Annotated in this window: 36 protein-coding genes (1 of these 36 running past the window's edge); 8 read left to right on the top strand and 28 right to left on the bottom strand. The window is 36.5% G+C overall.

The genetic code is table 11. From position 1 onward, the window contains the following. Nucleotides 1-113: 113 nt before the first annotated feature. The 5 genes from FS486_RS16235 to FS486_RS16215 all read right to left on the bottom strand — a co-directional run bounded on the left by FS486_RS16235 (nucleotide 114) and on the right by FS486_RS16215 (nucleotide 3,969). On the bottom strand, nucleotides 114-1,043 hold the full coding sequence (locus tag FS486_RS16235; RefSeq protein ID WP_144512845.1) for a transketolase family protein: 930 nt from the start codon (nucleotides 1,041-1,043) through the stop codon (nucleotides 114-116). Then, entirely contained in the window at nucleotides 1,034-1,888 is an 855-nt protein-coding gene (locus FS486_RS16230; protein WP_144512843.1) for a transketolase, read from the bottom strand. The genes FS486_RS16235 and FS486_RS16230 overlap by 10 nt, the downstream gene beginning before the upstream one ends. A gap of 83 nt (nucleotides 1,889-1,971) precedes the next feature. Beyond that, nucleotides 1,972-3,237: a PTS ascorbate transporter subunit IIC gene (locus FS486_RS16225; RefSeq protein ID WP_144512841.1), complete on the bottom strand. Its 1,266-nt coding sequence runs from the start codon at nucleotides 3,235-3,237 to the stop codon at nucleotides 1,972-1,974. Nucleotides 3,238-3,258: 21 nt separating this feature from the next. After that, the gene (locus tag FS486_RS16220) at nucleotides 3,259-3,522 is read right to left on the bottom strand and encodes a PTS sugar transporter subunit IIB (RefSeq protein ID WP_144512840.1); all 264 of its coding nucleotides are present in this window, start codon (nucleotides 3,520-3,522) and stop codon (nucleotides 3,259-3,261) included. A gap of 3 nt (nucleotides 3,523-3,525) precedes the next feature. After that, nucleotides 3,526-3,969, bottom strand: coding sequence for a PTS mannitol transporter subunit IIA (locus tag FS486_RS16215; RefSeq protein WP_144512838.1), 444 nt, complete (start codon nucleotides 3,967-3,969; stop codon nucleotides 3,526-3,528). A 366-nt stretch (nucleotides 3,970-4,335) separates the two neighbouring features. Between FS486_RS16215 and FS486_RS16210 the strand changes: the two genes are divergently transcribed. From FS486_RS16210 to FS486_RS16200, 3 genes are all read left to right on the top strand, one after another. After that, nucleotides 4,336-6,555, top strand: coding sequence for an EAL domain-containing protein (locus FS486_RS16210; protein WP_144512836.1), 2,220 nt, complete (start codon nucleotides 4,336-4,338; stop codon nucleotides 6,553-6,555). A 65-nt stretch (nucleotides 6,556-6,620) separates the two neighbouring features. Beyond that, complete coding sequence (locus FS486_RS16205) at nucleotides 6,621-8,255, top strand: thiamine pyrophosphate-binding protein (protein ID WP_144512834.1); 1,635 nt, start codon at nucleotides 6,621-6,623, stop codon at nucleotides 8,253-8,255. A gap of 1 nt (nucleotide 8,256) precedes the next feature. Beyond that, nucleotides 8,257-8,631 carry a carboxymuconolactone decarboxylase family protein gene (locus tag FS486_RS16200; protein ID WP_144512832.1) on the top strand — a complete coding sequence of 125 codons (375 nt, stop codon included), beginning with the start codon at nucleotides 8,257-8,259 and terminating at the stop codon, nucleotides 8,629-8,631. 58 nt (nucleotides 8,632-8,689) lie between these two features. Here the strand turns inward: FS486_RS16200 and FS486_RS16195 are convergent, their stop codons facing one another. The 4 genes from FS486_RS16195 to FS486_RS16180 form a co-directional block, all read right to left on the bottom strand. Next, nucleotides 8,690-9,358, bottom strand: coding sequence for a CAP domain-containing protein (locus tag FS486_RS16195; RefSeq protein WP_144512830.1), 669 nt, complete (start codon nucleotides 9,356-9,358; stop codon nucleotides 8,690-8,692). Nucleotides 9,359-10,238: 880 nt separating this feature from the next. After that, a complete protein-coding gene (locus FS486_RS16190; RefSeq protein WP_144512828.1) occupies nucleotides 10,239-11,669 on the bottom strand; it encodes an amidohydrolase family protein in 1,431 nt (476 codons plus the stop codon). Between the two features lie 26 nt (nucleotides 11,670-11,695). Next, a complete protein-coding gene (locus FS486_RS16185) occupies nucleotides 11,696-13,252 on the bottom strand; it encodes a Na+/H+ antiporter NhaC family protein (protein ID WP_144512827.1) in 1,557 nt (518 codons plus the stop codon). A 24-nt stretch (nucleotides 13,253-13,276) separates the two neighbouring features. Further along, on the bottom strand, nucleotides 13,277-14,008 hold the full coding sequence (locus FS486_RS16180) for an FCD domain-containing protein (protein ID WP_144512825.1): 732 nt from the start codon (nucleotides 14,006-14,008) through the stop codon (nucleotides 13,277-13,279). A 336-nt stretch (nucleotides 14,009-14,344) separates the two neighbouring features. Here FS486_RS16180 and FS486_RS16175 point away from each other — a divergent pair, with 336 nt between their 5' ends. Next, on the top strand, nucleotides 14,345-14,623 hold the full coding sequence (locus FS486_RS16175; protein ID WP_144512865.1) for a DUF1292 domain-containing protein: 279 nt from the start codon (nucleotides 14,345-14,347) through the stop codon (nucleotides 14,621-14,623). A 573-nt stretch (nucleotides 14,624-15,196) separates the two neighbouring features. Here the strand turns inward: FS486_RS16175 and FS486_RS20225 are convergent. Both FS486_RS20225 and FS486_RS16170 read right to left on the bottom strand, forming a co-directional pair. Beyond that, nucleotides 15,197-15,346, bottom strand: coding sequence for a YwzD family small protein (locus FS486_RS20225; RefSeq protein WP_186321487.1), 150 nt, complete (start codon nucleotides 15,344-15,346; stop codon nucleotides 15,197-15,199). Nucleotides 15,347-15,770: 424 nt separating this feature from the next. Beyond that, nucleotides 15,771-16,958 (bottom strand): M14 family zinc carboxypeptidase, encoded by a 1,188-nt coding sequence (locus FS486_RS16170; protein ID WP_144512823.1) that lies wholly within the window; start codon nucleotides 16,956-16,958, stop codon nucleotides 15,771-15,773. 742 nt (nucleotides 16,959-17,700) lie between these two features. Between FS486_RS16170 and FS486_RS16165 the strand changes: the two genes are divergently transcribed. Further along, nucleotides 17,701-18,498 (top strand): helix-turn-helix domain-containing protein, encoded by a 798-nt coding sequence (locus FS486_RS16165; protein ID WP_144512822.1) that lies wholly within the window; start codon nucleotides 17,701-17,703, stop codon nucleotides 18,496-18,498. A gap of 85 nt (nucleotides 18,499-18,583) precedes the next feature. Here FS486_RS16165 and FS486_RS16160 read toward each other — a convergent pair whose 3' ends face one another. The 8 genes from FS486_RS16160 to FS486_RS16125 all read right to left on the bottom strand — a co-directional run bounded on the left by FS486_RS16160 (nucleotide 18,584) and on the right by FS486_RS16125 (nucleotide 28,513). Next, nucleotides 18,584-20,167: a M2 family metallopeptidase gene (locus tag FS486_RS16160; RefSeq protein ID WP_144512863.1), complete on the bottom strand. Its 1,584-nt coding sequence runs from the start codon at nucleotides 20,165-20,167 to the stop codon at nucleotides 18,584-18,586. Nucleotides 20,168-20,511: 344 nt separating this feature from the next. Further along, nucleotides 20,512-21,648, bottom strand: a complete 1,137-nt coding sequence (locus FS486_RS16155) for a M20 peptidase aminoacylase family protein (protein WP_144512861.1) — start codon at nucleotides 21,646-21,648, stop codon at nucleotides 20,512-20,514. A gap of 116 nt (nucleotides 21,649-21,764) precedes the next feature. Further along, entirely contained in the window at nucleotides 21,765-22,889 is a 1,125-nt protein-coding gene (gene menC / locus FS486_RS16150; RefSeq protein ID WP_144512820.1) for an o-succinylbenzoate synthase, read from the bottom strand. Between the two features lie 20 nt (nucleotides 22,890-22,909). Beyond that, the gene (locus tag FS486_RS16145; protein WP_144512819.1) at nucleotides 22,910-23,911 is read right to left on the bottom strand and encodes an ABC transporter ATP-binding protein; all 1,002 of its coding nucleotides are present in this window, start codon (nucleotides 23,909-23,911) and stop codon (nucleotides 22,910-22,912) included. Then, nucleotides 23,886-24,908, bottom strand: a complete 1,023-nt coding sequence (locus FS486_RS16140; protein WP_144512818.1) for an ABC transporter ATP-binding protein — start codon at nucleotides 24,906-24,908, stop codon at nucleotides 23,886-23,888. Before FS486_RS16140 ends, FS486_RS16145 begins: the two co-directional genes overlap by 26 nt. Before the next feature lie 59 nt (nucleotides 24,909-24,967). Beyond that, nucleotides 24,968-25,885 carry an ABC transporter permease gene (locus FS486_RS16135; RefSeq protein ID WP_144512816.1) on the bottom strand — a complete coding sequence of 306 codons (918 nt, stop codon included), beginning with the start codon at nucleotides 25,883-25,885 and terminating at the stop codon, nucleotides 24,968-24,970. 16 nt (nucleotides 25,886-25,901) lie between these two features. Next, nucleotides 25,902-26,852 carry an ABC transporter permease gene (locus FS486_RS16130; RefSeq protein ID WP_144512815.1) on the bottom strand — a complete coding sequence of 317 codons (951 nt, stop codon included), beginning with the start codon at nucleotides 26,850-26,852 and terminating at the stop codon, nucleotides 25,902-25,904. A 92-nt stretch (nucleotides 26,853-26,944) separates the two neighbouring features. Then, the gene (locus FS486_RS16125; protein ID WP_144512813.1) at nucleotides 26,945-28,513 is read right to left on the bottom strand and encodes an ABC transporter substrate-binding protein; all 1,569 of its coding nucleotides are present in this window, start codon (nucleotides 28,511-28,513) and stop codon (nucleotides 26,945-26,947) included. Between the two features lie 146 nt (nucleotides 28,514-28,659). On the opposite strand from FS486_RS16125, the gene FS486_RS16120 reads away from it, so the two are divergent. Beyond that, nucleotides 28,660-29,496, top strand: coding sequence for a MurR/RpiR family transcriptional regulator (locus tag FS486_RS16120; protein ID WP_144512812.1), 837 nt, complete (start codon nucleotides 28,660-28,662; stop codon nucleotides 29,494-29,496). A gap of 365 nt (nucleotides 29,497-29,861) precedes the next feature. Here the strand turns inward: FS486_RS16120 and FS486_RS16115 are convergent, their stop codons facing one another. The 4 genes from FS486_RS16115 to FS486_RS16100 all read right to left on the bottom strand — a co-directional run bounded on the left by FS486_RS16115 (nucleotide 29,862) and on the right by FS486_RS16100 (nucleotide 36,570). After that, complete coding sequence (locus FS486_RS16115) at nucleotides 29,862-30,989, bottom strand: DegT/DnrJ/EryC1/StrS family aminotransferase (RefSeq protein WP_313957009.1); 1,128 nt, start codon at nucleotides 30,987-30,989, stop codon at nucleotides 29,862-29,864. A 433-nt stretch (nucleotides 30,990-31,422) separates the two neighbouring features. Then, entirely contained in the window at nucleotides 31,423-32,559 is a 1,137-nt protein-coding gene (locus tag FS486_RS16110) for a hypothetical protein (protein ID WP_144512810.1), read from the bottom strand. Nucleotides 32,560-32,966: 407 nt separating this feature from the next. Continuing rightward, nucleotides 32,967-33,806: an SLAP domain-containing protein gene (locus tag FS486_RS16105; RefSeq protein WP_186321486.1), complete on the bottom strand. Its 840-nt coding sequence runs from the start codon at nucleotides 33,804-33,806 to the stop codon at nucleotides 32,967-32,969. A 178-nt stretch (nucleotides 33,807-33,984) separates the two neighbouring features. After that, nucleotides 33,985-36,570: a bifunctional 2',3'-cyclic-nucleotide 2'-phosphodiesterase/3'-nucleotidase gene (locus FS486_RS16100; RefSeq protein WP_186321485.1), complete on the bottom strand. Its 2,586-nt coding sequence runs from the start codon at nucleotides 36,568-36,570 to the stop codon at nucleotides 33,985-33,987. 301 nt (nucleotides 36,571-36,871) lie between these two features. Here FS486_RS16100 and FS486_RS16095 point away from each other — a divergent pair, with 301 nt between their 5' ends. Next, a complete protein-coding gene (locus FS486_RS16095) occupies nucleotides 36,872-37,123 on the top strand; it encodes a hypothetical protein (protein ID WP_144512807.1) in 252 nt (83 codons plus the stop codon). Between the two features lie 59 nt (nucleotides 37,124-37,182). On the opposite strand, the gene FS486_RS16090 is transcribed toward FS486_RS16095, so the two are convergent. The 5 genes from FS486_RS16090 to FS486_RS16070 form a co-directional block, all read right to left on the bottom strand. Beyond that, the gene (locus FS486_RS16090; RefSeq protein ID WP_144512806.1) at nucleotides 37,183-38,307 is read right to left on the bottom strand and encodes a DUF5050 domain-containing protein; all 1,125 of its coding nucleotides are present in this window, start codon (nucleotides 38,305-38,307) and stop codon (nucleotides 37,183-37,185) included. Between the two features lie 206 nt (nucleotides 38,308-38,513). Next, entirely contained in the window at nucleotides 38,514-43,931 is a 5,418-nt protein-coding gene (locus FS486_RS16085; RefSeq protein ID WP_144512805.1) for a SpaA isopeptide-forming pilin-related protein, read from the bottom strand. A 12-nt stretch (nucleotides 43,932-43,943) separates the two neighbouring features. Beyond that, nucleotides 43,944-44,549, bottom strand: a complete 606-nt coding sequence (locus FS486_RS16080) for a class D sortase (RefSeq protein ID WP_144512803.1) — start codon at nucleotides 44,547-44,549, stop codon at nucleotides 43,944-43,946. Between the two features lie 205 nt (nucleotides 44,550-44,754). Next, nucleotides 44,755-45,861: a response regulator gene (locus tag FS486_RS16075; protein WP_144512801.1), complete on the bottom strand. Its 1,107-nt coding sequence runs from the start codon at nucleotides 45,859-45,861 to the stop codon at nucleotides 44,755-44,757. After that, a complete protein-coding gene (locus FS486_RS16070) occupies nucleotides 45,842-48,943 on the bottom strand; it encodes a hybrid sensor histidine kinase/response regulator (RefSeq protein ID WP_144512799.1) in 3,102 nt (1,033 codons plus the stop codon). The genes FS486_RS16075 and FS486_RS16070 overlap by 20 nt, the downstream gene beginning before the upstream one ends. Nucleotides 48,944-49,103: 160 nt before the next feature. Between FS486_RS16070 and FS486_RS16065 the strand changes: the two genes are divergently transcribed. Beyond that, nucleotides 49,104-49,810 carry the 5' portion of a hypothetical protein gene (locus FS486_RS16065; protein ID WP_144512797.1) on the top strand. It continues 61 nt past the right edge of the window, so 707 of the gene's 768 nt are visible here — the first part of the coding sequence; it begins with the start codon at nucleotides 49,104-49,106; the stop codon falls past the right edge of the window.

Below are 49,810 nucleotides of genomic sequence, written 5' to 3'. Positions count from 1 at the left end.
CGGCCAAAAATCTATTTATTTAACACTTGACTTATTTAACATTAAACGCTGTGTAAGACACAACTTCGATACTATTCAGAGTTGTTTTTCACACAGGGACATTTCGAAAGGGACTAAGAATGCGCGTCGTTCCACTTCACTAGTTGCTCTTTTATCCTTTCTGTTGAGAGTCCGTGCGCCTCTAATAACTCGGCATCTGTTCCACATCCGGAAAATGTATCCCCAACCCCTATTCTATAGACGATTTTGGGTAAGTGTTCGGATAAAATTTCTGTTACGATGCTTCCAAGACCTCCGCGTATATAATGTTCCTCTACTGAGACTACAAAACGTACGTCTTTCGCACTTCTTAACAATAATTCTTTGTCGAATGGTTTTACAGTAGGAAAATGTAGGTGAGCAATAGATAGTTCTTTCATTTCTTCAATGGCTTTAGAAACTCGATAAGTCATACTTCCAGTGCTTACAACTAAAACGTCAGTCCCCTCTTGTAGCGTTTTACCTTTTCCAATCTCAAATTGTAAATCTGGCAAAAAGTTAGGAATCGTTTCATCCCGTGTTAATCTTACATACATCGGTCCGTTGGTTTGGTACATAGCATTCATTGCTGCTACTGTTTCGTTTGCGTCGCCGGGTGCTAGTACGATCATATTAGGAATTGTAGTCATTATCGCTAGATCATCCAATGCATGATGGGTTTTACCTGTATTACTCGTCAGCACTCCACTATAGCTCCCCACTAGCTTCACATCGAGGTTCGTTTGAGCAACACTGACGACAATTTGGTCGAGTGCTCTTTTAGTAAGAAAAGTGGCAAAACTGCAAATCCATGGCTGAAATCCCACTGTAGCCAAGCCTGCAGCAACCCCTACCATATTCTGTTCAGCGATCCCCATCTGTAAAAAAGAGTCTTTTGTCGCTTTTTCTACGGAATCTAGTCGAGTTGAATTTCCAAGATCACCATCTAAAGATAATACCTTTTTGTCTTCGTTAGCTAATTTGGCCAAGTGCTTGCCAAACTCATCTCTCACACTTATAGACATCCCGGTTTACCTCCTAGTTCATTTAAAGCTAATTCGTACTCTTCCTCATTCGGTGCTTTTGAATGCCAATGATAATTATTTTCCATGAAACTGACACCTTTTCCTTTGATGGTATTGGCAATAATTGCTTTAGGCATCCCATTTAAATTGGCTTTTGCTTTTGCTAATGCAGCCACTATTTCTGTCATAGAATGTCCGTTTATTTCCCATGTTTCAAACCCAAAGCTTTCGAATTTTCCTTTGGCATTCATTTCTGGTGGATTGCGGACCAATTCATTTTTCCAGCCATACTGTTGAAGACCGTTTAGATCTAATATGACAATAAGATTGTCTAATTTATACTTTTCAGCTATGTTTGCAGCCTCCCAAATTTGACCTTCTTGGGACTCCCCATCACCAATTAAACAATATACTTGAAAATCTGTTTTCAATCTTTTAGCCCCAATCGCCATCCCAACTGCCGCCGATAATCCTTGACCTAATGACCCGGTCGACATATCTAAACTATCTAATCCAGTCATATCAGGATGAGCCTGTAATCGAGATTGGTATTGGTCAAATGTTTTAAGTTCCTCTTCTGGAATGTATCCTCTAAGTGCAAATGTCGCGTATAGCCCTAATGCTGTATGACCTTTTGACAATACAAAACGATCTCGATCTTCCCACCTTGGGTTTAGTGGATCAATAGATAACTGATTAAAATAGAGAGCGACTAATATATCTGCACAGGACAAGGAACCGCCTACATGACCCTGCTTATTATAATGAGCTGTATATAAAATTCGTTTTCTAACCTCTCTCGCAATAGTTTCTAATTCGCAGATCATTGAAGCTGAATTATTCATTCATAGTCACCTTCCATTGTTTGTTCTTATGTAATCAAAAAAATGGGTAGCCTTCTCTAGTTAAGAAGACTACCTATTAACCTTTAGCTAAATAGACTTGCGATAAATCCAATAATAATCCCAATGACACCAAAATCAGCGTCGCCAAATGTAGTATTTGCAAAGCCTAAGTCACCCAAGACCGGTAATAAGAAAGCTGGTAAAAAGCTAATCAAAACACCATTGATGAATCCACCAGCAGCTGCCCCAATCCGTCCACCCGTTGCATTACCAAAAACTCCAGCACCTGCACCAGTAAAAAAGTGAGGTACTAATCCTGGAATAATAAGAGGTAAAGACAATACACCTAAGATTCCCATACTAATAAGTCCCCCAGCGAAGCTAAAAAGGAAACCAATCATCACAGCAGTTGGTGCATACGGGAACACGATTGGTACATCAAGTGCAGGCTTTGCCCCTGGAACCAACTTATCAGCAATTCCTTTGAAAGCAGGTACAATTTCGTTTAAAATCATACGCACTCCAAGTAAGATGATGCTTAGACCAGCAGCGAACGTGATACCTTGCATAATGCTGAACATGATGTAGTTTTGATCACCAGAAAAATTAGAAACTACATCACTTCCTGCAAGAATAGCTAAGATGACAAAAATAGCTACCATTGTAAGAGCAGTAGAGACTAATGAATCCTTTAGAAATGACCACTTCTCGGAAATTTTAATTTCTTCTGTCGATTTTTCTTTATTTCCAAACCATTTACCGATTAATCCAGCTGCAATATAACCAAACGTACCGAAATGTCCAATTGCAATATCATTACTTCCAGTTACTTGTTTCATAAATGGTTGCCCAAGAGCTGGCATTAAGACCATGAAGAAACCTAATAGCAAAGAACCAACGACAACCAACATAACGCCGCTCAAGCCAGCTGTCCCTAAAACTGCAGATAATAGGGCAGCCATGAAGAAAGTATGATGACCTGTCAAAAAGATATATTTCCATGGGGTAAAACGTGCAAATAAAATATTAGCAATAAAACCAAATCCCATAATAAGTGCGGTTTCCGTTCCAAACATTTGTTGAGCTAAAGCGACAATTGCCTCGTTATTTGGAATGACACCTTGAATATGGAAGGCGTCTTCAATAATTCCACCTAACGAATCTAAAGAACCTACAATTACCCCTGCTCCTGCTCCTAAAATCAGAAATCCGATAATACTTTTGAGTGTTCCTGACATAACTTTTGTAGAAGCGGCACGCTGGGCTACCAGACCGATCAACACTATCAAACCAACTAAAACAGCGGGAATACTCAATATTTCATTCATTAAAAACTCAAAGAAAACCATACTCCCATCCTCTCTATGAATCTATAAAACGGACTCCAAGGCTTTTCTTACTTCATTTGCATCTGCAATATTTTTAATACTCACAACCTGTACCTTCCCACCCCCAAGCTGTTTTGCAAATTCCTCATTCGTAAAAATTATGTCTGCTTGAGTACTCGCGGCAGTTGTAAAATCAGCTGTTTCCACATCGGCTTTGATGCCTTTTTCTTTTAGTATTTTTTCGATAGTCATTTTCAACATCATGCTAGATCCAAATCCCATACCGCATACGGTTAAAATTTTCATGTCTTAATCTCCTCTACCTCTATTAAATAACTTCACAATCTCTTCTTCTTTTTTTGCATTTTTTAGTAGCTCAATCGTCTCTTCTTCCGATATCACCTCCGCAATTCTTTTTAATAGGCCAATATGGGATTCTTTATCTCTAGCGGCTAAGCCGATTAATACCTTCATCTCTTTTCCAAGTTCAAAAGCTACTTCATTTTTTAAGAGGACAACGCAAATACCTTCCTTAATAACTCCATCTTCGGGACGCGCATGGGGCAATGCCACACCAGGTGCTATTAAAATATAAGGTCCAAACTCTTTTATCGTATTTATCATTGCATCGATATAAGACCTCTCTACTTTTCCTGTTTCTAAAAGCACTTCCCCACATGTCCTTATTGCTTCTTCCCAATCTGAAGCTACGACATTTAGTCGTATTGCACTTTCTTCTATAATATTGTTCATTCGTTACTTCTCCTTTTATAGAGCTTTTTAATAAGTAATTTTTATGAAATACACCTGCTATATTAATATTCGCATAAAGCTTTTTTTATGCCGTCCATCAAAAATCTACGTCTCTATTGAGGACAATTTACAAAATAGTATAGATTTGTCTTCTATACAGGGATTCGTTTGACTTCTTCCTCTTCGCTTCCATTGAATAGAACTAGGTTTTGCGGTAAAGTAAGTAACGACGGGAATTCTTTCTTCAGGTTAATTCACAGCGACTTAGCCTTAGCGGAAATGGATTCTTTTTTTCACTATTTTACGAAATAATAACTCATTAAATTAAGGTAAATATTATATATATAAAGGTTTTAGGAGGAAAACATGAATACGACGGAACCATACTATATTACAGAGTCTAAAAGAATGTGTGCTGAGGCCGGGATGGATCCAAACGAGGTATCAAGACCAAAGACCTTTTTAACCGAAGAAGAGTTTGAACAGAAACGAAAATCATATAGCGAAATACTATCAGTAGTGAGTTTCTTTTCAAATAAGCTACTAAATTCTTTAAAAGGTACGCCGATATTGGTTGTTGTTTCGGATGCGGCAGGCTATCTTCTGGAAATTGAAGGAGACGAAACGATCAAGTCTACCATCGAACAATTCGGCATTATGCCTGGCAGCCTATTTATCCAAGAGGATACCGGCACAAATGTTATTAGTCTGTCATTACAACAAAAGCATCCGATCAGTCTTATTGGGAAACAGCATTTTCATACGTTTCTTCACGACATCGCTTGTTACGGAACCGCATTTCACTATACAGATGACAATAACTTACTTGGTAGTGTGTGCATCATGATGCCTATCCAGTTTCAGAATGAACTATTTTTAACAATGTTAGCCCAAGTAGTGGACTCCATTGAAAGAGAATTATTATTAAGAAAGCAAAACAGAAAACTTGATATTATGAATCAAATCATGTTAAGCAGAACAAGAAATGGGATTGTTATTACAGATGAAAAAGGAATCACTACCGAGTTTAATAGTTTTGCTGAAAAAATTTCAAATAACACTAGAGAGTCGGTTATTGGAAGAAATATTAAGGAATCACATTTAACAGGGGACTATTTTAAAGAAGTATTAGATCATGGGAAAATATTTGAAAATGAGGAATTGAAATTTAAAGATATTGCAGGCAACCTTATAGTCTGCCTATTCGATGCGCAACCAATTTTTGAAGATGATAGAATGATAGGGGCCTTTGGTCAGTTTAGAGATATTTCAGATCGTTACTTGTTACAGGAGAAATATAATTACTTAGCCTATCATGATGATTTGACGCATCTATCCAACAGACGACATATTCAAAAGGAAATAAAAGCTATTATTGAAGAGAAGAACAAAGGCTATCATCGGACGTTAGCCCTTTTATTCATAGATTTGGATCGTTTTAAAATTATTAATGATAACTTTAGTCATTCTTACGGAGATAAATTTTTAATCGAGGTAAGCAAGCGGTTGCATGGTTGTCTTGGGGAGAAGGATATACTTGCGAGATTTGGTGGCGATGAATTTATTTTCTTACTGAAAGATTTTGATGATGTGGATTATGTTACAAAAAAAGCTAAAAAGATTCTCCAGCTGTTCCAACAACCTTTTCATGTCGGCGAGAAGGAGTTGCATACGACAGCAAGTATCGGAGTAGCCATCTATCCTGACTACTCAATTACAATGGAACAGCTTATGGTCTATGCAGATAATGCGATGTATCAAGCAAAATCACAAGGGAAAAATCGCTATGTCATTCATACTTCTGAATTACTCGATGTCATGATGGACGAGTACATGTTAGAGGTCGATTTAAGAAGGGCCTTGGAGCAACAGGAGTTTGTTCTCCATTATCAGCCTCAAATAAATAATATTAGTGGTGAACTGGTTGGGTTTGAAGCGTTAATCCGCTGGCAGCATCCTAAGTTAGGTCTTATACCTCCAGAAAAGTTTATAAAACTGGCTGAAGAAAATGGATTGATTACCCAAATTGGGGAATGGGTCTTCAATGAGGCCTGTTCACAAAACAAAAAATGGCAAGATGCTGGGATGACGCCAGTAAAAATGTCTATTAATCTATCCACTCAGCAATTTCTTACAAAAGATTTACTAGCATTTATAGAAGGAGTATTAAAATGTACAGCTATTGATCCATCCTATATCGTCGTAGAAATCACTGAATATATGGCGATGGAATATGAGTACTCCATCCAAGTACTGGAACATCTGAAAGCACTCGGAATTGGCGTTAGTATTGATGATTTTGGTACAGGCTATAGCTCTCTTAATTATCTTAAAGACTTTCCTATTGATTATATTAAAATCGATAAATCTTTTATAAATGAATTAATGAATAATGAGAAAGGAGCCGTAATTGTAAAAGCAATCATCTCACTAGCACATAACCTGCATAAGGAAGTAATCGCTGAAGGGGTGGAAACAAAGGAGCAGCTTGATTTTCTGAAAAATCATCAGTGTGATATCTCTCAAGGTTATCTCTTTAGCAAACCACTTCCTGCAGATGAAATAGAGAAGATTTATATTAAATAGGCCCATGGGTAAGACACTATTCTGAATTGTTTCTTACACAGGGACACAATAGGAGAAATGACAGCATGAAGACGACTTCATCCGTATTAGTATCGAATTTTAAACATTGGGGAATTCAGCATGTTTTTGGTATTCCGGGAAAGGCGGTATCCCCTATATTATTCGAGATACTGCACCATGAAATGGAATTTGTATTAAGTAAACACGAAGCAGCAGCGGGATTTGAAGCAACTGGCTACGCATTGATGAATCAGAAAATCGGGGTTGCAGTCGGTACGTCTGGACCTGGTGGCACCAACCTACTTACAGCTGCTGGCCAAGCGAAAGCTTCCAATCTACCACTGTTAATCATTACAGGTCATTCTTCCATGAAGGACACTGGAAAAGCAATGGGACAAGACTCCAGCCTATTTGGTACTGATCTTGTAGATATGTTTCGATCTGTTACCAAGTTTAGCGCGCGAGTGGAACGAGGAGATATGTTAAAGCCGTTCTTGCAGCATGCACTAGAAAAAGCGTTGTCAGGTGTAAAAGGACCAGTGCATTTGGCCATACCATTTGATATTTTGTTAGAGGAAATCGAACCTTTTACACTGGACTTACCAGTGTCATATGACATGATTTCACCGTTAATGAGTGAAGTGACCGACAAACTAAACGCGGCGAAACGACCACTTCTATTTTTGGGTAAAGGTGTGCACTCAAGTAAAGCCTACGAAGAAGTGCGACATGTTGCAGAGCATTGGAACATCCCTGTCATCACCACTCCAGGAGGAAAAGGAGTATTTCCTTCCAATCATACACTTTCTTTGGGAGCATTCGGATTGGGGGGTACGGAAGAAGCGACAGCATACTTACAAGAAAAAGTTGACCTACTCCTTGTCATCGGTTCCAGCTTAAGCGATATGTCCACCGCTGGTTTTGCGGAAGCAATGTATCCGGACCATGTCATCCACTTCGATTATGATCCGACCTTTATCGGTAAATCGATTCAAGTACCCACGACACCGGTACTAGGAGATATAAAAGCAAACTTGACTGCTATGTTAAAAGATATGCCGAAAACGGATAGCGAAGCGTTTTTAACACCGAACGAATGGATTCAACTAGAAGATAACCGTCCAGGAGAGCGAATTTCAGCCGTCCAAGCATTGCGGGCAATGCGTTATGCGCTACCAGATGAGGCCATTATTTTCGGAGATGATGGAAGTCATTCTTTTTATGGTATCAAACACTTTGATATTTATAAGCCGGGTACTTTCTTCTTTGATGATATTTTTGGTGCGATGGGCAATGGAATTGGTTATTCCATCGGTGCCAAACTAGCTGCTCCGGAAGAAACAATCGTATGCTTAGTTGGGGATGGGTGTATGTTCATGCATGGAACCGAGCTTTCCACGGCATACAATTATAACTCTGCTGTCCTATTCATCGTTTTAAATAATGGACGATTAGATATGGTAGAAAAAGGAATGCAAAAAATGATCGGTACATCTATCGGCGGTGTTTATGAGACTCCACTCGATGTGACTCGTTTCGCTGAATCGATGGGTCTAGAAGCATATACCTGTTACAATCCTTTTGATTTAACCGATAGGATAAAGGAAGCATTACATACGATCAAAGAAACAAACAAACCGATCGTAATCGAAGTATTAGTCGATGAAAACGAAATACCACCAACAATGGGGAGGCAGTAATATGGAAAATGACAAGCGTTATGAGGCAGGTATTCATGCAATGGAAGATTTATTTTCTCAAGAAGTACGTCTAGGAATGGAAAATATCAAAAAGATTTCCCCTGAATTTTGGGAAATGATTGTTTCTTTTGGATTTGGAGATTTATACGGGAGAAACACCTTGACTCATGCACATCGAGAAATTATCACACTAACAACACTTATAACGCAAGGAGCCTTCGATCAGCTTAAAGTTCACTTACAGGCTGCTTTAAACGTTGGATTAACTAAAGAGGATATTATCGAAATTATCATTCACTGTGCGGGATATACTGGGTTTCCAAAAGCTGTACAAGCAATGGGAATTGCTGGAGAGATTTTCGAAGCAAATAAATGAAAAAATGTCCCTGTGTAGGAAACAATTCTGAATTGTTTCCTACACAGGGACTCTATCGTTACTTCCCAATAAATTGTTGAGTCCAATAGTAGCCACTATCCGATAATCCTACTCCAATATGTGTATAGGAAGGGTTCATAATATTTGCTTTATGTCCAGGTGATTTCATCCATGCATCCATTACTTCTGCAGCACTACGTTGTCCCATCGCAATATTTTCTCCTGCTGACTTATACGTAATGCCCAATGATTTCATTTGATCAAATGGAGAGCCGTATGTTGGACTCGTATGAGAAAAATAGTTTTTATTTTTCATATCTTGTGATTTTGCTTGAGCTGATTGTGTAAGCTTTGTATCTATTTGCAATGCTTTTAGTCCGGCTTTTGCGCGTTCGCTATTTACTAATTCAACCACCTGTTGAATAGTAGAAGAAACTTGTACATTTTCTTTAGTTGTTTCTTCCGATGACTGTTCTGATGTTACTGACTTCTCAGGGACTGTTGCTTTTTCAGATACTTCATTTTCTAAAGCATTAGAGCTGTTTTTCTGAGAGTTGTTAAAATTATATTTATATTGATATGGAGATTTCCATGTATGTGTCTCATATGATTTTGCTTGGGAAGTGGTATTTGAATCCCCTGTTGTCATGGCCGCGTGTGCAGAGTGTGTGGAAAATAACAAACTTCCTGCAAGTACCCCAACTAGTAATGAATAATTTTTATTCATTTTCTTCTCCTCCTTCTTGTGCTCCATTAGTATAAACATAGAATGCAAGAATTCTTACTACAAAATATACCAACGAATCCATGTGAATAATAAAATCCTTTAAAAACAGCAGTAGCTCGTAAAAAATATGGATATTATATCCTCTATGTTTAGGTATTTCATTTAGAATGCTATTGACAGTTTTGTATATGTCCTGAAAATCTATTAATTGTAGATAACGGCCCACTTAGCTTTCAGGAGGGGGTGGCTTAAAAGCAGAGGAGTTTCATTCGAGAGTGAGGAAGTTCCACTCGAGAGTGGCGAAATCCACTCAAAAGCGATGAATTTCACTCGGGAGTCGCGAGTTTCACTCAAAAGCCGGGGAGTTTCACTCGAGAATGGCCAGTTCCACCCAAAGAGCATAGAGTTCCACTCGAGAGTCACTAGTTCCACCCAAAAGCGATGAGTTTCACTCGTGAGTCTCCAGTTTCACCCAAAGAGCATGAAGTTTCACTCGGGAATGGCCAGTTCCACCCAAAGAGCATGGAGTTCCACTCGAGAGTCGCGAGTTCCACCCAAAGAGCATGGAGTTTCACTCGTGAGTGAGGAAATTCCACCAAAGACTTTTCCAAATCAAAAAGGAATTCGACATGACTCGCCGAACTCCCTTTTAATAATTAATAGTAAATTGTAAAATTATTTCTTAGACATCGACCGGTTTAATCAGCTAATATCTTCTTCCTTACATACTTCAAATGATTATACATTTGAGTGAACGATTCAAGAGGATCTCTTTTTTTCAATGTCTCATATATGGCTAAATGATGTTCAACTGTAATAGAAGGCTCTCTGTGCTTCGGGGTCTTCTTGTGTAAATACTTCTTACAAAGAGACACTAATCCTACAATAACCCATCACGAACCATCTGCAGAATATCACTGTCGGCACTTAATATATCATCTTTAGCACGGGTAGAAATCTGTTCAGCCGCTGCTTGTGCTTTTTTTACCTCTTCTTTTTCATCTATCGTTAAAATGACTCGGTTTTCCATCACAATGTTTCCATCAATGATAACCGTTTCGACTTCATCACCACGTGCTGAGTACACGAGGTTTGGAACAATATTACGAATAGGTGTTGTTAACACTGGGAAAAATGTAGGTGCGGACAAGTCTAGTAATATAACATCTGCTTTTTTTCCTACTTTTAACGTACCAACTTGGTCGTCAATCCCCATCACTTTAGCTGCTTCGATTGTTGCCATGCGTAATGCCTGCGTTGCATTAAATACTCGTGGATCTTTATATTTCACTTTGTTTAAAATGGCTGCCATTTTCATTTCATTTATCATATTATTACAGTTATTCCCTGGAGCTTGGTCAGACCCAAGACAAGCTGTTCCGCCTGCATCCAAAAACTTCTGAACAGGTGGCACCATACCATCAATAATACCTATACTGCCTGCACAATATATTAATTTCGCTCCGCTTTTTGCAACAACTTCTGTTTCTTCGTCCGTTGCCTCTGTTAAATGCACGGCAATAAGTCGCTCATTTAATAGTCCTTGTTCTTCTAAAAATGCAATCGTTCGTTTACCGTACCGTTTTTCGATTTGAAGTACTTCACGGTCGCCTTGCGCAACATGCATATGCAATTTTGTATCTAATCTTTCGGCATGTGTTTGAATTTCTTTTAACAGCTCCAAACTCATCATATCCGGACCATGTGGACCAAGGATAACTGTAATACGTCCATTTTCAGTATTATGATGTTCCTCATATAGATCTAGATTTCGTTGAAGCTTTGCCTGGCCAATAGAAGGATCAAACGGGTATAGCTCTCCTACTGGCAAATCTCCAATATTATCTGGTATCTCGTTTATCAATTCTGCAAGTCTTGCCCGCGCACCAATCCTTTTATAATTGTGTACAAGTAAATCCATACGCCCATCGTAATCACAAAAAGTAGTTGTTCCAGCCTTCAAACCTTCTATAATATTAACCATTGACCCAGCTACACTTTCTTCTGGACGTAAATGTTTCTGGAATGGCCAAAGACCTTTTTGCATCCAGTTTGACATATCTTGCGCCACCCCACGGAAAATACTAATTCCCGTATGAATATGTGCATCTATCAAACCTGGCATGATCAATTTGTTGGTAGCATCAATCACACGATCTGCTTTATAATTAGCCAAAATTTCTGTTGTTTCTCCAACTGCTTCTATTAAATTGCCTTTTATCGCTATTGCCCCATCCTCAATAAAACCAACACCTTTTCCTTCCATTGTCAGAAGATGCCCATTATGAATAATTATATCAACCTTTAACATACATTATCATTCCCTTTCCACCTATATTAAGAGACAACTTGCTTTTTCAAAAGTAGACTTGCATCTCTTCCTTTAACTCTACGGTTCAATAAATATAACGCTATTAATAGTACGATTGCGGTTACAATTAATCCAATTAATACATTTTGCGTAAGTCCCGAGGAAAGAAATCCAATTGCGGAAGATATCGCAATCACTAAGGCATATGGCAATTGTGTTCGAACATGCTCAATATGATCAGCAGCAGCACCTGTAGAGGACATAATGGTCGTATCGGAAATCGGTGAACAATGATCCCCAAACAAGCCGCCACTAATTACAGCTCCAATTGCTAACGCTAAATTGATATCCATAGAAGCAGCCATCGGAACAGCTATTGGAATCATAATTGCAAAAACACCCCAAGAACTTCCCGTCGCAAATGCAATCAATGCACCGATGACAAAAATAACTAATGGAACAAGGAATGCTGGTAAGTAACTCCCAACAAATTCTGTAATATATGAGCCTAATCCCATAGTAGAAGCGATGGAGCCAATAGACCATGCCATGACCAAAATAAGAGGTACAATCATTAACTTTAAAATACCATTTGTTAATTCATCAAAGAGATAAATTAAGGATGTTTTATATTTCAATTTTGCATAGGTAATCCCGCCAACAGCACCTGCTATAAATCCACAAATAATTGACAACACAATATTAGAATTTAAAAAAGCACCTCTAAATCCGTTCTCCCCAATATTCCCTGTCCAAAAAATAACAGTAAAAATGGTTCCCATTAATAAGCCCATTGGAATCAAGAAACTAAATATATCCGCTTTTGTATTGGATACCATCATCTCTTCTTCTACAGACTCATCTATCATCAGCTTATCATCTTTACCATACAACTCCCCAGTTTCCACTGCTCGCATTTCAGCTTTATACATTGGTCCAATATCTAAATTCAAATTCACTACAAGAAGCACACCAATCATTGCAAATAGACCGTATAAATTATATGGAATCATTTGAATGAACAAGGACCACGGATTATCGCTTAAACCAAGCACGGCAAGTTGCGTAGCAATAAGCCCAGTAATAAAGGGTCCATAACTACTTATTGGTGACATAGCAGCTAGAGGACTTCCCATCGAATCTAAAATATAGGCTAATTTGACACGGGATACTTTTACCTTATCCGCGATTGGACGAGTGACAGTACCTAAGATTAATACTGGCTCTGTATATGAAAATAGGAAAGAACTACCCCATATAAAGTTTTGTGCTTTCTTGCGCGTATTCACTTTTTTGGTAGCTACTTCCGCAAATGCACGCGCCCCACCTGTAACACGAAGAATATTAACAAATCCCCCTGCCAGCGTAACAAGTAATAGCAGTCCCGCATTCCACGGATCAGCTATTGATGGAATTACAACATCCGTAATTGAATACGTAAAACCCACGAAAGGATTCCAACTGCTAATAATTGTAGAACCCAACCAAACCCCAATAAATAAAGATAAAATTGTCTGTCTAGTAACGATAGCTATGACAATTGCAAGAACCGGTGGTAATAATGATAATATCCCATACTCCATTTTCTCGTCCCCTTTATAAAATTATTAATTGGTAACACTATGAATCAGCTTTTGGATATGACTTTTCGTAAGTATAATTGCTCTCTCCACATCACGTGCTTTGACAGCCTCTAAAATAAGTTCGTGTTCGACCAGATGATGTGCATCCCTTAACTTAGTTGCAATATCAGGAAACTTCTCTTCAAGTCTTAATTCTTCATGTATCAAAAGTTTTAGCACAGAGTTGAGAAAGCGGTTACAAGATAAGGTACATAACACTTGATGAAAATTAATTGGAAGTAATTCAGAATCCTCTCCAATACTCACACAATGTTTATGCTGCTTAACCGAATCCTCTAAACTACCTATTTCTTTATCAGAAGCGTTTTCAATAACTGATTTAATGACCTCTGACTCGATGATCACTCGTACATTCAGTAAGTCAATTATGTCTTGTGCATTCTCAGGATCAGTGGCTTTTTTCATTTCTGCCTCTATCTTTAGTCTTTCTACATCACTTTGCATTCCTTCAAATTGTCGTTGTCCTTTTACTGTAAGTATTCTTCCTTGTGAGGACACTAACTCGGTCCACCCCAGTCCATCAAGTTCTTTTAACAACCTACCAACAGATGCCAAACTAATCACATCACCCAAATTCTTCATTTTTTCTTTCATTATCCACGATCCGAGTGGCTTTTCTGAATCAGAAAGACACTGTAAAGCTATAAAGTAATGAAAATCTGATTCACTAGAAAAAAGCTCTTTACTCATCCCCATTTTTAACACCTCCTCCTCATTGATGAGTAGCTATTTGAATTATAATTTAACTTTCTAGTAAAAACAATCTATATTTTCAGAATTAATAATTTTTATTTTCGAGGAAAAAGAATTATATTAATTCCATTCCTATTTTCCCTTCCATATGGACGTTTTTTATGTGCTCATTTAAATAACCGATATATCACGAATAAATCTGTTGGTACGTGTAATACTATATAGGCCAAACAAAGCGAATAATTTATTGCTTTAGTGTAATTTTAAATTATAGTGGGTAAATAAATAGTAGAAAAAAATAACGTTCCAAAATAGGAGGAATTTTGAATGGATGAAAAAATGGGTAGCATTGAAGTGGGAGAGATCCTAACAGTATTAGATGAAGATGATCGTGAACAAGAAATCGAAGTGATCGGTCTGTTAACTCTTGATGAAAAAGAGTATGCAGCCGTTGCATTTGCAGAAGATACGAAAGAAGAAACAGACGAAGACATGGACGTATTCTTTTTCCAAGTCGTAGATGGAGAAGACTTAGCGGAAATTGAAACGGATGAAGAATTTGAAAAAGTATCAGCAGCATTTCTGGAAGCTAGTGAAGGAGTTGGAGATGAAGAATAGGGTAGGTTACTGAATCTGTTATTGGAACGCAATTTTATTAAACATTGAGGGATTTAACACTTGCTAAATCCTTATCTACACTAACAAGAACGTCCATCTGTTCGTGAAATGGACGTTCTTTCGAGTTTATCTATTCCATGTAAACGGCATTTAATTTCCAAGTTATAGAAAAGAATTTATTCCAATTACAGTCTTTTACCCCAACATAATCTGCTAATTGTTATTCTAGCTCTTTTACTTTGTTATCACCAATAAAGTTGGTTTCAGTCCCATTTTTTGTATTGCAGATTCAATTTCGTGTTTGTATGTTTGATATTATGTTTTTAAATCCCTTAATTCTTTAATAATCCATCCCTTAACCTGTTTTCTTGCATTCATTCCATTTCAACTTTTCTTTGATAACCTGTCCACATTCGAGGATATAACCTTTTGTAAGTACCCCTACCATTAAAGTATAATCATTCAATTCTATTATTGCTGTAGGGTGTAGAACTAAAGAATAATCTACAGTTGAGTGAGCAGTACAACAGAACGATTTTTTATTTAGGATTTAGTTCTTTTATTTAATCCTTATTAAACTCTATCCTTATCCAGTAAATTTATTAGCTGCTCGGATAACTCTCCGATAAGATCATCCGTTTTAATAAAATCATCCTCATTGCCTCGTCGATAGCCATATTCTAAAATACGCTTGAATTCTTCTTGTAATTCTTCCGTCGTCATGTAACATTACCCTCCTTTACTAAATGTGGTATTAATCAATAAATAATAATCTTTTATTATGCACAGTCATTAAATATAATGTTGAAATTAGTCGTAATCTTTTATTTGATGATAAAGGAACTGTGCTGAATAAAGACTATAAAGAGTGATGCGAGTCTATTAAGCTTCCATTCCCTTTTCTTGACTATGTAAACTAGGTATATTTTAATAGTAAATTGTAGTCTATTGTCAGAATAATGCAGAGTTGTTTCTATCACAGAGACGTGTCACTACTTAAGAGATCGATTCTATGTAAAAACAAAATAACACTCACCTCCGCATCAGGTGAGTGTTATTTACTGTATTTAAATTGAATTGTAGTAGATTATCAGAATTGCCCTTACAGCGACGCGTTTTTTAGTTAGGCAACGCTCGTTGGGACAGGTTAAGAAGGTCTACTAGATGTAAGTGGAATCTTCTCATAGTCTTCCGGATTCAATTTTTCAACAGATCCATCTGCGACTCCTTTGATAATTGCTTCGAGCCCACGTTCAACAGATTTAACAAGTTGTCCTTTTTCCTTCTGTCCCATCATTTGTGTCTGTCCTCTCACCTCAAAAAGCACAGTCCCGCTTCCATTTAGTGCATAGCTTCCAAGTGCTGTCCCTGGAAGATCAAGTCCTTGGGAGTAAAGCGAAATATTCGTAAACTTTGAGTTTCCATATGATTGAAGTTCCTTATAAGCTGCAACATTCAATTGTCTTGAAAAATCATAGTTATAGTTATCAGCGAATTGGGCATATTTCGCTCCTTTAGGAGTGTTTGGATCTGGAACAAACTGTGCAGATAGTGACAAGGTTACTTCATCCGAGGTGCCATCCACATAGTACATACCTTGATGATGTAGATCCACGAAGACATCTACATTTCCATATTCAGCTTTCAATGCTTTATATACGTCACGGGAAGTTTGTGATTCAGGTGTGATAAACCACCCTGGCTTATCAGATGCTCCTGGGAAATCTTGTGCTGTTGGAACATAGTTGAGATTTGGATTAAAATCTCTATTAACATCGAAACCTGGGTTTTTACCGTAGTCATAGCTTTGACTAATCCCACGGTCTAAATAGTTCCACGAAGGTTTAGCGCTTGCCAGTTGTGGGAAGTTTTTCACCACTTCATCCCATGTCATACTATTTCGGCGTTTATCCCCTTCCGATGCATCTGGATTCATCATCGGCATAAATACAAGCGTAACTTCTTCTCTTATTTTCTTCGCTTCTTTTGAATTTGTGGAAAGGTTTTTTAATAGATTTAAAATGGCAACCGTACCAGTTTTTTCGTTTCCATGAATTTCACTTTGAATAAGAATAACCTTGTCTCCTGTCCCAACTTTTGCCGTATAAATATCCAAACCTTTATGTGATTGCCCAACGACTTCTACTTCCACAACCCCATTACTTGATTTTTCAATCTGTTTAAGGCTTTTTTGCAACTCACTGTGACTGATAAAACCAGAGATTGAGTACTCATGATGCGTTTCCCGATTTACAGTATCCGCTGCAAATACAGGAAGAGCCAAGCTTGTACATAATCCTAAAATACCTATTGTACTAACTATTTTTTTCTTCAATACGTCTCCACTCCTTCTTATTCTTAGATTCGTTAACAGAATAGCATGGTAAAATTAAATAGTAAATATATTATGAATATTTGAATAATTAGTAATGTAATACGACCATTTAGCCCTTAATAAATCTATCTTTAGTGACACGAAGGAATAATTATTTCGCCTTCCTAAGTAAGCGATTTTATAGGACAAATACACTACAACAGAAATTCTTAATAATATAGGTAATTATAGTAATTAAATCGACAAAAAAGAAAAAAGCGCAATCCTAAAAGGACTACGCTTTCTTCTTTCCTTAAACAAGGAATACACTCGGAAAATTTGTTAATGTTGCTTAGTTAAACCGTTCCTGACAATTACTTCATTCATCTCGTCAGTGCAGTTATGTCCTCTGTTATGAAACCATCGGACATTAAGGTGCACTTCCACAAAAAACTTTCTTTTACTTCCAGATAAAACAAGCTGGATCGAAACCTAAATATAACGGTTTCTGACGAGAGTACCTTTCGTCAGTAAAGCAAATTTTCCGCCAAGGCTGTGCAAATCATCCATCGGTGTCTCTTGTAAACTCATGGTTTACCAGTCCCTTCCTACGGTAGTTCCGCCTTGTACTATTTATATACCTCGCTTAAAAATGATTAAACCTCTTTTATTAAATTTATATTAGATATTTTCAAAGTAGACACATTTCCATGTCCACTTTTCTCCCCCTCCCATCTATATAAAAGGTAAAAGGGGAATTCTAATGACTCACTACTTACAAAACTACGCTCGTTTCAATTCAATAGAAGAAATGGATGCTGCTGCTGCAAAACATTGCGCATTCCATCGATACGAACTAAACAAAACAGACCATCTTGTACTCGATGTGATCCGCAGGTATTCAGTGAAATATGGAGCTGCCCATTTAAAACACGCAACGATGGAAACAGCGATCGGCAAGTCAAATGCGACTGTACGTCGAGCGATCCGAAAGCTTGAACAGCTTGGCATTATTCAACGCATTCACTATGTACGCCCTGTTATGAGCGGGCTAGGTGCGAACATTTATATTATTTTACCCTTCGTTGATCAGGGGAGTTTGAACAGTCGAGAGGATGCCGACAACCCGCATGGTGACGAGGAAAATGAGCCAATTTCTGAGAAAGAACCGTTATTCTTAAAATCTTCTTTTAAAGATCTTACTAACACGTCTCCTATGGAATCGAAAAAGTTATCCACAAGTCTATTTAACAGAATGAAGGAATTACTTTCGAATACAATTGGGGAAACAAAAAAAGCACGCAATTTCTTCGGCATTCACCGTTCTTTATCAGGTGATATGTTGCGTTTTGATATTTACAAAAATGATGGAAAAGTTTTTGATGACTTGGCCTATAGTGCACTGAAAATTGCGGTGATGGCAACAAAGCGAAAAAATATACGTAACTTGCCTGGTTATTACAAAGGCGTACTTAGCAAATTGATTGATGAGACATATTTTAAGGATATGTTTATGTATTTTGATGTTCCAGTAAAAAACTTTTATTTACCGGAGAATTAGTTCCCTGTGTAAGAAACATTCACGATAGTTCAAACAATCGTGAATGTTCCAATTTTCATGTTTGTTTCTCACACAGGGACACATTTTAAGTCTGGCAATATAGTTCGCAAAAATGAGTAGGATTTAACATTTCTCCAGTTATTCTGCGAATCTTTTCATTCCAGTTGTAAAGGGCACCTGGCTTAAAGAATTGATTTACAAGCATTTCTCCAGTTTCTTTTGTAAAAATTTCAGGCGATATTGAGTTTTCTATATAACGAATTAATTGGGCAGCCATTAGTTCGCCAAGTAAGTAATTTTGGTAATAAACAGGTGCTAATGTAAAGTGAATCTTTGCAGCCCAGTCAGGTTGGTCAACACGATCAGGTGGGGTTACTAATTGAACCTCACTCACTATGTTCCACCATAAAGAATTTAAATCTTGATCGGGATTCTCATATAATTCTTTTTCAAAGAAGACGAAGGTCGTAATCCATCTTACAGCAATTAACATCGATAACTTTTGCAATTTTGCTAGTTCAGGTGTAAGCCCTTGAAGCATTTTTTCGTCCATTTTTAGAAATTGTGCTAACCATCTTGGATCTTTCCCCATTTTACCAAACAACATGGCAATCGCTTCTGTTGTTAGGATATGACTGTTAGTTCGCAAGATAAAAGGAAGCTCAGAATCAACGTATTTAAAATATGCAGCATGACCAAATTCATGTAAATTTGTATCCATCCAATAGGAATCTTCCTCCAGACTACATAGTACCCTGGCATCTCCTTCGCGGTCCATGTCTATACAGAAAGCAGTTGGGTTTTTGTTTTCACGAGGAAACAAATCACTTTTTTTGTACAAGTCTGAAACTTCGATTCCCATTGCTTGGAAAGTATCTGTTGTAATCTGTAAGATATCTTTCCCTTTATAGAAGGAATCCAAATTAGTTGTATCTGAAGTCGGTGCTTCTTGAAAGAATGGATCCACATAATGCCAAGGGCGAATATCAGAAGGCTGAATCCCAAATTTAATCGCTAATCTTTCATCTAACTCTTTTTTCATCGAACGATATGCATTATCGGTTTGATTTATTAAATCCTTAAATATAGAGAAGACTTCTTGTTGATCCAGTTCTTGGAGTGCAAAGCTCATTTGGTAATGATTATCGTATCCTAGTAATCTAGCAGCATCATTTCGCTTTCTTATAAGTTCAAGAAGATCCTTTTCGACAACCTTTCCTACCTCTTTACTTGCAAACCAGACCTTTTTACGAAGTTCCTGATCAGTACTGTTAAGTAAGACATCTCTAATCTCGTTAGCAGAATACTTTTTTCCATCTACTTCCGGTGTAAAGGTATTAAACAACAGATTTAAGTCAGATGAACGTTTAGATAAGTCGGCAAGTACTTCCTCTGGTAATAGTCTTTCTTTCATCCCATTTAGGAAAAGAAGTAGTTGGCGTTTCTCCATCTCCGTTAGATTTTCACTTTCTAAATAACGATTGGTTTCTTCATAGATATCTTGTCGAGAAAATAATAAGTTCAATTTAGTTTCCGCTTCACTTAGCTTATTTGCCCATTCTGGGTCACCGGTAGTTTGCGCCATCCAGTACGCTTCCGTTACATCACTCATTAATAATTGCATTTGATCATTAAACTCTTGTAAAAAGGCTTGTACGCTCTTTGCCATCATGATCCTTCCCTTCATCATTTTCAATTTCCATCCCAATCTGGTGAAAGTGAACGCTAGTTGTTTTAGAAATTAGCTATTGGAACATATGTCTAACGTGAACCAATAGCTTGGTTAAGTAAATGATAAATTTAAGTGTATTCAATTATATAGCAACATGTCATCCTTCCTCTAATTGTTTATGTTTCCTAATCATATGCAAAATCAATTGTAATTAGGAATTGCAGATTCTAAGTGGACATTATTTTGTGCTTATCTTTTTCAAATGAATTGTAGCCAGTTGTCAGAATAGTATAGAATTGTTTCTTACACAGGGACACGTTTTATTCCCACCGAAGGGGATGTTATTTTTTTTCTTTTCCGCTCTCTAAAGTTCCAATAACTGCTCTTGAAAGAATCTCAATGCCAGTAAGTAAACTAGCTTGATTAAACTTCATATTGGGGTGATGGAGACCCGGGGTTAAACCACATCCCAATCCTAACATTGTTGCTTTGACGGACGGTCGCCTTAGCGTATAGTAATGAAAATCTTCTCCACCTGGAGTTATAATTGGTGGAAATAAGTATTCTTCCCCTACTGTATCAGAAATAGCTTGACCCATTATTTTAACCGCGTTCTCGTCAACTTGTGCTGCGGCTATTTCAGAGATAATATCATAAGTAATTTCTACGTTTGAGAAATCAGAGACATAATTAATAGTTCTGTCCACTTGTTCAACCAAAGTGCTCATCAGTTCATTTGTTTGAGCCCGTAAGTCAATACTGAAAACTCCGTTACCTGGAATAATATTTGCAGATTGTCCTCCTGATTGAAACATCGTTACTTTAGCAGAGTGTGGAATCATTGGATCAAGGTGAATAGAGTGGATTGCTTGTACAAGTAGAGACATGACTTCTATGGCATTTTGACCTTGATTTGGTCTTGCACCATGGGCATCATTTCCTCGTATAGAACCCTTTAATGTTTTTGCGGAACCATGCATAATTGCTGGTGATGCATACCCATCATTAATTTCTTGAATTGGTCGGAGATGAACACCATATAAATAGTCAATATCATCTACAAGACCTCTTTCTATAAAGGATAGTGCTCCTTTACCTACCTCTTCTGCTGGTTGAAAAAGAACTTTAAGTCTTCCGTTTCGTGGTATCCCTAATTTTTTCAAGACTAGCAAAGTACCGATAGCCATTGTCATGTGTCCATCGTGTCCACATGAGTGATTAGCTTGATATTCACCATCTAATTCCTGCCAAAGTGCATCCATATCAGTACGAAGACCTATGCATGGTTGGCCAGATCCATATGTTACGACGAGACCTGTTGTATCCTCAAAAGTCTGGACTTCAAAACCTTCATACTCTAATAGCTTTTTTATATATTGGGTAGTTTTTACTTCATTCCAACTAATTTCGGGATGAGTATGTAAATGGTGAAACACTTCTTCCATAATGGGTTTTACTTCTTCAATAATCGATTTTATTTCCTCTAGTACTGCTTCCATTGGAATTTCTCTCCTATTCAATGTAAGAAAACCATCTCAACTTATCAAATGCTGAAATGGCCTCTATTACTAGTCATTTTTATTCGCTTGCTGTTTTATGAAAATACCTTTTGGGGAGTGATCTCTTTGATAGATGTTGTGTATTTTTCCATTAAGTCTTTATTAGGTTCATAACCTATTCCAGGTGAACTCGGAAGTGGAATTGTCCCATTTTGTACCGTAACTTCCGGCGTTATAATATCTTCATGCCAATACCTTGATGAAGCTGCAGTATCACCTGGGAGAGAAAAATTAGGTAAACTAGAAATTGCAATGTTATGAGCTCTTCCAATTCCGGATTCCAACATTCCACCGCACCAAACAGGTATACCTTTACTCGCACAATAATCATGGATTTTTTTGGCTTCTGTTAAACCTCCGACCCTGCCAATTTTTATATTAATAATCTTACAACTTCCTAGCTCAATAGCTTTCTTGGCATCCTCTAATGAATGAATACTTTCATCTAAACATATAGGCGATTTTATTTTAGGTTGTAATTTTGCGTGATCAATAATGTCATCATGAGCAAGAGGTTGTTCAATCATCATTAGATTAAGATTATCCATCTCTTTAAATAGGCCAATATCTTCTAACGTATAAGCAGAATTAGCATCTGCCATCATCTCAATAGTAGGGAAGCGTTTTCTGATTCCCTCTAAGATAGTCAGATCATTGCCAGGTTTAATTTTTAATTTAATGCGCTTATAACCTTCATTTACATAGCCTTCAACGACTTTTATTAAATCTTCTAACGATTCTTGAATACCAATACTAATGCCTACTTCTATCTGGCTCTTTGTACCTCCAAGCGCTTGATGAAGTGGAATATTATTTTCTTTTGCATACAAGTCCCAATAAGCACCTTCTATTGCAGCTTTAGCCATGTTGTTTCTACGGAAAGGTTTAAACAGATCATTTAACTCATCAGGATGTTTAATATCCTTTTTGTTTAACAATGCGGGAATTAATATTTCTTCTAACATAAGCTCTACTGTACCAACAGTTTCTTCACTGTATAAAGGTTTAGCAGATGCTACACATTCACCGTATCCAATGTGGTTATCACTATGAAGCTCAACTATCAGGAAGTCTCTATCCGTTTGAATACTAAAACTTGTTTGAAAAGGCGACTTTAACTCTAAATTCATTTTTCTCAATACAATTTTGTTAATCTCCAACAAAAACACTCCTTCTATTTTTAATTATATAAATGACATGCCACTTGGTGGTCGGGTGACTGGTTTTTAGTTAATGGATTTTCTATTTTACATATATCCATTACATATGGACAGCGAGTATGAAATACACATCCCGAAGGAGGATTAATGGGAGAAGGTACATCTCCTTTTAGAATAATTCGCTCTCGCTTCTTTTTTGTATCTGGAAGAGGAATCGACGATAGTAATGCTTGGGTGTACGGATGGAGAGGATTTGCAAACAATTCATCCGTAGTTGCCTTTTCAACGATATGTCCCAAATACATAACACCGATTTCGTCTGCAATATGACGTACAACACTTAAATCATGAGAGATAAATAAATATGCCAACTCGAATTCATCTTGGATTTCTTGAAGTAAATTAATAACTTGAGATTGAATGGATACATCTAGGGCCGAGACAGGCTCATCCAAAACGACTATATTTGGATTTAAAGCCAAGGCTCGAGCTAATCCAATCCGCTGTCTCTGCCCCCCAGAAAATTCATGGGGATAACGGAAGTATTGATCTTCCCTAATACCTGTTTTTTCTAACAGGTTCATTGCTCTTTCCATTCGATCATGTTTCGTACCTATATTATGGATATTCATTGGTTCTTCGATTATTTCACCAATACGCTTTTTAGGATTTAATGAAGAATGAGGATCTTGAAATACCATTTGTATTTCACGTCTCATTTTGTTAAACTCATTTTCCTTCAACTTAAATATATCTCTTCCCTTGTAAATTGCTGAGCCCCCAGTCGGTTCTGTTAACCTCAACAAGGTCCTACCAGATGTGCTTTTACCACAACCAGATTCACCAACTAAACCTAAAGTTTTCTTTTTATATAGATTGAAGTTTATATCCTCAATTGCTTTTACATGACCTGTAGTTCGACCAAATGGTGAATGAATTGGGAAGTATTTTTTAAGACCGGTTACTTGGATAAGAGGTGCATTTTCTTCACTCTCATTAGCTTCCTTTTCCAATTGCCTCATATTGCACTCCCTCCTCATTTTCTATTTTTTTATAATGCCAGCACCTTACACTTTGTCCTTTACGGACCGGTTCAAAAATAGGAGCATCGTTCATACACTTTACATCTGCATATTCGCAACGTGGGGCAAAGCGGCAACCTGTAGGTACATTACTTAGTGACGGAACAGTTCCTGGTATCAAATGCAATTTTTGAGTTCTGTCTCCGTCAATCTTTGGAATTGACTTTATCAAACCTTTTGTATATGGATGTAGTGGCTTGTTAAATAAAGTATCGACATCCGCCTCTTCTATTATTTGTCCCAAATACATGACCACTACTCTTGTGCATACTTCTGCGACAACCCCGAGGTCATGTGTAATCATAATTACGCTCATATCAGATTCTTTTTTTAACTCATTTATTAGATCTAATATTTGAGCTTGAATGGTTACATCTAATGCAGTTGTAGGTTCATCAGCTATTAATAGACTAGGTCTGCAGGAAAGTGCCATTGCAATCATGACTCTTTGTCGCATTCCACCTGAGAGTTCATGAGGATATTCATGAACTCTTTTTTCAGGGGATGGAATTCCAGTTAACCTAAGCATTTCAATAGACTTCTCCATTGCTTCTTTAGAATTTAGATTTTGGTGAATCATAATAGCTTCCGAAATTTGGTTGCCAATTGTATAAACCGGGTTGAGGGAAGTCATTGCGTCTTGGAAAATCATTGATATTTCATTCCCACGGATATCTCTCATTTTATGTTCAGGAAGTGTTAATAAGTTTTGCCCCTTAAAATTTACTTCTCCTTCATATCTTGTTGAACTTTCATTTAGTAAACGCATAATAGATTCAGAAGTAACACTTTTTCCGCACCCTGATTCTCCGACTACCCCAAGTGTTTCTCCTGTAGCAACGCTAAAAGAAATACCATCAACTGCAGTAAGGGGGCCGTTTTCTGTCGAAAAAATAGTTTTTAGTTCATTGATTTCCAATATTAACTGATCATTCATCCAATAGCCCTCCTTTCTTTCATTCTAATTAACTTAGATTAGTAGATTGTAAATTTCATTTATTTATTCGCCTTACTCGAATAAGGATCTAATAAATCCCTCAAGCCATCCCCAAAAAGGTTCAGCCCTAATACTGTCAATATTATAAAAATCCCAGGAAATACAGTCATCCACCAAGCACTAAAAATGACCACTTTTCCATCAAATAATATATTCCCCCAACTTGGATCAGGCGCAGGAATTCCAGCTCCTAAAAAGCTTAATGCAGCTTCCAAAATGATTGCCACAGCAAATATATACGTGAGTTGAACGATAAGTGGCGACAAAATATTGGGTACAATATGGCGCCATATAATTCTCTTGGAACTTGCTCCTTGTGCTTTCATAGCTTCTATATAAGTTTGCTCTTTTATCACTAAGGCAGAAGAACGTACGATTCTAGCCAGGGTGGGAATTTTTGATATTGTCACAGCAATTACAACATTTATAGGTTGAGGTCCCAGAACAGCCATAATGGCTACAGCCAAAAGGATATCTGGAAATGCCATTAATGCATCACATATTCTCATCAAAATGTGGTCTAATACGGAATAATATGCAGCGTATAAACCAATAATCATGCCGATTACAGCCGTTAAGATTGCTACAGAGAAGCCTACCCCCATTGATACTTGAGCTCCTGACGCTACTCGACTAAACAAATCCCTTCCGAAATTATCTGTCCCAAACCAGTGCGTTCCGTTAGGGGAGTCCAAGCGATTAAGCGGATCTATTGCAAGAGGGGAAAATTGGCTTATCATAGGGCTAAAAAGTGCAAAAACAGTTAAAAATAATAGCATTATGCTACCAATAACTGCAGATTTATTTGCCCAAAATCGTCGAATAAACAATCGTCTTTGTTCACTTCTGAGTTTATTCTTCATCACTTTAAAATCCCCAATTGCAACTTCATTCCCCAATTTGATTTCTGAAGTCATCCGTCTCAACTCCTTTTTATTTACGGCTTAAGCGAATTCTCGGGTCTACCACTCCGTATAATAAGTCAATGATTAAATTCAATAATAGATAAGATAATGCAATCAATAATATGGTCCCTTGTATCACAGCATAATCTCTTCTGACAATTGCATTAATTACTAACTGACCTATTCCAGGTAGATTAAATACAGTTTCGGTGACTACTGCACCTGTTATAAGAGATCCAAATGTTTCTCCAAGAATTGTAAGAATAGGAATAAAAGCATTCCTTAAGGCATGTTTATACACGATGACTCTTGCTTTAACTCCCTTTGCCTTCGCCGTTTTTATGTAATTCATACTCAAAATGTCTATCATGGAAGACCTACTCATTCTTGAAATTACTGCAGCTTGAATCGCTCCTAGCGATATCGCCGGTAGAATCATAAACTGCAAATGATTCCATAATCCTGTACTTAATGGGCTATATCCTGCAACCGGAAGCCACTGAAGATTAACACCAAAAAGTAACATTAGAAGTAAAGCCAATAAGAAACTTGGAATGGAAAGACCTAACATGGCAATAATCATAAACAATTGATCAACATTTGTTCCTCTTCTTTTTGCTGCAATAACTCCTAATGGGATCGCAATAATTATTGAAATACTTTGGGCTAGTAATGCAAGTGAAAGTGTTGGACCAATATGACCAAGGAAAGCCTCTAAAACTGGCATATTCATATAAATCGAATTACCAAAGTCACCTTGAAATATCCCAGCAAACCATCGTATAAATTGCTCATAAATTGGTAAATTTAATCCTAATTCTTCTCTAAGTGTTTGAACTTCATCTGGAGTGGCTTCTTCTCCAAGGATTACGGAAGCAGGGTCTCCTGGTATTAAATGAATGATAAAGAAAACAATTACTGCCACAATCAATAAAACTGGAATTACGGATAGCAATCTCTTCAGAATATAAGCCTTCAATATTTGAAACCTCCTTATTCTCTGTATTAATTCAAAAAGGTCAACCTTCTAAAAAATAGAAGGTTGATAATGTACTAGGAGTTTCTTTTGCTTTACTTTTTAAGGCTGACATTCCAAAAAATCGGTCCTAGCATTGTTTTATATCCTTCCACTTTTTCAGAGTGACCGGAAACACGGGAATTTTGACCAGTATTTATTATTGGAAGGTCTTCCCACATTACTGTTTGTAATTCAGCTGTTAAAGATAAAGACTTCTCGGGATTTTCCTCTACCTTAATCTCACTTAATAGACGATCAATTTCAGCGTTTTCTGTCCAACCTGGCCAAGCAGTTTCAGAATCTAAAAATACGAATTGATTTGGTGTTGATGTAGTGGAAAACCCTGTATAGAAAATATCGTATGCTTCAGGGTCACTTCGACGCTCTAAAAGAGTTGGCCAGTCATACACATCTAGTTTTGTTTTCATTCCAAGTTCTTCTAGCTGTTGTTGTGTTGCAACAGCAGCATTGTAATGATGTTCGTAATCGCGACTAGTAAGTATGACAACTTCTTCCCCGTTATAACCCGCTTCTTTTAATAATTCCTTAGCTTTTGCTAAATCTTTTTGATTATAATTTTCTTTTCCTGCATCCGAGTACCATGCAGTTTGACTTGGTAGAAACAAACTATTTTCTAATGTATAAAACTCATCACTAGTAAAAGCGGAGCTCATGATTACTTCCATATCTAACGCATAATTAACCGCTTGGCGAAGTTTTACATCTGTAAAGACGCCAGATTTTTTATTGAACACTAAACCTTCTATTCCATACGGCCAAACATCCACTACGCTACCTTTTGAATTTTCAAGTTGGGGAATAGAATCATAAGAAAGCATATGAGAAAAATCATATTGTCCACTCATTAAACCATTTACCCGTGTTGAAGAATCTGCAACGAAGTGCCAGTCAATAGCATCGACTAATGCTTCTTTCTTACCTCCTAAGCCATTTGCTTCCTCAGTATCGGGTTGATATTCTTCAAACTTTTTAAAATGAATGATTTCATCTTGTTTCCAGTCAACAAATTTAAAAGGACCTGTCCCTATATATTCCTCAACACCAGTTGCCCCAGCAGAAGCAACTATATCTTTTGGCATGATAGCAGCAATGTTTCCTTGGTCTGCCAGAAAGTACATAGTAAGGGAAGAAGGTTCCGTTAACTTTAGCTCCACAGTAGAGTCATCAACTTTACTCCAAGTATGTTCACCTAACTCTGCTTTGTTAGTTCCCCATTTTTCCATTGAAGCTACGACATCTTCTGCAGTCATATCATTACCATTATGAAATTTAATACCTTCTCGTAACTTGAAAGTTACCGTCTTTTTATCCTCGCTTATTTCATAGGAATCTGCTAATTGAGTCATTACCTCATAATTTCCATCAAGAGTCACGAGTGCTTCATAAATTAGTTTTGCGGCATCGCGTGTCGCTTCGGCGGTTGTTGCATGTGGATCAAGTGTCTGCGGCTGAGTAGGATAAGCAACTTTTAATGTTCCTCCACTAGCGCCTTTACTCGCATCACTACTTGAGGAAGAATTTTCAGAACTGCATCCAACAAGTAATAAAGTGATAGAAAGCAAAAATAGTAATAATAAGCTAGAACTTTTCTTTAAATTCATCTAATTTCCCCCATAACTTTAATTTTCCTCTCTCTCATTGAATTTTCTGAAAGTTTGGACTTGTTAATCATTATAATGAAGGTTATACTTTATTGCAACACAAAATATTTTTAAAACACCAAAATTTCAGAAGAGAGAGAAAAACGATGGACTCAAAATTTATAATAAATACAAAAAAACAATTTCCTAGTTTAACAAAAGGATTAAAAAAAGTGGGAGATTCTTTGCTCAGTACTCCAACTATTTTCGCTACACACTCCTCTAAACAAATTGGAGAAATAATTGGAGTTAGCGAGACTATGGTCATTCGTTTTAGTAAATCTATTGGCTATGAAGGTTTTAATATGCTTCAAAAAGATGTAATTAATCATCTTTTAACTAAGTCTAATAACTGTAATGAAAGTTTGAAGGAGGAAAATAGTAGCTTAAATCATTTTGGAGAACATATTACAAGGGATGTGAACCTTTTAAATAGTAATATTAAAGCTCTAGATGTTGAAAAACTCGAAATCATTGTTGAAACACTTCTTAAAAGTGAACGAATTGTCATAGCTGGTTATTATCAGTCATTTGTTTTTGCTCATTGGTTGTTTTTTAACCTAAATTACACATTAGGAAATGCATCTCTGTACCGTCCTGAAACAGATGCTTTAGTCTTTGATTACCTCCCTAGGGAATCCTGTGTTATCATCTTTTCTTTTCCGAGATACGCTCTTGATACAATAAGATTTGCAGAAGATGCAAAGAAAAAAGGGGTAAAAGTTATAGTTTTTACCGATTCAAGGTTAGCACCTATAGTCGATTATGCTGACATAGTTATCTTGGTGGAAGTAGGAAATAATCCTTTATTAGAAAAAGGACCGGTTACATTATCTCTAATTAATTCTATTCTTAGCGAGGTAATGAATCGTGCTGATAAGACGGTGGCTGAAACTGATATGTTTAAGTATTTTTTAAATGAAGAGAGATCAACAAAACGTTAAGGGTTAGATTATCATTCCTAGGGGCCACCTGCGTAAAGTAAGGTGTCGCGTGGCAACGTAATAAGATTAAGTAAATTATACGGTGGTCGATTGATAGGACAAACAATAATGAAACTGTCCAGATACGTTATTAATCGTGTAGAATGGTTTACGCTACATGCGTTGGAGATGTTTGCGGGGTTTTGCCCTAAAAAGAGCTTATATCAAAAAAAGAAAAGCATTGGCGGACGTTAATTCGTGCTTATCTATTTCAAGCAAATTTAAGTATACTGACATAATAGTCTAGAATTGTTTCTTGCACAGGGACACTTTACAACAAACAAAGCCGCTGAAAGCAACCCAGCGGCTAATTCTTACCTCAAATTTCAATTAAATTCTTTAATCACATCACAAACTTTATCAACTTCCTCTTCGCTCAAATAAGGATGCATCGGTAATGACAGTACTGTATCACAAAGTTTATTAGTAATTTCAAAGTCTTGATCATTGATATCCAGATATGTAAAAGCATCTTGTTTATGCATTGGCTTAACATAATAAACCATACTAGGAATATCATACTCTTTTAGTTTAGCCTGTAAGCCATCCCGCTGTTCATTGCCCTTTAGCTTAATCGTATATTGGGCAAAACTTGAATAAAATCCGTCTGGTATAAATGGAGTTTCAACAATTCCATTCAATCTCTCATTGTATAAGCTATATACTCGGTTGACATCTTCCACTTCATGATCGATAAATGCTTTAAGTTTTACTTGTAGTACTGCTGCTTGAATAGTGTCTAACCTAGAGTTAACGCCAATTCTAACATTATCGTACTTATTCTCGCCTTTTCCGTGAACTTTTAAAGACGTGAGTAGTTCTGCCAATTTATCATCATTAGTAAAAATAGCTCCACCATCACCGTAACAGCCTAATGGTTTAGCTGGAAAGAACGAAGTAGTAGCGGCATCTCCAAAACTACATGCTCTTTTTCCATTAATATTACCACCAAAACCTTGAGCACCATCCTCTAATACTAACAAATCATACTTTTTAGCAATTCTTTCGATCTCCGGATAGTTTGCTGGAAGTCCAAACAAATCAACAGGAATGATAACCTTTGGAGTCAATTTTCCTTCTTCAATCGTTTTAATAATAGCTTCTTCCAATTTAATCGTATCGATATTAAACGTTTCTCTATCTACATCTACGAAAACAGGAGTTGCACCTAAAAACGATACAATTTCTCCTGTTGAAAAGAATGTGAAATCCGGTATAAATACCGCGTCACCCTTTTTGATTCCCCAAGACATCATTACCAATGTCATTGCTTCTGTTCCATTCGCACAGGAAATACAGTGTTTTACTCCAACATAATCTGCTAATTGTTGTTCTAGCTCTTTTACTTCGTTACCACCAATGAAGTTTGTTTCCGTGACAACTTTTTGTATCGCAGCGTCGATTTCTTGTTTATATGTTTGATATTGAGTCTTTAAATCTCTGAATTCCATCATACACCGGCTTTCATCATTATTTATTTTTCCTATTATTATCCCTAGTATAAAGAAAACACCTTTTTTGGCATAGCAACCTCATTACCTAATAAGGCTTAATCAAGTGAAGTTGGGAACTTGGAGAAATCTATTAGAAAATGAAGAGTGAATAGTGTAGAAAAAGTTATTTTCACTATAATTGTATCTTAATAGAACACTTCTGTATTGTCCACAAAGGTCAGAATCGTTTTCTAATTAACAATTTATGCTAGATGCATTTCTAGATAATTTTTTCATAAAGACAAAAAAAGCAACAGGAGAAGTGTTTTCACTCTAGCTGTTGCTTTTTTCTTGAACTATATTTAATTGTTACAATTATTTCCTATACGGTGGCATTTCATTATTTCAGCCAATTTTAAAATGACTCATTTATTTTTAATGTATAAATAATGACTTATTGAAAATAAATAGTGAAGTTTACTTTTAGTTCGGAACCATCGTTCACAGTGATAGGAAAAGTGACTGTTTGTCCTTTTAAATCTTCCAGTGAGTCTGTTCCTGCTGGAAATTTAGATAAAAGTGAGTTCACCGCTTCAGTAGATAATGGATCAAATTCATTTACTTTGGTTACACCTAGGTGATTAATAAATGTTTGATAGAATTCTTTTCCTAACAATTGGGCAAGTGGTGCATCTTCTTTAATAACAACAGTTAAGGAGTTAGAACCGCCTGATGATGTTGTAATTTTATCCCATAGGGTTTTATTAAGTTCCGTTGCTAAACTGGTGATTTTTGCATCGAATACTTGTTGAGGTGTCGCTGTAGCTTCATCCACTACCGCTTTCAATTTAGCTACTTCATCCAACAGAGCGGCAACGAATTTATTGGTAGCTGCATTAGGAAGGCGATCTAATAGAGCATTAATTTCGGCATATGCTTTTTTAGCTTCTTCTTTTTTGCCTACAGCTAATAAATCTTTCGTTTTTAGGATTTCCATATAAATTGTAACGGGAACCATTAATTCATCACGTTTGGCATCTGCTGGCTTTTTATATTGTTCTAACAGAAGATCACGTGCTGCTTTACCTGAGAAGCGATATAGAATTGCTGTTCGGCCTTTTAATTGGAATGATAGTTTGTGATATGCTGCTTCTACTGCCGCAAAATCATTTCTAGCTTGTGCGGCTTTAATTTCGTTCATAATCGGGACTAAATATTTTGTTGCATAATTGTAAGCATCTATATATGGCACTAATCCTTTTGAAACTTTTTCACTATAAAGATCATCGATTTCTTTCAACTTGGCTTGTTTCTGGGATGCAGAAAGTTTTGAGGAAACTATTGCACTTCTAGTAAGTTGATAATTTTTCTTTGCGCTGTTTAAAACGGAATACAATTCGTTACTTGGTACAAGTTTTTCTTCAAGTGATGGATACACATAATAAGTAGGTGCCTTGTTCAACTCCGCCTTCACCTTGTTAACCGATTGGTCAACAGAATTTGATGCACCCAAAACAGTTGGGGAAAATGATAATACAGATGCCGTTAATAATACCGATGCTACCGTTTGTTTCATTAGACGCTTACTCATGTTTCTCCTCCTCTTGTTTGTTGAAAACTATGATCGTTCACATAATAAATACTGTCCCGCCTAGATAATCTCCCTGCGATTTGAATCATTCCCCCATTTCATTATGTACTAGGCCAGAAATTATTGTTTTACAATTCTAAATTTTCAGCCCCTTAAAATTTCATACCCTTATTATTCTAGTTTAAAACTCCTATACTTCAAATTATTCATTTTTTTCTTGAGCATTGTTAACTTATAAATAAGAACGATTCATAGGAATTCAAATTAATTCACAAAAAACATTTAACACATACAAAAAAAGTAACCAAGTTTTTTTATAACTTGGTTACTTCTATCTTTTTAACAAATTCTATGCAATTCAGTATAAAAGTTTTTAACTATTGAGTGGTCACCAATATAGGAAAATATTACTGAGCAGTAAGTTGAATATTCCAGCTTGTCCAATCTGGATTTTCTTTCTTAAACACTGATTGAGGGAAATGTAAGCTTACCGGACGTGCGTTAGTCGGGTTTACTGTGAACTGCTCTAATGGGAATCCAAGCTGAGCTACTAATTCACCAGTTGCATCGAACAATTGTAATGGTAGGTTGCTAATTGTTATTTCTTCGTTGAATGCGTTGCGAATAAGTACATAAACACTTACGCCCTCTTCTGTTTCTTCTAAGTTGAAAGCAGAGACAGAAATTTCATCTTGCTTTGTTGGTTCCATCTCAGCAAGTGTGTTTTCTAAAGAAGTTTTTTGTTCTTCATTTAAGCCATTAGACCAATTTTCATCTAGTTGTAATGAAAATTGAGATACTGCAGGTTCTTGAATTTCAAATACAACTTCAAATTCCATTTTGTCATTGATTTCGTCCTCTGACACTAACAAAGACTCATTTTCAAACTCGAATATCCATGGACGAGCTCTTAATGAGTTCAATACACCAAAGTACTCCATATTGAAATCTTTTCTTGCAAGCTCTTTACCTTCTGTATTACGTACTACTAATCGAATATCTTGTAGATTCAATTTTTTTTCTAAAGAATGACGGATAATAGCAGTCATGATAAAGCCTTCAGCTGTTTTATGTAATTCCACACCATGAATGTTGATTTGGTTAGGATCCAATCCTTTCAGCTTGTTGTGGTAGTATTGGAAAACGTAACGCTCTTGTTGATCCATACTCCAGTTTTCACTAAACTCTAACATTGTTTTTAATCTATTTGTTAACTTCGGTTGATTTGCTTTTTTCGGTTTAAACAATAGGAACATTCCTTTCAAAATAAAAACTTGATACCATTATAACATATGGAGTTCTATGTATCACCTGGAAGTATTATGTCCCTGTGTAAGACAAAATTCAGAATTGTTTCTCACACAGGGAAGATAAAAAAACAACAGCCAAAGTTTTCACTCTAGCTGCTGCTTTTCATATATTCATTTATTTAATCGAGTACTTCCCAAATCCATCCGTTCCCTCACCAATATATTGGATATTACCATCTGCTGGGAGAACTTTTTCTGCTTGTTTGGAAGATTCGAACACAACTTGTGCTTTTGCTGGCAATTCAGCAAATTTCCAGTTGCCATCAGCGGATGGGTCGATTGTTTGCTCCGCTAGAATATAGTCGATAATGATTTCACGGTTTTCATCCGGATGAATCTCTATTTCCATTGCATTGCGAACACCTGGGAATGTTCCGCTTGCACGGTAGTTATTTGTTGCTACGATAAATGCTTGTTTTAAGTCGATTGGTTTGCCGTTGTATTGCAAGTTTATGATACGAGATGCATCTTTGTTTACAAGATTACCGTCTGCATCGTATTTTGCTGGTTGTGTAACATCGATTTCGTATGTTACGCCGTCAATCACGTCATAGTTGTATGAGCGGAAGTCTGTGTTGATCAATTGTTGCTCACCAGTTTTAGCTGGATCGATTTGGTTGAACTGACCAGCAGACATTTCCAACCATTCTTTTACATCTGCTCCCGTAAGCTTCACTGTTGAGATTGTATTGTCATAGAGGTAGAGATCCGCTACGTTTTTAATAGCAAGCTCACCTTTAGGGACGTATGTGTAGTATTCTGGGTCGCTTCTTGTTCCTGCTTTAAACGGTGCGCCAGCAGAAAGCACTGGAACATTTTCATTTGCTGTTCCTTTAATTTTCGCTTTCACATATGCTGTTTGAGCGTCTGTTACAATTTGGATAGATGGATCATCTTGTACTTGTGAGAAATAACTGTGAATATCGGCTGTAGTTTTTCCAACTGCTTTACGAACATAGTTGATTGTCCCTTCATGCGCCTCTTTCACTGCATTCACTACTGATTGATCGACATCCGTTGCATCTTTTGCAATCGTACGTACCTCTGCTTTTGACGAAACTACTTTCCAGTCGTCGCCATTTTTCTTCAATTTCAAATCAATTACGCCTAAATGACTACCGAATTTACCAGGCATAACAACTGGTACATCATTCATCGTCCCATTTTCGATGTTCACATTTGTAAGTGAAGCATCTACTTTTCCTGGGAATACTTGGTGTGCATGTCCAGTAATAATCGCATCTACACCTTTAATTTTAGTAAGTAAATACGTTACATCCTCTTCCCCAACTTCATGTGTTGCATCACCAATACCAGAGTGAGAAAGTACGACAATCACATCCGCACCTGCTTTTTGCATGTCCGGCACTACTGCTGTAACAGCTTGTACCGAGTCTTCGACAGTCACTTTTCCTTCTAAATTAGTTTTATCCCATTTTAGAATTTGAGGAGGAACAATTCCAGTAACCCCTACTTTAATCGTTGACTTTTTACCTTCCGAATCAACCACTTCTTTATCGATCAACACATAAGGCTTATACATTAACTTTCCACTAGCCGCATCGTGAATATTGGCATTCACATATGGGAAGTTTGCATCGTCCATCACTTCATCTAAATAATCCAGACCATAATTGAATTCATGGTTACCAAAAGTAGCCCCATCATATTGTAAAAGCTCCATCGCAGTTACAGAAGGGTGTTCTTCCCCATCAACTAACTTGTCTACAGCTTGTTTATAAGAACCAAGCGGAGTACCTTGGATTGCATCCCCATTGTCAAATAATAGGGTGTTGCTATTTTCTTTTCGAGCATTCTTGATTAATGTAGCTGTTTTCGCAAGTCCTAAACTATTGGACTCTGTGTCTTTGTAATAATCATAGTTCACGATGTTTGTGTGAATATCAGAAGTACCTAAAATACGTAAAGATACAGTATCTGCCTCATCCGAAGGAGCTACGTTTAAAGCCGCTACTTTTTCTAGCAACTCGTTCATCATTGGCAAACTACTTGTTGAAGGTACTTTATCAAGTAGAGGTTTAATGGATTCGACCACTTTCGCTGCCTCTTCTTTTTTACCAGCAGCAATTAATTTTTCTGCTTCTACTACTTTCATATAAATAGTTACTGGCACCATTAACTGATCACGTTTTTTATTAGCTGGATCTTTATATTGATCTAACAATAAATCTCTTGCTGCTTTTCCCGTGAAACGGTAAAGAATGACCGTACGACTTTTCAATTGAACAGATAATTGATGATATAATTTCTCCACTTTCGCCCAATCTTTTTGTGCTTCAGCAGCTTTGATATCCGCTAAGATAGGATTTAAATACTTGTCCGCATAATTATAAGCATCAATATAAGGAACAATTCCTTTTGTAATTCTTTCGTTATATAAATCCTCTAAGTCCTTTAATAGGACATTTTTATTTTTTGCATTCGATTTGACGATTGCATCTTTCGCTTTAGCATAATTAGCTTTTGCTTTATTTAACGCAGGATATAGATCCTTACTTGTTGCAAGTTTCCCCTTTTGCGCAGGCACTACATAAGCGTAAGCAGCTTCCTTCATATCTTTTCTCGCTTGATCCACTACGTCTTGCATTGAGCTACTCGCAAAACCAACATTTGCAGAAGCTAGTAATGATGTCGCAAGAGCTGCGGCTACGACCGTCTTTTTAACTGTATTCTTCTTCATAATTTCCCTCCCGTTTTGTAAAAAGGTCTCTATTTAAAGATAATCAAAAGAAATATTTGGTACAATGTGAATATTGTAATGTTTTTGTAAAATAAACCTACACCCTTTTACATGGGAATGCCCTATTTTTGGCTATGGTTGTTTTCATTGGATAATTGGTTGCCCTCTCTGCTGGTTTGATTGCGTTCAGCCAATTAATTACTGCGAAAAGTTAATAAATACAGGGAAATCTGCCCCTAATTTCTATATAAAAAAATAGTATGATAAAATTAGCAAAATTAAATGAAAAGAGGCCAGATTGATGTATCAACGAGAGAGAAACAAGAGAAGGACAGAGCATGTTATATTAGGAGTGGATATCTGGACGATTGACATCATTGAAAAACTAAAAAAATCAGGTACATGGGATATCTCGGTGATAGATTATGAAGCGGAGGCGGACAAACTCGCATTAGGATCTACTATTTTCTATTCTCCAGAATTGGCAAAACAAAAACTAAGTAAATCGAACAAAATCATCTTCCATAAGTATTTAGATCCGAAAATGAGATAGTAGCGGTATTTCTGTTTATGAAAAAAGCTAGTCCCAATTTAGGAACTAGCTAACTCAGTCTATAAACTCAATTTGAGATTCTTATTGGATTTAATATCCTGATAGTAAAGAGCATCCCCTGATATGTACATAACATTTGAATGCTTCGAATTAATTTGCAACTTACCAGTTCCATCTAGCTTTACTTTATATAGATAACCAGCATTAGAATAATTACTATAGTAAATCCATTGACCATTTATTGCAAAATAGGGAGCTTTGTCTCCAATTATTCTTGTTTTCTTTAAAGTTTTCTTGTCCATCTTATATAATAGATTGTCTTTAGCATCGGAATAATAATACATTCCATCTTTTTCTACCATTGTATTCATTACGTGAAAGTAGTTGTATTTTGAACTATTGGCTATTGGATACGAACTCTCATCCCATCGATGATCTACTTTCATTTGTTCATTATTTTTCAGAAAGTAATTGTAATGGACACTTCCCGGCTTGTTTGGAACTGGATCGTCCCACGTAGTATCAATGTGGTAATATTGCCCCTCTATTTTTATCATATTCCATGAATGGCCTCCACCATTACCAGTTCCCGAAATTTGAAGCGCTTGAACACCCACCTTATTAAGTAACAATGCCATTGCCTTTGTATAACCATCGCAAACGGCGACTTTATTTATAAGTGAGCCATATGCCTCATAGGAATCATACGGAACCGTGTTTTTCAAAAAGTTATCATAATCATATGCAACTGATAATACGAGATAATCATGAATGGCCTTTACTTTTTCAAGGTCGCTCATATCTTTTTTTATTTTCTCTTTAATTATTCTATTTACTTCGGTCTCTACTTTTTTGTTTTTCTCCAAAACGGCTTGTCTACTACCATTGTATTTAAAATTAACCGTTCCATTTGAAAAGGCAGTTAATCCATTATAGTAAGAGATGGAAGGATTATTTGCGACAGCCTTCGTTACTAAATTCCCGATGTTTTTATAATTAATTTTATTTGGATTAAATGTCATACTAGATTCAGCATTTTGTAAACTTTTAACTATATTATCGTACGTTTTTTGTTCCTCGGACTTTGTAATAGTCTTGGGAGAGGACGTTGCTGCAAAGGTATGTATTGGAGAAATACTTACTATCATTATGATCGCAATAAATAACTTAAATATGTAGTTCATCTTGACCCCTCCAGTTTTAAGTTAATTATATTAAATACTAATTTAATGAGCATCCACTATTAGTTCTAAAACAACAATAATAGATTGCTAATTAAAAGAAATAATACCTATACCATTACTCAATATAATTACTTTGTACCTATAATAATACAAAAAAAGAGAACTATTAGTAGTTTTTCATAAACTACTAATAGTTCTCTTAATTATTATGCTTTACTTGTTTTTCTTCTATTAAATGCTATCCAAAGTCCAACTAGAATGGAAGCAATGCCTCCAACAAGTGTTCCTATTGGGTAGTTCTCACCAGTTTGTGGAAGATATTTTCCTCCATCAGTTTCAATTAAAGAACCTGAATCTTTTGGATTGTTATCTTTTTCATGTGTACTCGGCTGTTCTGGAACATTGGGATTGCCATTATTATTTGGATTATCCGGGTTGCCTGAATTACCTGTGTTACCTGGAGTTCCAGGGTTACTCGGATTCTCTGGATTGCCTGGTTCTCCTGGGTTACCCGATTCGCCTGGGTTACCTGGTTCTCCCGGTTTACCTGGCTCTCCTGGTTTACTCGGTTCGCCTGGTTTACCCGGCTCCCCTGGTTTGCCTGGTTCTCCTGGTTTACCCGGTTCGCCTGGTTTACCCGGTTCTCCTGGTTTGCCCGGTTTGCCTGGTTCGCCTGGTTTACCTGGCTCGCCTGGGTTACCCGGCTCTCCTGGCTCACCTGGTTCTCCTGGGTTACCCGGTTCTACTGGGTTACCTGGATCTACTGGTGTTCCCCCTCCACCTGTCGATATTCTTGCATTCATTTTTTCTAGTATGATGGTTCTTTCCTGTTTTTCAATAATTTCGAACTCTACTGGTGTTTTATCTAATTTATACCCAGCAGGTGCTTTTGTTTCAATTAATTGATATTTTCCAACAGGTAAGTCTTTTAAACTAATTTCTCCATTGTCATCAGTTGTTAACTTCTCTTCATCTATTCCTGCAACAACCTCATACAATGGATTTCCATCTTGATCTACATCTGCCGTTGCTTTTCTTAATTCGAAAATTGCCCCTTTTAGCTTCAAGTATTTATCCGAATTATATTTCGTTAATAAAATGGAGCGATTTGTTTTGCTATTTTCAATTGTTTTCGTAAATATTTCCCCATCTTCTTGAGTTGCTGAATCGAGTTCAATTATATGCTCAGTTGAATCTAGAAGATAATCAGTATGAGCTATTGTTTCTTTTAAAGTATAGATACCGTATGGTAAATCTTTGAATGTTGCGATTCCATTTTCCGTTGTTGCAGTCTCCTTAATGGTACCGTCTCCATTGGTAAGTTCAAATTTGACTCCGTTAAGTAGTTTGGAATTATCGGAAGCGTCCACTTTTGTAATAACAATTTGTCCTGTACCTCGTTTGTTTGTGACAGGTACATCTGTAAACGTGATTTGATCTTGGACTATATTAAAGTGATGTTCTTTAGAATCTAGTAAATAAAACTGTGGCGCTATTGTTTCAATAAGACGGTATTCGCCAGCTGTGAGATCGCCTACTTGAATTTCACCATCTTTATTAGTTTTTAGATTTTTTAATTCTTTTCCATCTTTATCTTTAACTATCTCGTCTCGATCCTTGTATAGTAATTTAAACTCCGCACCTTCTAAAAGGGCACCGCTATCTCCGTCTGTTTTAACTAACTTAAAGGCATTGAGAATTTTAGCATTCTTAATTGGTCCTACTTCGTTAGATGCGGAATCAATTGTTACAGTTAAGCCACTTGCATTTGCATTGTCCATTAAGTAACCTTCTGGGGCTTTTGTTTCCTTAAGAGTGTAGGTACCATATTTTATGTTTGTAAATTTAGCGATACCATTCGTATCTGTTATTGCAGTACCAATTACAGTTTTTCCATCATAAAGCGTGAATTCTGCACTTGGTAAAAATTTAGTTGAATCATCTGCGTCCACTTTCTTTACGGTTAACTCACCTTGTTTGTAATTCGTCATTGACTTTTTAGTAACTTCTGTTTGATCTTTTTGTACTTTGAAATCGATTGGTGTTTTGTCTAACCAGTAACCGTCTAATGCTTTTGTTTCAGTTAATCTGTAATCACCAGGTTCTAGACCCTCTACATAAATTCGCCCTTCAGTAGTTACTAAATTTTCATAACCTGAAATGGTATTATAATCTCCTGATTGATCTTTACGACTAAGTTGGAACACAACACCATTGAGTGGGTTCTCTTCTGCATCAGTTTTCGTTAGTTCTATCGCTTGAAGAACTTTTTGGTTCGTAACTTTTTTTACTTGTACACCTTCTACTAAGGAATCCGCTTTTAATTCTATTTCTTCGCTTTGATTTTTTAAATACCCTGCTGGTGCTTCTCTTTCGACTAGGTCATATTTTCCTTCACCTAGTTTAACCGGGAATAAAAGCTCCCCTTTTTTATCTGTTACACCTTCTGTAAGTTTAATTTTGTCTTTATTATAAAGTTCAAACTTAGCGCCTGGTAAAACTTCACCAGTGACTGCATCTACCTTTTTGAGTCTTAATGGTACTTTTGTTGTAGATCCGGAACCACTAAACCAATAATTGAATTTCTTTTCCTTTACTTCTTTAGTTCCTTGTGTGACACCATCATAGTGTAACAATGCTTCGTTTTTGACTTCGTCATTTGGTGAACCTAAGAAAATTGAACTATATTCAATGTAATAGGCGTTTGTTATTGGACCATCAAATGAAAGAGTAAATTCACCTGTTTTATTATCTACTATTATTGTATATCCTGTGTCTACTAATACCTTGGTTTCGCTAGGCGTACCTTCTTTTGACTCACCTGTTAAAGTTACTTCATACACTTTGAATGAATCTTCTAGAATAAGTTGATTTGGGTTTTCATCATTATCTTTACCTACAGTATCTACTATTTTAACGTTTGATAAGTTAGATTGACCATAATTTAGCTTTAAGTCCCAATCGATAAGGGAAGTTTGATCTTTTCCTTTTCCGTTTTTTGTAATCGTTTCATTTGTGTGAGCTACTATAACTTCAGCTTCCCATTTTGCATTTAGTGTCGCCCCATCAAATAATTCAGCTTTATTTTTAATTCTGACATTCCCGGAAGTTACGGGGAAAATTCCATCAATATCCTCAGATATATAAGTAATTTCATATGCACCTGAAATATTCCCTAACACTATTTCAAAAGCATTCTCTCCCGTTTGGTTGATTTCGGGCGTTATTGGTTCTCTATCGGAATCAGGAGAAACACTGCCATCATCGTTTACAATTACTGGATTTACTTTTATATCTCTTACTTTTTGTCCCTCTGGTAATTGATCCTTAAAGATTGCATTAGCAAGGGTATTTGCATTGAAATTTATGCCTACTTTCCATTTGAACATCTTGTCTTTGTAGTTATAAACCCCACTCTTATATCCATTAGCTTTTTGCTCCTCTTTAATATTGGCTGTAGCATTAGCACTAGATTCATAGTTTTTGCTATTATATACCCATTTTATTCCGGCTACATTTTTATAATCCCTTGTATTACTACCCACATCTCGGATGCCATAATCCGTAGTGTACTTAATAGTAAATGGCTTAGAAATTAAGCCTGGTACCTCGAAAATGAATCCTTCTAAACCTTTGTCAGTAAAGGTATATTCTCCTTCTGTTAAACCAGTTACTTTTAGTGAGCCAGATTTATACTTCATCCCCTCACCTTTATACTCGTCAGTTATAACAATATTCCCCATATTATAAGAATCTTTATTTACGTCAATTTGCCAATCCATTGTTTTAGCATTATAATTTGTACCTTTTGTTGTTTTTACAATGCTTGGGTTACTGTACGGAAAAAATGTTTTATTGTTCGAACCATTTTTACCATCTTGTCTGGTAATGATATTACTTACTGTTCCACCTTCTACAAAATAATCTGTCTGTATAGTTTTATACTTTATTTGATACGGTACTTTGTCGATACCTTGGTTAAATGTTAAGACATAACCTTTCCCATCCGCATCGAGTTTCACTGAATATAAACTCTCATCTATTGCGTTACCATTTTCGTCATAAACTTTAACATCTGTTGCAGCCTTAATTTTATGGCTTCCTGTAATTTTATCTGTGAGTATTGCATCGCTTTTTGCTATTATTTTACGGTTATAGTTATACTTTACGATCCACTCCGCACTACTTCCATATTCATTAGACCTTTCAACTGATTTTTCCAAAGGCGGTCCCCATGTTACCTCTTTGCTACCAGTTGCCTTTTGAGTATTCCCGTCATTAAGAATGGATGCCGTATTTTTATACATAGCCTTCCCGGAATCAGAATCGCTTTCATCGATTATCGTATTATATACAATACGATAAGCTTTTTTGCCATTTGGAAGATCGAGTGTTAATTCTGTTTTCGCATCATTATACGTCGGTGTAATAGAAACTGAATCACCATCACTTAATTTACCTTGTGCATCTACAATAAGTTCAGTGATAATAAATTTTGTTCCAAAAGTATGTTTTCCAGGATTGCTTTGTGTCAAAACATCTGTAAACTTCGCACCAGAAAGATTGTCTAATTTTGTATTAATATCTACTTGCCAGTCAATAAAATTACTGCTTGCTCCATTATTTTCGGGAGTACCGTCTTTCGTAATAGAATGTCCACCCTTGGGTTTAAAATTTAACTTGATCGTTTCTTGGCCTGGTAATTTTAATTCGTATTCTAACTCCGTGTTAGACTCACTATATTTTGCACCAATCGCAAAACTTGCGTTATTTATCTTAATACCTTGGTTTCCATCATCTCGAATTGTGCTATTAAATGTAACGACAATACTGCCATTTTCAACTCGAAAGGAACCAACAGTTCCCGCTTCTCCAGATCCAGAAGCATTCGAGAATATTGCTGGTAATGGATAGGTTAAAGTCGAACCTTCACCAAAATTATGACCCGCTTCCACCAAAAGTTCAAAATTTAATGTAACTAAGTCTCCATTTTTAGGTTCGTAATTAGGAATAGATGTAATATCCTCTTTACCCCCACCTTCTTTATCCACTAGAACAGAAACTTTAGATACATGAGTAATAGGTACAACACTATCAAGTTCGGATGAAGGAACTGGTGGTTTTTCATCTTTAACCTCTGTTGTTAAACCAGTTTCGCTTGTATCTATTGTTTCTTTTCCAGTATTTATCTCTGTTAATTCGCTATTGGAAGCAGCTTCTTCTGCTACTTGTTCATCGATTGCTGCTAGCGGTGCAACAGTTGCCACTCCTTCTATGCTAATTGATCCTGCAACATCAGCCAATTGGTTTGGTGCAATCGTTACGGTAATAAGCCCATCAACTGAAATTGTGTAGGAGCCTATATTACCTGTTAGAGTACCAGTTGTTGGTGCATCTAATTTAAGATTACTTTGTTTTGTGTATATAGTTTCTCTTTCCTCGTCACCAGCAATAAAGCTCCATGGAATACTGGCTTTGCCATCTTCGCTTACTGTGACTTCGCCAAATGTAAAGCTTTGCGCTTGTGGCGACCCAGTGTCAGTGTTTGCGCTAGCTGCAATTGGTCCTATAAAACTTTGTAGGACTAGTAGAAATACTAGCGTTATAAAACTTATCTTTTTCATAGCTACCCCCTGTTATCGTGTGTTTTTTAAGATTGCTTGAACGATTAACCGGTCGGTTGGATTTTTTTTGCCGAGGGGGGTGCAAGTTACTAATGTCAAGAGTGGTTCTTGCCCATCCTGTAATACTTCTATCTCTGTTCGATCCACAACAAAGGTTTGTACAATTTCAAACTCGTATGTTGCTGCTTCTGTTTGAACTTCCACTATATCGTGAGGGATCAGCTCATCTAGACGATTGAATTGTTTTCCCGTTGTTGTCGCTCGATGGCCTGCAAGTCCAATATTATTAACACCGAATTGTTTGTCGGGTTCAATCATGCCAATTCCTTTTGTCAAAGAATTTGGTGTTGCTCCCTCAAAAATCATCATTTCCAAATCAATTTTTGGTATTCGAATAATTCCTCTTGCTCCATTTAATAAGCTTAGCTCTTTATCACCAGCATTTGCTTGAACTTCTACCGGCGAAACTGCTTCTTCATAAGGAATTGTTTCTCCTAGATTTTCAAAAGCCTCTATGAGCTGCTCTTGCTTTGTATCATAAAGTTTTTTCTCAATCTGTGGATAAAACAGGAGGAAGAAACCTAAAAGTAGAAATCCTATACTGATGATCCTCCGCAAATTTACATCTCCTTTCCATGTTAATACGTCCAATTCTTGTTTAGGTATTACTAAGTTTCCCGCCTTTTTTGCAAGCAATTCTATCTTAAGTTGTTTGAAATGTTGTACTCAGAAATACCCATTCAATCATAGCTTTTCTGTACTGAACAAATTCTGAACAACTCAAAAACACTTATCTCCCTTTGCACAGGAAATAAGTGTCGATTTATTTTTCTATTGTTTGCTCGTAAAGTTCTTGCATTTCAAACGGAATTTCAATACCTAAATCAACTCTTAATTTATTTTCAAATATTCTATAATACTCTCTTAGCTTCACACGATTGTTCATTTCTTTATAAAAGTATAGTAGTTTATACATATACGTTTCATTATAGCAATCGATCACTAACATTTTTAGCAAGCATTTTTCTATTAACTCGTGGCTCGCTTCACTTTTCGTTACTACATGTTCCAAATAATTTAAAACCAATTGTTTAAAACACTGTTGAGTTACAATTCCCCACTTAAAATCTTCTTCTTCTAAAAAATCACCTGTATATAGCGTTAGGATTTTTTCAACAGAAGCAGTTTCCCTGCTATCAATGGTTAATAATCTTTCCACTTCCGCATAATCACTATCAATTGATATATTTAATGCATAATGATCATTAACGAATAATATAGCATCTTCCAGCCCGTTTTCTTTAAAGGTTTTTCTAAGTTGGTACACTGTCGTATGCAATAGAGTGGTAGCTTTGTCAACAACGACGTCTGGCCAAAGTTGCTCCATGACAACCGTTTTATGAATAGACGTACCTTGGTGTTGCCAAAGAAAGAGGAAAAGCTCTTTTACTTTCTTGGTTCGCCATTTAACAATATTATGTTGACCGTCTAGAAGGTGGAAGCTTCCCAAAGTTTTTGCATAAAAAGAAAGCTTGTTTTCCTCTATAAGATTCTTACTTTCTTTATACAGCTCTAACTTCTTTTGCGTTTTTTCAATAGCTTTTTTAAGACGTTTTTTATTTAAAGGCTTCAATAAATAATCGATTGCATTCACTTCAAAAGCTTCTAATGCGTATTGAGGATAGGCGGTCACAAACAGAATTTCTAAATGACTATATTGACTTGTAATCATTTCTGCCAGTTCCAGCCCATGGACTCCTCCCATTTCCATGTCTAAAAACACTACATCAACATCCACTTTTTCCAATTGTTCTAATGCTAAGTATGGGTTTGTATATTTTCCAACTACTTCGACGCCTTCCAATTCATTTAACCTAATTTCATTGACGTCTAGTGCTATTTCTTCGTCATCAACCAATAATACTCTCATTGTTTTTTACCTCAGGCAATCGTATTGTTATTTTTGTCCCTTTACCTTCTTCACTATCTAATTGAAAAGTTGCACCTTTAATAAGGGTAAGTTTTTTCAATGGATTAGTAAATCCGATTCGATTGTTTTTACCTTCCAGTAATTCTTGTTGTTTTTCAAGAGGTATGCCAACCCCATTATCCTCAATCGTTATTTTTATGTTAGAGGATTCACGCTCAATCGCTAGCAATAAAGTACCTCCATGCTTTTGTTTTGAAATGCCATGCTGTACTGCATTTTCCACTAACGGCTGAATAGTCATCGATGGAATATACGTTTCAATTGTCTCATCGATAGCGTACTCAATAGTTAGCCTATCGCCAAAACGTATTTGTTCAATCGCCAAGTAAGCTTGTACAAGCTCCACTTCATCCTCTAGTTCTACGAGCGCATGATGTTCCCGGGCATCCAATTTGGCCCGAAAGTAGATGGCTAGATGCTGTAGAGCCTCTCGAGTTTTTTCTACATCATTATAGCTTAATCCGATAATCGTATTAAGTGTATTATATAAAAAATGGGGAGTTATTTGTGCATAAAAAAAACTCAACTCGTCTTTAATAGCATCCTCTGCAGATTTTTTCATTAATAATAGCGACTCTACTCTAGCCTTTAGCTCATCTAAATTTACTGGCTTTTGTAAAAAGTCATTCGCACCTACCTGAAACGAAGCGACTAAATCGGATAGTTGCCCAGCTGCTGTCAATATAATGACTGGGAGCTCAACAAGATCATATTCCTTTCGCACTGCTTGGCATAATTCGTATCCTGACATATTTGGCATCATTAAATCTATGATAACAAGGTCGATTGTTTCTTTTTTTAGAATAGCCATCGCTTCTGAGCCACTGCTTGCAGCGATGACATGATAGTTTAAAGAGTGGATCATATTGATGAGCACTTGCAAGTTTGCAGGCTCATTATCTACCACTAGAACAGTATATGGTTTTATCGCCTTCTCCTTTTCTGTTGATACGGATGTTGCTGACTGTAAAAGTCCCACTTCGTTTGTCCGCTGAAAAATCTCTGCGATGTTTTGCGGTTCTATCACTTCTCCAAGCTGCTGTGTAGTGGCAAGGGGAGCAGTAAAAGTGAAACGAGAGCCCTGACCAATTTTAGAAGCTGCCCAAATACGCCCTCCAGAGCTTTCAATAATATTTTTTGTAATACTTAATCCCAACCCAAGTCCAGTTGAATCTCCGGATCTGCTACTCTCTATTTGATAGAAGGAAGAGAAGATCAATTCCAAATGCTCTTTTTCTATTCCTTTACCCGTATCAGATACCGAGATGTACATCTGTGTTTCTCTAACTTCTGCTTCAATCGTTATGCTTCCAGCTGCTGTGTATTTAATTGCATTATATATTAAGTTAAAAAAGACCTGCTTCAGCTTTTGTTCATCCATATAAATCGGCGGAAGATTTTTTGGCATATTATTTACAAGCTTCAGCTGTTGCATCGGTGAGATCAAATAATTCATCTCAGCGAGCACTTCCTCCACGATGGAAATATTGACAGGACGTGCAGCTAGACGAGTTTCTCCTTTTTTAATGGTAGATACAAATAACAGGTCTTCTACTAAACTTGCCAGACGTTTGCCTACATTATGTATTAAAATAATATTTTCCTGCTGCTTACGTTTTAAAGGCCCATCGATTCCTTCCATTAATAACTTAGATAAGTTGATAATCCCATGTAAGGGGGTGCTGAGTTCATGCGACGTCTTTACTAGAAATTCATCTTTTAACCGGTCATACAAAAGAAGTTCCTCCGATAATCCTTCTACCCTATTAAAGGCAGCTTGATAACGATGTCCCATCAGTAGGGACAAACTAAAAATCATAAGTAAACTTAAAGCGGATAATATACTCTTAACTTGTAGTTCGAACAGGAATTCCAGCCCTAATAATAATCCATAGCACATAAAAGTAGTCATTGTAAGCAATAAATACTCTGTATCCTCTTTTTTCCTTAAAAAGGCTCTCATCAAAACAACAAGAATATAAACAAAGCATATAGCTAAAAAGAACACAATTAGAATCTGTCTTGTCGTTAAAGAAAGGTGTCTAACCAACAGAATAACCGGATTCTTCGTCCCGTAAATAACTATTTGTATGCACAACAAGCTGCTTAGAACAATCACTATTTTTTTCTTTGCATATTGCTTAAACAAATGATAAACAAACAATAAGAAAAACAGTACGACTAAATGGATGACCAACAACTGTAATCTCGTCTGTTCCTTTGCATCAAACCCAGGAAACACAAGAAAAAATAAATATTCATTCAGCATGGAGGTATATACCCCTAGCGTAATGCAAAATAGCGCAAAGAACAGCTCATATAAATACTTTTTCCTTTGTATAAACGTAAAAAAGTGGATAATTCCCATGAGTAAAAACCCCGTAATTATCATCATTTTAATAAGCCGATCCATTTCATGTTTGGCTATTATGTTTTGTGCAGTCCCAAATTTTAGTGGATGTGTGATGCCCCCTGTATAATAGGTTAAATTAGCAACTAGCACGACAATCTCTAGCTGTCTATTTTCACTTTCCCCATACACTGTGTATTTTCTATTATCATATTTAAAATCTTCAATACGCTCTGTAGGGTTACCCACCCCTCCTACTTCTTTTCCATTTATATAAATTTTGCTGGAGTTACGGATCGAGGCTGCCTTTATCCCATATCTCCCTTCCTTCGGTACTTTAACAATCAATCGATAAGTACCTACTCCGTGAGGACCACTTTCTTTCAACCGGTCATTCCATTCTCCTGGCACTGTTATTTGCTTTCGATTTTCTTGACTGATGGCAAAAACATCATAATTGGGACTAGGAACGATTAGAGTATCGGGAAAGAAATCCCAATCCCCATTCAGCTCAATTATCTGATCTTCTTCATCCCAATCTTCCAAGGAAAGAATTCCATTTTGTATTGGAAAAGGTGAGGAAGTGTCTGTTTGAAATGGTTTGATTATATATAATAGCGTTAATAGAAAAATACTAATTGAAAGAAAGATGAAAACTTTTCTCTTCACCATGAGGTACCTCCTTTACCAAAATACTCCTTTATCCACTGTACAACGAAAACATTCATTTTTACAAACAAATTTATCATAGGGATTTCTGGCCAAGACAGGTCGCTTAAGTATACTTTTCAAGCAAACTTCATACATTACCTATAAAAACAAACGGGAGGCAATGCATATCGTCTGCTCAAATTGCGGGCAAGAACAAGTCGTTGGAAACTTTTGCGGAACATGTGGAAATAAATTTGAAAAAGTTTTATTGCGTACGGAACGAAATACTACAGCAAAAACATCCGTACAGCCTGTCGAACCTAATATACATATAGAAAATTTGAAACAGAGATCATCTATTTATAGGACCTATTTCATCCAACAGTTAAAGAAGCCTTCATTTGCGTTTCAGCAAGGAGAAAAAGACTTTTCCAACGGGTTATTTAGCATTGTTTTATTTACATTGCTGTATACAATATCTCTATATTTAATAACTCATAACAACCTCCGGGGAGATTCTTTATTCTTTTTTCCTTATTTTATCCAAATAATATTACTCACTTTCCTATTTTTCGCTATTTCAATATTTAGCCTTTTTATTATTAATAGCTTTTTCGGTTCCCAGTATTCTTTAAAAGCCATTATTAGTTTTTATGGCGGGCAGTTATCTCCTCTCGTTGTAACTATTTCCCTTTCCCTACTTCTCATGATTATCCAATCATTTACGTTTGGAAATATAATGTTAGTTATTAGTTTTATAATCACCATGTTTGTTTTGCCATTGTACTTAGTTAGCTTTTTAATAACGAAAAATCCAAGTGAAATAGATCCTTTATATGGTTTTATCCTATATATTGCGGTTTATGTTTTGTTGTTTGTGATTATCGT

It is taken from the genome of Bacillus sp. FJAT-22090 (assembly GCF_007676755.1).
Classification (GTDB): domain Bacteria; phylum Bacillota; class Bacilli; order Bacillales_A; family Planococcaceae; genus Psychrobacillus.
This window is presented reverse-complemented; position numbering and strand designations above follow the sequence as displayed.

Excerpts from the sequence above, each read along its gene's own strand:
- FS486_RS16180 (WP_144512825.1), bottom strand. The coding sequence starts at position 14,008 with ATGGGGATGAGTAAAGAGCTTTTTTCTAGTGAATCAGATTTTCATTAC.
- FS486_RS16215 (WP_144512838.1), bottom strand. The coding sequence starts at position 3,969 with ATGAACAATATTATAGAAGAAAGTGCAATACGACTAAATGTCGTAGCT.
- FS486_RS16220 (WP_144512840.1), bottom strand. The coding sequence starts at position 3,522 with ATGAAAATTTTAACCGTATGCGGTATGGGATTTGGATCTAGCATGATG.
- FS486_RS16230 (WP_144512843.1), bottom strand. The coding sequence starts at position 1,888 with ATGAATAATTCAGCTTCAATGATCTGCGAATTAGAAACTATTGCGAGA.
- FS486_RS16090 (WP_144512806.1), bottom strand. The coding sequence starts at position 38,307 with ATGAACTACATATTTAAGTTATTTATTGCGATCATAATGATAGTAAGT.
- FS486_RS16120 (WP_144512812.1), top strand. The coding sequence starts at position 28,660 with ATGGACTCAAAATTTATAATAAATACAAAAAAACAATTTCCTAGTTTA.
- FS486_RS16175 (WP_144512865.1), top strand. The coding sequence starts at position 14,345 with ATGGGTAGCATTGAAGTGGGAGAGATCCTAACAGTATTAGATGAAGAT.
- FS486_RS16070 (WP_144512799.1), bottom strand. The coding sequence starts at position 48,943 with ATGGTGAAGAGAAAAGTTTTCATCTTTCTTTCAATTAGTATTTTTCTA.
- FS486_RS16205 (WP_144512834.1), top strand. The coding sequence starts at position 6,621 with ATGAAGACGACTTCATCCGTATTAGTATCGAATTTTAAACATTGGGGA.
- FS486_RS16125 (WP_144512813.1), bottom strand. The coding sequence starts at position 28,513 with ATGAATTTAAAGAAAAGTTCTAGCTTATTATTACTATTTTTGCTTTCT.
- FS486_RS16210 (WP_144512836.1), top strand. The coding sequence starts at position 4,336 with ATGAATACGACGGAACCATACTATATTACAGAGTCTAAAAGAATGTGT.
- FS486_RS16140 (WP_144512818.1), bottom strand. The coding sequence starts at position 24,908 with ATGAATGATCAGTTAATATTGGAAATCAATGAACTAAAAACTATTTTT.
- FS486_RS16225 (WP_144512841.1), bottom strand. The coding sequence starts at position 3,237 with ATGGTTTTCTTTGAGTTTTTAATGAATGAAATATTGAGTATTCCCGCT.
- FS486_RS16100 (WP_186321485.1), bottom strand. The coding sequence starts at position 36,570 with ATGAAGAAGAATACAGTTAAAAAGACGGTCGTAGCCGCAGCTCTTGCG.
- FS486_RS16075 (WP_144512801.1), bottom strand. The coding sequence starts at position 45,861 with ATGAGAGTATTATTGGTTGATGACGAAGAAATAGCACTAGACGTCAAT.
- FS486_RS16235 (WP_144512845.1), bottom strand. The coding sequence starts at position 1,043 with ATGTCTATAAGTGTGAGAGATGAGTTTGGCAAGCACTTGGCCAAATTA.
- FS486_RS16185 (WP_144512827.1), bottom strand. The coding sequence starts at position 13,252 with ATGGAGTATGGGATATTATCATTATTACCACCGGTTCTTGCAATTGTC.
- FS486_RS16085 (WP_144512805.1), bottom strand. The coding sequence starts at position 43,931 with ATGAAAAAGATAAGTTTTATAACGCTAGTATTTCTACTAGTCCTACAA.
- FS486_RS16135 (WP_144512816.1), bottom strand. The coding sequence starts at position 25,885 with ATGACTTCAGAAATCAAATTGGGGAATGAAGTTGCAATTGGGGATTTT.
- FS486_RS16160 (WP_144512863.1), bottom strand. The coding sequence starts at position 20,167 with ATGGCAAAGAGCGTACAAGCCTTTTTACAAGAGTTTAATGATCAAATG.
- FS486_RS20225 (WP_186321487.1), bottom strand. The coding sequence starts at position 15,346 with ATGACGACGGAAGAATTACAAGAAGAATTCAAGCGTATTTTAGAATAT.
- FS486_RS16200 (WP_144512832.1), top strand. The coding sequence starts at position 8,257 with ATGGAAAATGACAAGCGTTATGAGGCAGGTATTCATGCAATGGAAGAT.
- FS486_RS16115 (WP_313957009.1), bottom strand. The coding sequence starts at position 30,989 with ATGATGGAATTCAGAGATTTAAAGACTCAATATCAAACATATAAACAA.
- FS486_RS16190 (WP_144512828.1), bottom strand. The coding sequence starts at position 11,669 with ATGTTAAAGGTTGATATAATTATTCATAATGGGCATCTTCTGACAATG.
- FS486_RS16195 (WP_144512830.1), bottom strand. The coding sequence starts at position 9,358 with ATGAATAAAAATTATTCATTACTAGTTGGGGTACTTGCAGGAAGTTTG.
- FS486_RS16145 (WP_144512819.1), bottom strand. The coding sequence starts at position 23,911 with ATGAGGCAATTGGAAAAGGAAGCTAATGAGAGTGAAGAAAATGCACCT.
- FS486_RS16165 (WP_144512822.1), top strand. The coding sequence starts at position 17,701 with ATGACTCACTACTTACAAAACTACGCTCGTTTCAATTCAATAGAAGAA.
- FS486_RS16110 (WP_144512810.1), bottom strand. The coding sequence starts at position 32,559 with ATGAGTAAGCGTCTAATGAAACAAACGGTAGCATCGGTATTATTAACG.
- FS486_RS16095 (WP_144512807.1), top strand. The coding sequence starts at position 36,872 with ATGTATCAACGAGAGAGAAACAAGAGAAGGACAGAGCATGTTATATTA.